The following is a 42,007-nucleotide window of genomic DNA, read 5'->3' on the forward strand; positions in this document are numbered from 1 at the left end:
TGCCCTGAATCACATCAAGGATCTGCCCTATACTGCCCGCTTTGTCAGCCAGCTGACGGATCACCTGTTGCGCCGTTTCAACATGGCCAGCCAGCTGTTTCATGCCTTGCAGACTCAGGCCGACCTGTTGCTGGCCAGCCTGCACAGACTGGCTGGCTTTGCTGGTGCTGTCGGCAGACAAAGACGCATTTTGGGCAATCTCAGCCACTGTCGCTGCCATTTGGCCAATAGCCGCCTCAACCTTGCTACTGGCCTCCAATTGCTGTTGGTTATGGCGCAGACTGTGATAAGCGGCGCTGTTCAGGTCCCTGGATTCAGCCGCCAGTTCACGGCTGCTGTGCTGAATGTCACTGACCAACTGGTTGATATTCGCCACAAACTGGTTAAATCCCTGCGTCAGCTCGTGCAGTTCCTTGCCTCCTTGTTGCTCCAGCCGCACAGACAAATCGGCTTCACCTTGCCCCAGTCGCTGGAACATCTGCCCCAAACGGCGGATAGGTGCACTGATGCTTTGGCTGATAAACAGGGATAACAAACCGATCAGCGCCGTGACTGCAGCAGCGGTCAGATAACTGGTCAGTTTAATCTGTTGCATTACGGCAAAAATCTCCTGCTCTGGCACCTGAGCAATCAGGTACCAGTCCAGAGCTTCAATGTAAGTGGAGGCCAGCACAGTGGCTTGCCCGTCCAGTTCAGTGGTCAGCAGATTGACGGTGTCAGGTTTTAACAGCTGCGTGACCACCTGCGACGAAAACTGGCTGGTCAGTGCCGTGCCGATGCGTTGGGAGGGATGTAACTGAATTTGCCCCTGCTGATTGGCCAGAAACACAAAACCTGTTTGCTCAATTTTGTACTGACTGATCATTTTCACCATTTCCGTCAGTGGTTTGGCAATACCCGACAAACCCCGGCCATCCAATTGCTGGAAATTGACAAAAATCTGATAGCCCAGTTCCGGGCTGTTATACACAGACACCTGCCGGGCTTTGCCAGAGTCTTTAAACGCATAAAACCAGGCATCCTGTTCTGGCGTCAGACGGCGCAAAAAGCCCTGTTCATTCCAATAGTCAGCCGAGTGTCTGTCGCAAAAGGAGGCTGCCTGCAGACCATGCACCTGACGCACCTGCTCCAGCTCCGCCACCAGTTGCGCTTCCTGTTCTGCCTGACGGCCATCCACAGTCAGCTGATGCAATAAAGGTGAGCTCGCCAGTTGTTCTGCTATCTGCTCCAGACTGCGAATTTCTGCCTCAATGTTGTGTTTAATCTGATTCAGACTGGCCGGCAGGTCTTTTTGCAGACTGCGTTCAGTCAATACCTGTTCGGTCATGAGCTGACTGAGCAGACTGATCAACAAAGTGGCAGCCAGCACGGCCACACTTAAACTTATTAACAATTTTTGCCGAATCGACCAGTTCACCCTGTGATACTCCTGTCAGCCGCCACCGTGCCTGAAAACACGGCATTACAACAGCCGCTATTATCAGGCGATGGCAGAAACTATTCATTAAATTTTCATGAAACTGCGGTTATCCGCAGCAATCTTCAGCAAGACAGGGACGAAAAAGCGTCACTATGTTAAGGTGAAACAAATGATCACGGAGAACTCAATGAAAGCTTTGTTACTGCTCAGCGTGCTGACCCTGACGGGATGCCAGCAGGCTTATTACGCCACTATGGAAAAATTTGGGGTGGAAAAACGTGAACTGCTGGTCGACCGGGTTAAAGATGCGCGTGACGCCCAATTGGACGGCCAACAGCAATTTAAAGATGCTTTGGACGAGCTCAGTCAGCTGTTGCAATTTGAGGGTGGCGATCTACAGACTCAGTATCAGCAGCTCAGCCAGCAGTATCAAGACAGTCAAAAGGCGGCACAGCTCATCAGCAGCAGAGTGGATAAAGTGCAATCTGTTGCTGAAGCTTTGTTTGACGAATGGCGGGATGAACTGGAACAGTACCAAAGTCAGCAGCTCAAACGCCAAAGCCAGCTACAACTGCAGCAAACAGAACGCCAGTTTCAGCAGTTACTGAAGAAAATGCGGGCCGCCGAAGCGAAAACTCAGCCTGTGCTGCGGCTGCTGAATGACAATGTGCTGTTTTTAAAACACAACCTGAATGCCAAGGCCATTGGTGCGGTGCAGCAGGATTTTTCCGGCTTGCAGCGCAACCTGCAAAGCCTGCTACAGGAGATGAACCAGGCGATTCACGAATCCAATAAATTTATTGCCCAGTTGCAGCAGGATTAGTGTTTGCTTCATTTAAGGCAGGTTTCAGCAGCTCCAGAGCTGCTTTGGCCTGGGTTTCTTCATCTTTTTGTTTAATGCGTACCAGAGCCGCGTAAAACTGGGCTGCAGTAAAGGATTGGGTCGACTGGATCAAGTCACTGACATCGGCACTGCTTTGCGCCAGCATTTGCTGGAAAATCTCCAGATGACCATTGCGCTGCAAGGCAGGCGCCAGATTGGTGTCTTCAGCACCGTCACGAATGGTGTAGTACTTTTGCAAAAGCTCAGCCCGGGCCGCCAGGCTCAGCTCTTCTGCTTTGCTCGGTTCAGCCTGCACTACGGCAGCGGGTTCCGCCTGTGCAGGCTTCGTTTCTGCTTTTTCCGTGGCGGTCAGGCTGTTAAATAAAAAAGCAGCAATAATCAGACCACTGAATAAACCCCAGAAAAAACTCAATAAAGGTGTCGGCTTGTACATCTTGAACTCCACTGCAAACAGGCAACAGCGATTATACCTGCCCCGATCCGCGGCGCGACCTTTTTCTGTGACAGTTTTCTGTGCTGGCTATCTGGGGCTAATTTCTGATGTTGAGGCTGCTGCCGTTGACACCGGCTGATATAGTAGCGACAAGTGAACCATAAATTGAGGCTGGCTTTGAAGTTACCACTCCTGTTGCTCTGTGCCAGCAGCCTGCTCGCCGGAGGATGTATGCACCAAGGAACCACAGACCAGCAATTGCGTTATTGGATAGGCCAGAAGCTGATGATTGATATCCGTCAGACCTGCAGCCCAGCCCAGCGATGCGAAGACCTGACGCAGCTACCGGCCAGTTATGCCGCAAAAATCCGGCAACTGCAGCTAGGCGGTGTGATCCTCTTTGCCAATAACCTGAAACACAGTGCGCAAATCCGGCAACTGACCCAAGACTTGCATCAAAGCAGTGGGGACGGTTTGCCATTGCTGATAGGCATCGATCAGGAAGGTGGCCGGGTGGCCCGCTTACCGGTCACTGAGTACCCGGCGTTTGCCGGTGCCATGGCATTGGGCGCGACTCAGGCGCACTACGGTGAGCAGTTTCCTCACCAGGTAGCAACCGCTATGGCACATCAGCTGCACGAACTGGGCATTAACCTGAATTTTGCCCCCAGCCTGGACGTGAACAATAACAGAGCCAACCCGGTGATTAATGTGCGCTCCTTTGGTGACCAGCCGGCTAAAGTGGCAGCCGCAGGAGCCGCCATGGTGAACGCGATGCAGCAACAAGGGGTGTTGGCGACCATTAAACACTTTCCGGGTCATGGAGATACTCATGTGGACAGTCATACAGGGCTTCCCAGAGTGGACCACCCCCTGCAAGTCGTACAACAAACCGACCTGGCACCTTTTGCTGCGGTGCTGCAGCACAGCCAGCCTGCCATGGTAATGACGGCCCATATCCAGTACCCGGCGTTGGACAACAGCACCTTAGTGAATAAACAGGGCGACAACATGCTGAAGCCCGCAACGCTGTCGCGGCGCATGCTGACGGAGTTACTGCGGCAGCACATGGGTTATCAGGGTGTGATCATTACCGATGCCCTGAATATGGCGGGCATCAGTCAGTTTTTTGAACCGGCGGAAGCCGTGATCCAGACCTTTGCCGCTGGCGCCGATATAGCGCTGATGCCGTATGAGATCCGTTCAGAACAGGATCTGACGGGTCTGCAACAGTTAATAGACGCTGTGCTGGATGCCGTTGTTCAGGGCCGACTTTCAGTCACTGAGCTGCAACAATCGGCCGAACGGGTCCTGTCACTTCGCCGCAAGCTGGCTCACCAAAAGGCCCCTGCCACCGACCCACATCGATTAAGCGCCGATCGGCAACTGGAGCAACAACTGGCCGAAGCCAGCCTGACCCAGGTGGGAACCAACAAACTGCCCGCCGGTTGGCAACTGGAAGGTCAGCGTCTGCTGCTGATTGCGCCCGAACAGACCAAATGCCAGGGCTGGCAACAGGCACTGACACTGCACCAGGTGAAACTGAAACAGCTGAACTGTGCAACACTGGACCAGAGTGCTGCAGAGCTGCAGACTCTGATAGACGAGGCCGATACGATATTGGCCACCCTGATAAGCCCAACCCAAAGCGCGGCTGAACTGGGCGTGCTGGCTGATTTACTGGCGCTGACCCCTGTTCAGTTAAGCCCGGCAGAACAAAAACAAAAACTGCTGACCGCCCTGACCTATGCCAAACAGCAAGGCAAACAGAACCTGCTGGTGGCACTGCGAACACCGTACGACTTAAGTGACTTTGCAGATGTTGCGGACCTGCGGCTGGCTACCTACAGTTATAACCAGCAGCCATTAACGGCACAACGGCCTTTATCAGGCCCGGCCTATGATGCTGTGATTGCCTGTCTGCTGGGTAAAATTCAGCCGAAAGGTCAGTTACCGGTGCAGTTAGATTAAAGCCCGCAGCAAAACCGACCGCTTATCCCCTTCGGTACTTACATGAGGAAACCGGATGCTGTCCCAACTTTTTGGTCTGAGCCTGCTGCGACTGATGATCGCGGTTATTATTTTTCTGCATGGTGGTTACCGCCTGCTGAACGGAGGTATCGAACCCTTCGGTCAGTACCTGAGTCAGCAGGGCTTTCCTCTGGGACTGATTTGGGCAGCGGCTGTCACCGGGCTTGAGCTGATTGGCCCACTGTTTTTGCTGATAAACCGTTATGTCAGTATGTTCTGTCTGCTGTTTATTCTGCTCTACAGCACTGGGGTGGCACTGCTGCATGCCAAAGTCGGCTGGTTTGTGGTAGGCCCAGGCCGGAATGGTGCCGAGTTCAGTGCCTTGTTGATTGCGGTACTGCTGGTTCTGATGGTACAGCACTGGCCCGCGCGCCGTTAATACTCTTCAAGCGCACAGCGGCAGGCATGGCTTTCACCATCCAGCCCCCCAGGTCACTGCTGTTCTGTATTTAACAGACTGCGGCTCAGGCCAGGGGTGCTGCAGCCCCCTGATCCACAGCCGCAGACAGCCGGCCCTTGGTGCAACCTGCCATCAAAAAGTCATCTGGCGGCTTTATGCTCAGATTTTTTGGAGCTATTCGGATGACACAGAAATCTCGTCGGACCTTTCTGAAACAACTGGCGGTGGTGAGCGGAGCGGGCTGGCTGACCAGCAGTCTGCTGGGCTGCACCAGCCAAATGTCGTTGCCAGCCAACACCGCCAAACTTGAGTTTTTACACGGGGTAGCCAGTGGCGACCCGCAGCAGGACCGCCTGATCCTGTGGACACGGGTCAGCCCAGAGCCACTGACGGACAATGTGTCATTGCTGCTGGAAGTCAGCACCAATCCAGATATGCAGCCGCTGGTGCACAGCGAGCTGGTCCTGGCGAAAGCAGCCAATGATTATTGTGTCAAAGTAGACCTGGCCGGGTTAACACCGGCCACCGACTATTACTATCGCTTCCGCGACCAGAACAGCAGCTCCGTTATTGGGCATGGCCGTACACTGGCAACCCAGCGCCCAGAGTCTGTCCGTATGGCCGTGCTGTCCTGCTCCAACTACCCTGCCGGTTATTTTCATGCCTACAAAGAGGTCGCCCGCCAACCACTTGATGCAGTACTGCACCTGGGGGATTACCTATATGAATATGCCATGGGTGAATATGGCACTGAGCAAGCCAAAGCTCTCGGCAGGGAACTGGCCGCAGATAACAGCAAAGAAATGCTCAGTCTGGCTGATTACCGTAAGCGGTACGCCTTGTATCGTGCGGACACCGATTTACAGGCCGCTCATCAGGCGCACAGTTTTATCTGCGTCTGGGATGATCACGAAATTACCAATGACGCCTGGACTGATGGCGCAGAGAATCATCAGCCGGAAGAAGGTTCTTACCAAGGGCGAAAACTGGCGGCACTGCAGGCTTATTACGAATGGATGCCCATTCGTCCGCTGGTGAGCGGACAACAGCAATCGCTGGCCCGCCGCTTCGATTTTGGTGATCTGGTCAGCCTTTACATGCTGGATACCCGCATTGAAGGCCGGATGCAACAGCTGGACTACGCCAGCTTCAGTGATGCAGACCAGGGACTGGACAGCGACTCTTTTCTGCGGGCCTTGCAGGAGCCAACACGGACTTTATTGGGCCCGCAGCAACAGAGCTGGTTATTGCAGCAGTTACTGAGCAGCAAGGCCAGCTACCAGGTACTGGGACAGCAAGTCTTAATGGCCAAAATGTGGCTGCCCGCTCAGGCACTGGCAGCACTTGGCAAACCCGGCCCTGAACTGGCCGCTCAGTTGCATCAACTGGCGCAACAAGTTAAGGCAGGCCAGAAGCTCCTGCCATATAACCTGGATGCCTGGGACGGCTACCCGGCCGAACGCGAACTGATCTACCAGGCGGCCATGAAAACAGGGCAACCTCTGCTGGTGCTGGCCGGAGATACGCACAATGCGTGGGCATCCAGCCTGCATAGTGGCAATGGCAACAAGGTGGGCGTTGAACTGGCAACAGCCTCCGTTACCTCCTCTGGCATCGAGGATTACCTGAAGCTGGACAGCACGGCTTTACGGCAACTGGAACAGGATTTGGTGCAACTGATTGATGAACTGGACTGGTGTAATCTGGAACAACGGGGGTACTTGTTGCTGAATTTTACCGCCAGCCAGCTGACGGCTCAGTGGTTTGGCCTGGACACTGTAAAAGCGGCCCGCTACCAGAATCAGTTGTTGCACGAGCTGAAATTCAGTCCGGCTCTGACAAAAATCTAAAGCTTGGCGGCGCAGGCCCGATAACAGGAGAACGACCAGTTTATCCGGGCCTGCCATGCGTGTTGTTCTGCTGTTTTTGTTGCTTTCTCCTTTCACCTTGTGGGCCGAAAGCCCGGTCAGTACAGAGTTCTGGCAACGTGCCGATCTGGAACGTCAGTTGGATCAGGATGAAGTCAAAATGCTGACGGCGGGCGATACCGAATTTCTGACCTTGCAACTGCCGGCCATGACTGCCGAAGTGAAAGGCACAGCCCTGCTGCTCCCCGATGGCTCACAACACCCGGCCAGCCCACGCTATATTCAGACCCTGCGCCAGCAACTGATTGACTACGGCTGGAACACCATCGCTATTTTACCGCCAGAACCCGCAGCGGACGACAGCCCGGAAGCCCTGGAGCTGTACCAACAGCAACTGCTGCAACGGGTGGTGGCCGCAGGCACAGCCGCACGGCAGAACAATGGTTACCTGATAGTGCTGGCGCAAGGCAATAACGGCGCTTTCTTGGCCCAGCTTTACGCCGACAAAAAACTGCCTGAACCCGAATCGCTGGTATTGTTGAGTGCCTATCACCCGGTCAACAGCAGCAATAAGCAACTGGCCCGGTGGATCGCCAAACTGGCCATACCCACCCTGGATCTGAAGCACTACAAAGACAACACAGTGCTTGAGGGGCACTGGCGGCTGCGCCAGCAATGGGTCAATAAAGAAAACAAACTGTTGTATCGCCAGCGCGAATTACCAGGTGACATGAAAAGCCCGCTGTGGCAACAACAGATGCTGAAAGAGGTCTATGGTTGGCTGAGTTATCAGGGATACTGATACACAGCTCCTGATGTTCAGGGTACACTGGCGTTGTTGTCACAGCCACGGAACTTCACCATGTCGCCATTGCTTACGACTGTTGCCTTGCTGACAGTCAGTAATATTTTTATGACCTTCGCCTGGTATGGTCATCTGAAACACCTGAAAAACTCGGCACTGTTTATTGCCATCGCGGTTTCCTGGGGCATTGCTTTGTTTGAGTACATGCTGATGGTACCGGCCAACCGTATTGGCCACCAGGTGCTGAGTCTGGCTCAGCTGAAGATCTTGCAGGAGGTCATTACGCTCAGCGTATTTATTCCTTTTGCTGTGCTTTATATGAAAGAGCCCTTTAACTGGAATTATGTTTACGCCGGGCTCTGTTTGTTGGGCGCTGTGTATTTTATGTTTTTCCGCAGCTGATTAGCGCTTAGTCTTCACCAGTTCATAAGCAGCCTGAATATCCTGGGCTTTTTTTGTAGCCAGCTCCAGCATCTCAGGAGGCAAGCCCTGGGACACCAGTTTGTCCGGATGATGTTGCGCCATCAGCTTTTTATAGGCCTTTTTCAGTGCAGCCTCACTTGAGCCAGGTTCCACCCCCAGCACTTTGTATGCCGAAGCCAGTTGCTGGCTGTCGTCCTGCTGCGGCTGCCCCGGCCGACTGCGGGCAAACCTGGCTTCCGCTTCGTAACGGCGCACCATCTGCTGCAGCTGGGCTTCTGACAAACCCAGGGCTTTGGCCACTTTCAGCAAGATACGTTGCTCCGGCGCACTCAGGTCCAGGTCAACATAGGCCATGCTGATTTGTATTTCGACAAACAGCAGCAGCAGGTCCGGCCGGAAACGAAACACGGCCTTAAACTCTGCCAGTTGCTGCTCCACCGGAAAATCTGCTTGTTTGCCATCGCGAAATGCATTTTGCGCTTCTTGCACCTGCACGCCGGACAAGCCCAATTGCTGCATAAAAGCGCTGGCTTGCTGAATATGGGCCTGGGTCACTACCCCGTTTGATTTGGCTATATGCCCCATCAGCGCAAAAGTGTTGTAACGAAAAATCCCCTGGGCTTCGCTTTGGTCCCGACCAAAACCGGCAAAACCTCCTGCCTGGCGAAAAGCTTCGGCATAGCGTTTGTCAAACCAGTAGCCGATTAACAAGCCCAGCACCAGCCCAGGCCATTTCAGCAGCGCCATACCAAACAAAGCACCCAGCAACTTACCCCACATCAGATCTCTCCAGTAAGGCTGACAACTGGTTCAGCCGTTCCACTGTGCCAATATCAAACCACAGGCCCTGGTACAGCTGCGCACTGACCAGTCCTTGCCGCATCGCGTCTCGTAAAAAAGGCGCCAGTTTTTGTTTACCATGAGGTACAGCGGCAAAAAACTCAGGCCGGTAAAGTGCAATACCACTGAACGTATACTGCAGTGTCGCCTCGGCCAGCGCCAACCCCTCTGCACTCAGACCGAAATCACCGGCTGGGTGTTGGGGCGGATTGGGCACCAGCACCAAATGCGCCAGCTTTGATTCCGGCAGCTGCAGAGGTTTAAAATCCAGATCGGTCCAGATGTCCCCATTGACCACCAAAAAGGGGTCTGGCCCCAGCAAAGGCAATGCCTGACGGATCCCTCCGGCGGTTTCCAGCCCTTCAGCGCCCTCATCCGAGTACAGGATCCGGGCTGCAAACTGAGAACCATTCCCCAGATAGGCTGTTAATTTATCCCCAAGCCAGGCATGGTTAATCACCAGCTCTGAGTAACCAGCCCTGACCAGGGCTTCAATATGGTATTGGATCAATGGTTTGCCTGCAGCCGCCAACAAGGGCTTAGGCAACTGGTCGGTCAAAGGCCGCATCCGTTCCCCCCGGCCAGCCGCCAGAATCATTGCTTTCATTTAAAACTCCGGCGTCAGCACAGGCACAACTCGCTGTTCCAGCCAGTGGGCCAGCGGCTGGAACTCTGGGTAGTTTTGACAAGACTCCAGCACATAGCCTAAGACTCTGGGTAAATCCGCCAGATACCCTGATTTTTGATCTCTGTGGTAAAGGCGGCTGAAAATACCCAGCACTTTAATATGGCGCTGCAGCCCCATCCAATCAAACCAGCGTAAAAACTGCTCTTCAGTGACCTCTGGGCCAAGCAGCTGCTGTTGCTGCAGTTGCAGGTAGCCTTCCAGCGCCAGTTGCTGCACCAATGACTGTGGCCATTTCAGGTAACAGTCTTTTAATAAAGACACCAGATCATAGGTGACTGGCCCCAGCACTATGTCCTGAAAATCAATCACAGCCAGACTGCCATCCGGCTGTGGCATCAGGTTCCTGCTGTGAAAATCACGGTGCATACCCGCCTTTGGCTGTTGTCCTGCGCTGGTGATCAGGGCAGAAAATGCCTGGCGCCAGATCTGCCAGTCCTGTTGTGTCAGTTCAAGCTGCAAATGCCTGGCTAAAAACCATTCCGGGCAAATCATCAGCTCCCGTTCGACAAAAGCGTCATCAAACACAGGCAAGGGCCCGGCGCTGGTTGAACTGATACTGCGGATTTGTGGCAATAAAGCCAGTGCCTTTCGGTACCAATCTGGCGCTGTTGCCACTGTCAGCAAGGGCTGCAAGAGCTGATCCCCCAGGTCAGACAACAACAACAGGCCTTGCTGCAGATCCATCGCGATGACCTGCGGCACTGACAACCCCACCGCCGCCAGGCTTTGTGCCGTCGCCACAAAACGACCACAATCTTCCTGTGGCACTGGCGCATCCATCAGCACATAAGTCTGTTCTGAGGTACAAACCCGAAAATAACGCCTGAAACTGGCATCACCGGAAATGGCGTTCAGCTGATACGATTGGTTGGCAAAATACTGCTGCAGAAAGAGTGCGATAAGGTCGGAACGGCTGGACACTTTTTGCTCCTGTCAGGGTCTTACCGGGCACTATAACGGATTAGCAGGAACGGTAAAATTCATTTATGATAAGGCTCCTGTTTTTTGCCTTTCTCTGCGCGGATTAGAATTTAAGTAGGTTGCATGACCCCCACCCTGATACACAGATTAATGCTGCTGGCTTTTGGTCTGCCATGCCTGGCTCTGGCAGAAGAGCAGGTTGCCACCACCAGGCTGTGTTATATCCCAGAGGCCCCGCCTGCGGGTTTTGAACTGTTGCGCAGCGACGACACCCGGCTCCGGGTTTTGTCTGATCGGATCCAGATGCTGCAGAATCAGACCGCTGTGCTGGAAGGCCATATTGAAATCAGCCACCGCAATACGCTGATGACTGCCAGCGAAGCCCGTATTGACCAACAGAAACAGACCCTGAGTGCAACAGGGGGTATTGAATACTACAGCCCGGGCCTGAAAGTCAGCAGCAGTGACTTTCAGGCATCACTGAAACAAAACTCTGTGGATTTAGGCCAGGCCAACTACCGGCTGACAGAACAATCAGGCCGTGGTTTCGCCGAACGCTTGCAGGCCAGAGACAAACAAATTGAGTTGTCACACGCCAGTTTTACCACTTGTCCGGAGCAAGACCAGAGCTGGGCCCTGCATGCCCAGAGTATCCAAATCAATAACGACGCAGGCTGGGGCGAAGCCTGGCACTCTGTGATGAAAATTGGCGATGTGCCGGTGTTTTATCTGCCCTACATGACGTTCCCGGTCAGTGAAAAACGCAAAAGTGGCTTGTTGTTTCCGAAGATTGGCAGCTCGCAGAAGCTGGGACTGGACCTGGAAGCGCCCTATTATCTGAATCTGGCCGACAACTATGACGCCACCCTGACCCCCCGTTACATGAGTAAACGCGGTGCTCAACTGAAGTCTGAATTCCGTTACCTGACCTCAGATCATCAGGGCCAGTTGCAGCTGGAGATGATGCCAGAGGACAACGAAAAACCAGCCGGTTTCGGTGGTCGTTATTTAAGTCACCTCAGCCACAGTGGTGACTTGTCGGAGCGCTGGCGTGCCAGCATTGATTTCACCGATGTCAGTGACGATGCCTACCTGACAGAATTGGGCTCAGATTATTCCAACCAGAGTGATACTCAGCTCTATCGTCAGGCCAGCCTGAATTATTTTGGCGATGCTATCGATTCCCAGCTGCAATTGCAGGGCTTCGAAACTCTGGGGAATTACGCAAGCTCCTACGCGGCTTTGCCTCAACTGGATCTGCAATCCGCAGCCCCGATCCCATTAGGCGCAGGCCTGCAGTTTTTATGGTCGGGCCAGTATGTTCACTTTAAAAATGATGATGCCATCATTCACAGTGCCGACCGGTTACACCTGGAACCGACTTTACGCTGGCCTCTGCTGACGCCGGCCATGGAGCTGGTCGCTGAAACCAGCCTGTTGCACACTCAGTATCAGCAAAACACCACTGAAGAATTGCTTGCGGTGGATGAAGACCCAAGCCGCACTCTGCCGAAAGTCCGGTTAAATGCCAAATTTAATCTGGAACGTGAACTGGAATGGGATAACAAAGCTGCACTGCAGACACTGGAGCCACAAATTCAGTATCTGTATATGCCATACCGCGATCAGTCCGCAATAGGCCGCTATGACAGCACCCGGCTGCAGGATGACTATTATGGCTTGTTCCGGGAAAACCGTTACTCAGGGCTGGACCGCATTGCCGATACTAATCAGCTGACTTTGGGTGTGACCACCCGCTTTTACGATCAGCAGGACACCGAGCTGTTTCGCTTCAGTCTGGGGCAAATTGTCTATCTGGAAGACGCCAAAAGCATAGATCCGGTGGCCGGTGAAATGGTTCAGGCCGATTCGGTGCTGGCCTCTGAATTGTTATGGCACTGGCGCAAGGGCTGGTACCTGAATACCGCAGTGCAATACGACGCCAGCACTGAGCGCCTGGTGAAAAGCAGCGCCTCCATCGATTACATTGCCGATGATAATACAGTGCTGCAATTGAACCACCGCTACAGCAGAGCGGTCTCAGACTACGAAGTTGAACAGGCCGGTCTGCTGGGCACCACGCCCATCAACGAGCAATGGAAACTGGTGGCCAGTTACTACCGTGACCTGAATCAGGCTCAGATGATGGAAGCCAGCTTTGGTTTGCAGTATGAAGACTGCTGCTGGGCTGTACGTCTGGTGGCCCGACGCCAGATTAATACCAACCTGGAACAGGCGGTCAATGATCCGCAACTGGCTCCCAGTTTCGACAACGGTGTTGCCATCCAGTTTGTCTTAAAAGGTTTTGGTCAGTCCGCAGGCTTTAGTGTGGCCGACATGCTCAGTGATGGTATATTCGGCTACCGTCGCCCTTATTTACTAAATAATTAACGCAGGAATTTATGAAGTTACAATCAGTTTTGCTCACGTCCTTGCCACTGCTGTTCAGCCTGAACAGTCTGGCTGCGGAACAGAAAGTGGATGGAGTTGCCGCCATTGTGAATAATGGTGTGGTGCTGCAGACCGAAGTGAACAATATGGTGGCGATGGTCAAACGCAATGCTCAGGAACAAGGGCAGACGCTGCCGTCAGACCGTGCTCTGCAGACCCAGGTGCTGGAGCGTCTGATCAATACCAGCCTTCAGTTGCAGATGGCCAAGCGCATGGGCTTACAGATCACCGACCCTCAGCTGGATCAGTCACTGGAAAACGTCGCCCGTGGTGAAAACCTCAGTATGGAACAATTCCGTCAGCGCATCATTGAAGAAGAAGGCGATTACCAGGCCTTTCGTGAGCGTTTCCGTGACGAATTGACTACCAGTGAAGTGCTGCGCGCCAACGTGCAGCGCCGGGTGTATATCAGCCCTCAGGAAATCGATAACCTGATGAAAGTGATGGACGAACAGGGTGCCAGCAATGAACAGTACAACATAGGCCATATTCTGGTCGCAGTGCCCAGCCAGGCCACAACCGAGGAACTGGCGGAAGCCAAAGATCGCGCGGACAAAATCATGAAACTGCTGCGTGATGGCAGTGAATTCCGCAAAATTGCTATTGCGTCTTCCTCAGATACCACGGCGCTGGACGGAGGGGATATGGGCTGGATGAATATCAACGAAATGCCGACCCTGTTTGCAGATGCGATCCGTGGTAAGAAAAAGACAGATCTGATTGGTCCGCTGCGCTCTGGCGCAGGTTTTCACATTCTGACCATTTTTGATATCCGTGGTGCCAATGTGGCCGAGCTGCAGGAAGTGAAATCCCGTCACGTCCTGATTAAACCATCCATTATTATGAGCGAAGAAAAAGCCCGCGATACGCTGGCCAAATTTGTGGCTGATTTCAAAGCTGGCAAAGCGGACTTTGCTGAATTTGCTTCCGCTAACTCCGAAGATCCGGGTTCTAAACTCAAAGGTGGTGATTTAGGCTGGGCCGACCCGGCTATGTACGTCCCTGCTTTTCGCGATACCTTAAAACGCCTGCAGAAAGACGAGATCAGTGAGCCATTTCGCACTGAACATGGTTGGCACATAGTGCAGCTGCTGGACCGCCGTACTGTGGATATGACGGCTGAGAAAAAGCAGGATCAGGTGTACCGCATGCTGTTTAACCGCCGTTTTGCTGAAGAACAGGCCAACTTCCTGCGTGAATTACGCGATCAGGCTTATATCGAAGTACTGGAACAGGCGGAATGACATTACGAATTGCACTGACGCCGGGTGAACCAGCAGGCATAGGTCCGGATCTGGCCGTCATGCTGGCTCAGCGCAGCTGGCCAGTGCAGCTGGTCGTTTGTGCAAACGCGCAGCTGTTACAGGACAGGGCTGCTCAGCTTGGGCTGCCGCTGCATATTATTCCGTACCAGAAAGATTTGCCGCCAGAACTGGTGGCCGCCGGCAGCCTGACTGTCTTGGATTTTCCGCTGGAGCACCCCGCACAAGCCGGTCGGCTCAATGAAGCGAACGGCCATTATGTGGTGCAGACGCTCACTTACGTGGGGGCAGGTGCCATGTCCGGCGAGTTTGCCGCCATAGTGACAGGCCCGGTGCATAAAGGGGTGATCAATCAAGCCGGTATTCCGTTCAGTGGCCATACCGAGTTTTTTGCCCAGCAGTCCAACACCCCTTATGTGGTGATGATGCTGGCCACCGAAGGCCTGCGGGTGGCACTGACCACCACCCATATTCCGCTGGCTTATGTCGCCAAGGCGATCACCCGGGAACGGCTGCAACAGGTAGTCCGGGTATTACATACAGACTTGCAGCATAAATTTGCCATCCCGGATCCGGTGATTTATGTCTGTGGTCTGAACCCTCATGCCGGTGAAGATGGCCACCTTGGCCGGGAAGAAATTGATGTGATGATCCCGGCTTTGAACGAACTGCGTGCAGAAGGCATGCAGCTGGTTGGCCCGTTACCCGCCGATACCCTGTTTCAGCCCAAGTATCTGGATCATGCTGACGCCGTGTTGGCTATGTATCACGATCAGGGCCTGCCTGTGCTGAAACACAAAGGTTTTGGCAAATCCGTCAATATCAGTCTGGGTTTACCCTTAATCCGCACTTCAGTGGATCATGGGACAGCCCTGGATTTAGCTGGCACAGGCAAAGCCGATCCCGGCAGTTTATTTCACGCAGTAGAACAGGCCATCGATTTGGCCAGACGAGCACAAGTACATCATGTCTGACAAAGTTCATTTGGGCCACCATGCCCGCAAACGTTTTGGCCAAAACTTCTTGCACGACCCGGCTGTGATTGGCCGCATCGTGCGGGCCATCAACCCAAAACCCGACGATATTCTGGTGGAGATAGGCCCAGGCCTTGGTGCCCTGACTGAACCCGTCGCTGAACAGGCAGGCCATCTGACCGTAGTTGAACTGGACCGGGATCTGGCAGAGCGTTTGCAGCAACACCCAACCTTGTCTGACAAACTGAGCATTTACCAGGCGGACGCAATGAAGTTTGATTTCCGCCAGTTATTGCAGCCCGGCAAAAAACTGAAAATCTTTGGCAACCTGCCCTACAACATTTCTACCCCTTTGCTTTTTCATCTGTTTGACTACGCCGACTCGATTGAAAACATGCACTTTATGCTGCAAAAAGAAGTAGTGGAACGTATGACAGCTGGCCATGGTTCAAAAACCTACGGCCGCCTGACAGTGATGACCCAGTTTTTTTGCCAGGCCATTCCTGTGGTTGAAGTGGGCCCGGGAGCTTTCAAACCAGCCCCCAAAGTGGACTCCGCAGTGGTCAGGTTAATTCCTAAACCAGTGGCGGAACGTCACAATGTCTCAGTGCAGGTATTAAACCGGGTTTGTCTGGAAGCCTTTAACCAGCGCCGCAAAACCCTGCGTAACTGTTTTGCCAATTTCGCCACAGCGGAGCAGCTGGAACAACTGGGTTTAAACCCAACATTGCGACCTGAGCAATTGTCGGTGGAGCAATTTATTCAACTGGCCGCCTGGTTGCAGCAACAGGAGTCAGCCGCATGAGCCTGAGCTTCGAAATTCCGGTGCACGTGGACACCTTTTACATCGCCGCTCAATCCGACCCGGCACAGAACCGTTATGTATTCGCTTATACCATCACTATCCGTAACCACAGCAGCGAAGCTGTTCAGTTGCTCAAGCGCTACTGGTTAATCACGGATGCGAATGGCAAAGAAACCGAAGTCTATGGTGATGGTGTGGTTGGAGAGCAGCCTCAGCTGGCTCCGGGGGCCAGCTACAGCTATACCAGTGGTGCTGTACTGGAAACCCCGGTTGGCACCATGCAAGGTCATTATGAAATGACCAGCCAAAGCCAGTTGAGTTTTAAAACCCCTATTCCGTTGTTCCGGCTGGCCATGCCGAATATTCTGAATTGATATGGCCCGCTACGTTATCGGTGATATCCAGGGCTGCCTGCCCCAGCTAAAGCAGCTGCTGGCGTTGCTGCAGTTTAATCCGGTTCTTGATGAGCTGTGGTTTTGTGGCGACCTGGTGGCCCGTGGTCCGCAGTCACTGGAAACCTTGCGTTTTATTAAAGCTCTTGGCTCAAAACACAAAATCGTACTTGGTAATCACGATTTGCATTTGCTGGCCTGTGCTTATGGCATCGCCACGGCGAAAGCTTCCGATCAGCTAGACCAGATACTGCAGGCCGCTGATCGCGACGAGTTACTGAATTGGTTACGGCAACAGCCGTTAATGCATTACGACAAGGATGAGCAACTGTTGCTGGTGCATGCCGGGCTGGCTCCACACTGGAGCCCCGCAGCAGCACTGGCCGCCTGTGCAGAGGTTGAACAGCTGCTAAAACACAGGCCACTGCAACTGCTGCAGGAGATGTATGGCGATGAACCGGCATTATGGCAAGATGCCACAACAAACGCAGAACGCTGGCGTTTCACCGTCAATAGCTGTACCCGTATGCGTTATTGCCAGCACAATGGCGCATTGGAACTAAAAGAGAAACGACCACCTGCGCAAGTGCCCCATTTAAGGCCTTGGTATGAGTTTTGGCATGACCAGCCTCACCCTCAGATTTTTTTTGGTCATTGGGCCTCGTTGATGGGTTTCAGTCCCGTGCCAGGGATCCAGGCATTGGACACAGGCTGTGTGTGGGGAAATTCACTGACAGCCTATTGTATTGAAAACGGTCAGAGGTATAGTGTTTAATCAGCTGTATCGCGGCTATAATGCCGGTTGGTTACAGAAAAGCAGCAATAGAAGCAGTAGTTTTGCCCTCTGGGCAGCAACCGCAAATGCGTTTTGATCTTGGGAGTCAAAGTATGAAGTTAACGGTCGCCTTGCGGATTATCGGTGGTTTTGGTGTGATTTCACTGCTACTACTGATTATCGGCATCACCTCTTACCAAAGCCTGAGCAGTATCAACAGCTCTACATCCAAGGTAAACGACATTTCAATACCAGCACTGGAAAACAGTGCCATTTTGCAAAGCGAATTTGTCAAAATGAGCAAAATCAGCCTGCAAGCTTTTAATGCGGACGAAGTCAAAGACGTCAAAACCTTCAAAGGCTCTTTTGACCAGGAAAAAGCACAATATGATGCCTCGGCGACAGCGCTGCAAACTGTGGTGGCTGAAGAAGAAGAGTTAGCGAACTCCTTTAAACAAGTATCAGCAGCCTACACTGACTTTATTCCAGTCAGCGATAAGTTATTTACTGAACTGCAGAATAAGCTGACATTGCGGGATGACATTGCCAGTAAACTGTCTGATCTTGAAATGAACTCTGACGATTCAGCGTCTTTATTGCTGGATTTCAGCGACGTCCGTGACGTCAGCCGGCGTTTCCCGAATGCAGCCAAAGCGGCCACAGAACTGGAAACCGGTTTGAATACCCTGGTCAGTGTGGTGGTTGATTTAACCAGAACCAACAACCCTGCCACATCAGACACCATTTCCAACGAAATCAAATCCCGTGTGGATGGTGTCACACAACAGATGAGCACCATTAGGGATGAAGCAGGCAGCAGTGTGGAGATAGTTGCCGAGCTGGATGAAAAAATTACCGCGATCGCTGAATTGCTGACTGGCTCTGATGGCATTCTGGCATTAAAGTCCCAGATGTTGGCCGCCTCTGCTTCATCAGAAAAGTTGTTACAACATGCTGAAGACCTCAACAAAACCGCGCTGGAAAGCCTGAATGCTTTGTTAGCCCGTGCCCGTGCAGTCGCAGGGGAAATTCAGGGGGAAGCACAAAGCAGTGTCAGCACAGCTATCTCCATTATTATCATCTTCTCCCTGGTATCCATTGCCTGTGCTGCCGTAGTGGCCACCCTGACAGTGCGTAAGGTGACCCAGCCATTAGCCAAGGTGAACGAGATTCTGGGGGTAGTGGCTTCAGGCGATCTGACCAGACGTCTGGATGACAGCTCTCAGGATGAATTTGGTGAACTGGCCCGTAACTGCAACAAAGTGATTACCAATCTGCGCCAGCTGATCCAGGGTATCATTTCACGTTCCACTCAGTTGGCTGCGGCTTCGGAGCAAACTTCCGCCATTACCGTAGAAACCACAACCGCCATCCGTGAACAGAAGTCTCAGGTCACTCAGGCGGCAACTGCAACGACAGAAATGAGCAGCACCTCGCAGGGGGTGATGCAAAGCTCGAACGATGCCTTGGGCCAGATCAAAAATGCCGACAGCGAAGCTGAGCGCGTGAAAACCATCTCAGAAAACAACAAGCAAACGATTCTGCAGTTGTCACAGGAAGTGGAACAGGCATCAGGCGTTATTAACAAGCTGCACAAAGACAGTGCCTCGATTGGCAGCATTCTGGATGTGATCCGTGGTATTGCAGAACAAACCAACCTGCTGGCCTTAAACGCTGCCATTGAAGCCGCGCGGGCCGGCGAGCAGGGTCGTGGTTTTGCTGTGGTTGCTGATGAAGTTCGTTCTCTGGCAAGTAAGACACAAGCCTCGACTCAGGAAATTCAGGCAATGATCCAGGTCCTGCAAACCGGCGCTCATGCGGCGGTTGAAGCCATGAACAAAGGCAAAAAGCAGGCTGAAAATTGTGTGACGCAAACTGAAGTTGCAGCCGAAGCTCTGGAATCCATTACCAACGCGGTGCATCTGGCTCATGATATGAGTGAGCAGATCTCTCATGCTGCCCGCGAGCAAAACCAGGTTTCAAATGAAATCAGTCACTTGTTGGAATCCATTGTCACCATCGCTGAACAGACTGCTTCGGGCGCTGAACAAACCTCTCAATCCAGTCATGAAGTAGCCCGATTGGCGGAAGAGTTACGTCAGTCCGTGGATCAATTCAAAGTTTAAACTGCCCACCCAAGGCAGAAAAATAAAAAATCCGCCAATAGGCGGATTTTTTTATGGCTCAGGCTTAATCACCACCGCCAGCACGGGCTTTTAATACAGCCAGCAGAGGCGATGCGGAGAACCCATTGGCTTCTGCCCAGGCAATATCACCCGACGCTGTGATATGCGCACCAGGCAACTGCTTGGCGATGAATTCGCCCACATCGTTTGCATTATTTTTGAATGCCAGCCGGAGCAACGAATCACCGTTGCAGAGCACTCCATCATAGATATTGCGTAAACGTAAGCGATAGTCACTCAGTACCTTACGCAGCCGATTTTTGTCGTCAGCCTTGACGTAGTCACACATAGAAGCAGCCAGCTGATCATCGGCCTTCACTTCGGGAGACACCACGATAGCTCCTGCTACCAAAACTCCAAACAACATTGCTGGCAACAATTTCATACCCAACTCCTGCACTGACAAAAAAACAGACAAATTTATCTTAACAATATGTCTGCGCAGGTGCAAACCCAGCTTATTTATCTGCGGTTTAAGGTGAGGAACTGATAAGAATAAGGATTTTTTTCGTCGGGTTGATATGTCTCGGTGGAAAGCACCTGCCAACTCGCATGTGCAAGGTAATCAGGGAAACAAGCATCACCTTCAACCTTGAGGTCAATATGGGTGAGGTAAAGTACAGACGCCAAAGGCAAAGCCTGGCGGTACACTTCGGCACCGCCAATGACCATGACTTCAGCTTCATTCGAAACCAAAGCCAAGGCCGCCTCCAAGCTATTCACCCACTCCGCATCCTGGCTGAGGGCGTCCCCACGGCTGATCACTATGTTACGCCGGCCAGGCAAAGCTTTTCCTATCGACTGATAGGTTTTACGCCCCATAATTACCGGTTTTCCTAAAGTCACAGCTTTAAAATGCTTCAGGTCTGCAGGTAAATGCCAGGGCATCTGGTTGTCTTTGCCAATGACCCGTTCAGCCGCCATAGCGGCAATCAGCGCTATTTTCATCGGCGGTTCCTTAACGGCGGTAAATCACTTCGACGCCATAATCGTCGTCATCGAAGTCTTCATCGTCATCCAGATCATCTTCAAGATTCATCACATCTGAGTGATAGTCATCCCACTTGAAGGTGACTGGTGCGGCATCAGCCTGCTCCTGAATTTTATCCTGTGGCAGAGTTTCCAGATAGGCATGAATATCACCAGCCATTTGCTGGGTGTTGGTGCGGCTGGCCGCGGCGATTTTATGAACAGGACCTTCCCAATTCAGCGCTTTGGTGACGGCAGCAACGACCTCGTCCTGTTCATCGTCCAACAGCAAATCAATTTTGTTAAACACCAGCCAACGCGGCTTCCCGGCCAGTTTTTCACTGTACTTTTCCAGCTCACGGATAATAGTCAGCGCATTTTCGACTGGATCAGAGCCATCGGCCGGCAATACGTCCACTACATGTAATAACAGGCGGCAGCGCTCCAGGTGCTTCAGAAACTGAATACCCAAACCAGCACCTTCAGCTGCACCTTCGATCAAACCAGGAATATCAGCGATGACATAAGATTTATGCGCTTCTACCCGCACTACACCCAAGTTTGGCACTAAGGTAGTGAATGGGTAATCAGCCACTTTAGGTTTGGCAGAAGAGACGGCCCGAATTAATGTGGACTTACCTGCATTTGGCAATCCCAACAGGCCGACATCAGCTAATAGCAGCAGCTCCAGGCGGATATTGCGCACTTCGCCTGGTGTCCCGTTGGTTTTCTTGCGGGGAGCCCTGTTGGTGCTGCTGGCAAAGCGGGCATTGCCCAAACCATGCCAGCCCCCTTTGGCTACCATCAGTTTCTGGCCAGCCTTGGTCAGATCACCGATAACTTCGTCGGTATCCATATCTACTGCCCGGGTACCCACGGGAACACGTAAGATCAGATCAGCACCACGCTTACCTGTGCAGTTGGTACTCATACCATTTTGCCCACGTTCGGCCTGATGGTATTTCTCAAACTGATAATCCACCAAAGTGTTCAGATTGGTATCAGCCAGTAAATACACATCACCGCCATCACCACCATCACCACCATTTGGGCCACCTTTGGCAACAAATTTTTCGCGGCGGAAACTGACGATGCCGTTGCCACCGTCACCGGCTTCAACCCGAATTTCCGCTTCATCTACGAATTTCATCTGGATTATCCTGCGTCAAAAAGAGATGGCTTCATTATACTACCCTTGCAGCAAATTGAAGCCTGACTGTATATAAACAAAAGCCCCGCACTAGGCGGGGCTTTATCAATCCTGCAACCGTTACTCGGTAACGATGCTAACGAATTTGCGGTTGTACTCGCCTTTCGTTTCGAACTGAACTTTACCGTCAGCCAGAGCGAATAAAGTGTGGTCTTTACCGATACCTACGTTGCTGCCAGCGTGGAATTTAGTACCACGTTGACGCACGATGATGTTACCAGCTAATACTGACTCACCACCAAAACGCTTAACGCCTAAGCGTTTCGCTTCTGAATCGCGACCGTTGCGAGTGCTACCTACACCTTTTTTACTTGCCATGAGTAGTTACTCCTCTTAAGCGCTGATGCTGGTAATTTTCACTTCAGTAAACCACTGGCGGTGACCAGCTTGTTTACGGTAGTGCTTACGACGGCGGAACTTAACGATTTTTACTTTATCGCCACGGCCATGATTGACCACTTCCGCTACTACTTTGCTCCCGGCAACTACTGGAGTGCCGATTTTGATGTCTTCGCCGTTAGCGATCATCAGAGCTGCAAATTCGATAGTTGCGCCGGTTTCTAAGTCCAGTTTTTCTAGACGAAGGGTTTGACCTTCAGTTACACGGTGCTGTTTACCACCACTTTGGAAAACCGCGTACATAGTTAACTCCAAACAAAGCACGCCAACTCTTTGGGGCGTGTTAATTACAAATCACAGGGCGCGAATTGTACGCAATTTCCCCTACCCCCGCAAGAGCAAATATCAAAAAGATCAAGAAGGACAAAAAGATCAGATTTCCTTTAGCTCCGTTGCGGCTCTGGTGTAGAATTGGCGCAATTCAATGCCTAAGCAGTTGTTTTTATTTCATGACGCTTGAACAAATCCGCCAGTTGAGTCTCGAAGACATGACGGCAGTGAACCAGCATATATTCTCTCAACTGACGTCAGAAGTCGCTCTGATTAACCAGTTGGGTATTTATATTGTAAACAGCGGCGGCAAACGACTTCGCCCGCTGCTGGCTGTTTTAGCCGCCCGCGCCTTGGGCTATCAGGGGCAACAGCACATCACTCTGGCTACTATCATCGAATTCATCCATACGGCAACTTTGCTGCATGACGATGTAGTGGATGAATCTATGCTGCGTCGTGGCAAAGAAACAGCCAACGCGGTATTTGGAAATCAAGCCAGTGTTTTGGTGGGTGATTTCCTCTACACCCGCGCATTTCAGCTGATGGTCTCATTGGACAAAATGCAGATTATGCAAATTCTGGCTGACGCCACCAACGTGATTGCTGAAGGTGAAGTGCTGCAGTTAATGAACGTAAATGACCCGAACACCACTGAACAGAGTTATATGCAGGTCATTTACTGCAAAACGGCGAAGTTGTTCGAAGCCGCCACTCAATTAGCGGCCATATTGGCAGAGCAACCCGACTCAGTAGTCAATGCAATGAAGCTTTACGGCATGCATTTGGGTACAGCCTTCCAACTGATTGATGACGTACTGGATTATCAGGCAGATGCCAATGAGCTGGGTAAAAATATTGGTGACGATTTAGCCGAAGGCAAGCCCACATTACCTTTGATTTATGCATTGCGCCAAACGTCCGGTGAGGAACACCAGCTGCTGAAGGATGCCATAGAACACGCTAATGGCATGCAGCATCTGGATCGCATTCTGGCCATTTTGCAGCGCACCGATGCCTTTGTATACACTCGCCAGATAGCTGAACAGGAAGCCGATAAAGCCAAGTCAGCCATCGCCTTTTTACCTGAAGGGCCTTACAAACAAGCGTTGGAAACCTTGGCAGACATCGCAGTCGAACGTTCGCATTAAATCTGATGGCAGCCGAATCATGCCAATCAGTTTTTTGGGCGTAAAAAAAGCCAGCATCAAGCTGGCTTTTTTATCACCGAATCAATCAGGCCTTAGCAACAAAGTCTTCGCCAAGAGTGATATCAGCTTTTAAAGTCCCTAACATGTCCGCCATCGCTTTTTGTTCGTAGGCACTCAAAGTACCAATTGGCAGTAATTCTTCTACGCCGTTTTTACCCAGGACCAGTGGCTGAGCAAAGAAACGGGCATGTTCGCCAGTGCCTTCCACATAAGCATACTCAGTGACTTTTTCACCCTGCAGGCCTTTGATCAGCGAGACACAGAAACGGGCAGCTGCCTGACCCATCGACAGAGTGGCGGATCCGCCACCAGCCTTGGCTTCAACCACTTCAGTACCTGCATTCTGGATACGGTATGTCAGGGAAGCCACTTCTTCCTCGGTGAAGCTTACACCTGCTACCTGAGACAACAGAGGAAGAATAGTTGTACCGCTGTGACCACCGATCACCGGAACGATTAACTCAGCTGGGTTTTTGCCTTTTAATTCAGCGATGAAGGTTTCAGCACGGATAACATCCAGGGTTGTGACACCAAACAAACGTTTTGGATCATAAGTGCCGGCCTTTTTAAACACTTCAGCCGCAATAGCAACAGTGGTGTTTACAGGGTTCGTGATAATACCGACCAGCGCTTTCGGGCACTGAGCCACAATAGCTTCCGCCAGAGTTTTTACTACGCCGGCATTAATATTGAACAGATCTGAGCGGTCCATACCTGGTTTGCGTGGCATACCGGCCGGGATCATCACAACATCAGCACCCACCAGAGCTTTATCCAGATCTTCTTTACCAAAACCCGTCACTTTAACCGCTGTAGGGATATGGCTCAAATCCACGGCCACACCTGGCGTTACCGGAGCCAGATCGTACAATGCTAAATCGGTGCCAGCAGGCAGGTTCAGCTTTAACAACAAAGACAACGCCTGACCAATACCACCGGCAGCACCTAATACGGCAACTTTCATGCTATTCTCCCAATTTACGGTTCAATGGAAACGCGCCAACACTACTAAAATGCGGCGTAAAATACAATGAAGCTACGCCTAAAGTCTGAGCATTTTTGCGGAATTTAGTGTAATTTACCTAATGAATGCGCTGTCAACAGCAAAGCTTTGGATAAAACCGGGCTGAGCAAGAAAATAAGAAATATGATGACTAAACAATCCAAGCAGGAAGCCTTGATCCAGGCCTTTAAATCTTTATTAAAAGAAGAGCGTTTTGGCTCACAAAGTGACATTGTGGAGGCATTAAAAGCGGAAGGCTTTGATAATATCAGTCAATCCAAAGTCTCACGCATGCTGAGTAAATACGGTGCGGTACGTACCCGTAATGCACGGCAGGAAATGGTGTACTGCCTGCCGCCAGAGCTCGGAGTCCCAACGACCAAAAGCCCGCTGCGACAACTGGTTTTGGACATAGAACATAATGATGTGATGATCATTATCCGGACCAGCCCTGGAGCTGCTCAATTGATTGCCAGACTGCTGGATTCGGTTGGCAAAGCGGAAGGTGTACTGGGCACTATAGCGGGTGATGATACGATTTTTATCGCGCCAACCAGCGTCAAGAACATTAACTACACATTGACCAAAGTGACTGAGCTGTTTGAGAAAGTCTGACAGCTCCCCTATCCCCATTTTTCCAGCATATTGAGCGATGGCGCAAAAAATAATGCGCCTTGCTCAATAGGACAATAATCCAGCATCCGGTCATAACCATCCGATGTTCCGAGGCGATGGCTCAAGTACTGCACTATATCTGCTGGTTCAGCACTACAACCCAAAGCCACCAGTCCCTGTTGCTTGGCATCTGCATAAGGCATATTTTGCCACAGCAGTCTGAGCCGTTTCCCTTGCGGCTCCAGGTTTGCCCGTTCTGCCATCGAATCCGCATCACGCTGCGCACTGGGAAGAAGCTGCCCACTGACTTTGTATCGCCCTACCAAGTCTTGTTGTTGTTCCTGACTGAGCTGAAGCCATCTGTGCATTTCATAGTTTTGTTTTGTCAGCAGCAGGTAACTGCCACCATTCAGTGCATTTCCAGCTTGTTCAATCAGGGCTGCCGTACGCTTGGCCCGGCCTCGCGGGTTGTCCGGGTTGTCATAGAACCCGGTCAAATCCCGACCATCCAGATAACGAAAACAGAACCACTGCTCAACCAACTCTGCGTGAAAGGCAAGCAGCTGCATCACTTGAGACAACGCGATGTAAAGGACATCAAATCGATCCGCCCGTAAATGGATCAATAAGTCGTAATGAAAAGCCGGTACCGTGATTTCGGTTTGCCCCAACTCAGACCAAGAGGGAAAATCAGGCTTTACGTTAATAGCCAGTCTGGGCCAAAGAGCAGAGCCAAGCGCAACCACACTGTTAAGCATCGCCTCGGAGAATTGCTCGGCCAGCAGATCGATCAGCGGACTGATCTTGCCTAATTGCAACTTAAGCTGCTTCTCCCGCCCCTCTAACCCATTAAATAACAGAAAAACCCCATGTAAATTGGGTTCAGCACAAATACCTGTTTGTTCCCTTGCCATAGCCGCCAGATTGGATAGTTGTCAACGTCTTGATCATAACGAAAGCGGCCTGTTGAAGCAGCAGATTTTCGCGCCTGACAGAAATATCCGCTTTTTTTCTGAAGACTTTGTGCGATATATCTCACAAATTAGTGAGCCATAGCGGCATTTTCTACTCCAAAGCATACCTAAATATTCTTATCTGACTGTTTTATATGAATTTATTAACAACGAAATCAGATTACAATTTTATAACAGCGCTCTCATTCTCATTTAGGGTCTCCCTTTTTTGCCTGAAAGGTCCATAATTACTTCGTCGCTGGATGCGGCAACAAGGTCAGGAGACCAGTAAGGATCAATGCGACAGGAAGTCAATGCAGGATGCAATGGACAAACAGGGATTGTGCAGGATGCCGCAAGGATGAATGGGACAGGTCAAGGATGAACAGCACCCTCTGGAGAGGGTACAAATGGAAAATGGATTCTGCTGGACGCAGCTGGATGTTTCAGGATGAAACCAGGGATGATCCATCAAGGATGGTGATCGGTAGGATGCCGATAAAAAGCATTGGGGGCCGCGAAGTTCGCGGCCCATCTTATTTTTAAACAGCACATCTTTTGAATTCGCACACTCCCCAACGACAGATCCGGCTCTCAGACAGCTAAATAATGTCGCTTTTTACAGCTATCCCGAGCTAAATTAGATTAATAACTCTAATTAATTGCAGAAATATTTCACTCCCCGGCTTTTCCATCCCCAGGACAGCTGTTAGATTAACCATGTCCTGAACAAAAATAAGGCAATGGCGCACCAAAATAGCCCATTGCTATTGGCACCGACCAAAATAAAAAACCCCGGTAACTTAAGCTACCGGGGCTGTCTGATAAAAGACAAAGGACAAGGATAGACGATTTGGTGGTAAGGGTTTAGTGACTGAGTTCAGCAGCAACCAAAGGCGCTGCTGACTCGGTCACACGCTCCTGAGAAGCCCCACCGGCTCTCCCCAGGCTGCTTACTTTACTGTGGATACAAACTCAGGGTAGGCTTCGATACCACACTCTGCATGATCCACACCTTCATACTCTTCCTGTTCGCTGACCCGAATACCCATCACTAATTTCAGGACGAACCACACGATAAAACTCGTTACGAATACCCAGACAAAGATGGTCGCTGCACCGGCCAATTGACCTGCAAAGCTTGTGCCTTCTTTTGTCAATGGTACCAATAACAGACCAAACAGACCCACAGTTCCGTGCACAGAAATAGCGCCTACAGGGTCATCAATTTTCAGTTTGTCCAGTGCCAGAATTGACGCTACCACTAAGACACCTGCAATACCGCCAAAGATGGCCGATTGCAAAGCTGTTGGTGTTGAAGGTTCAGCAGTAATGGCTACCAGACCTGCCAAAGCACCGTTTAACGCCATAGTTAAGTCCGCTTTCTTGAACAACAGTTTAGACACGACTATCGCCGTGATAGTGCCAGCTGCAGCTGCAGCATTGGTGTTCAGGAAGACCATAGCCACAGCGTTGGCATTGGAAATGTCGCCCAGCTTCAGTACAGAGCCACCGTTAAAACCGAACCAACCTAACCACAGAATTAACGTACCCAATGCAGCTAAAGGCATATTAGAACCCGGAAACGCATGGGCTTTACCATCTTTACCGTACTTGCCTTTACGAGCCCCCAGCAACAATACACCAGCTAAAGCAGCAGCGGCGCCTGCCAGGTGGACAATACCTGAGCCGGCAAAGTCAGAGAAACCTAAATCGCCCAGCGAGTACAGACCAAAGACTGACTGACCACCCCAGGTCCAGGCCCCTTCCATTGGGTAAATAACACCTGTCATCACCACGGCAAAACCCAGGAAAGCCCACAACTTCATACGTTCAGCCACTGCACCAGACACAATAGACATCGCAGTGGCAACGAATACCACCTGAAAGAAGAAATCTGAGGCTTTGGAATAGATAGCACCACCTTCGAAGCCATCTTCACGGGCAGCAAACTCTGCCAGGGTCGCAGTCACATCGACTGAGCCCACACCACTTAAGAAGAAACCACCTTCGTACATCAGCTGATAACCACAGATCAAATACATGGTACAGGCAACTGAGTACAAAACGACGTTTTTTGTCAGAATTTCTGTGGTGTTTTTAGCCCTCACCAGACCAGCTTCCAGCATAGAGAAACCGGCTGCCATCCACATCACCAGAGCACCGCATACCAAAAAGTAAAAGGTGTCCATTGCATACTGTAAGTGAAAAATTTGTTCTTGCATTACAATCCCCTTAGATGGCTTCTGAGTCCATTTCACCAGTGCGGATACGCACTACCTGTTCCAGGTCATAGACGAAAATTTTACCGTCCCCGATACGGCCTGTATGCGCCGCTTTTTGGATCACCTCCAGCAGCCGCTCTACATTTTCATCCAATGTCGCGATTTCCAGTTTTACTTTTGGCAGAAAATCAACCTGGTATTCGGCACCGCGGTACAGCTCGGTGTGGCCTTTTTGCCGGCCAAAGCCTTTCACTTCAGTCACAGTCAAACCTTCAATGCCGATATCCGCTATGGCTTCACGGACATCGTCAAGCTTGAATGGCTTGATGATGGCAGTTACGAGTTTCATGGTTATTATCCTTAGAGTGTCTTGTTGCATTGCTTCCAGTACAAGAAAGTGCTGTGCCAAGATTAAAAGCACATAAAAAACAAACACATATAGAAAAAAATTTTTTTAAGTAAAAAAAAATGCACCGATAAGGTGCATTTTCTCACAAGCAAGGTGCGTCATTGAGGCAAGAACTTCAGCCATGCGCTCAGCAAGTGCAACAAATCTTCCAGGCCACATTCGCAAAACAACAACAACTGGTCTTCTCCCAGTTCTTCCTCCATCAGCTCAGTCTCCAGCCCCAGACTGTGGTGGCGGATCTGCACTTCCTGCCGCTCCACTGTCAGGCTGTATTCCCTGCCCTGCCAGTAGTAACTATCATAGGGCCCCAAGGCCGCTAACGCAGTGACAAGGGGCTGATAGGCCGAGGCACGCTGCGCAAACTCATCCAACAGAAACTGTTGCAACGCTAAGTGTTCATTACCCAGCCGCAACAGGTAACACCTGGATTGACTGTTATAACGCCGGTCAAACTGTGCAAACTGTTGTTCAACCTGTATCTCGTCCAGCGCAAGAAAATCGTATTCCATCCAGAGTTTAACCTTCGATTCAGTCAAAAATAGCAAAGCCCGCCGAGGCGGGCCTTGTTACATCTTCATGGTCATTACACAGCTTGCTGAATGATTACATCTTTCGCTTTGCTGGTGTACTGGCTCATCTGATGGAAGTTCAGGTAGCGGTATGTGTCTGCTGCCGTGGTTTCTATCTGTTTAGCGTATTCCAGATACTCTGCCACAGTCGGCAGGCGACCCGTCACCGAAGCCACAGCAGCCAGCTCAGCAGATGCCAGGTAGACGTTTGCGCCTTGACCTAAACGGTTCGGGAAGTTACGGGTCGAGGTGGAAACTACAGTAGTGTTGTCACCTACACGGGCCTGGTTACCCATACACAGAGAACAACCTGGGATCTCAATACGGGCACCAACACGGCCATAAATACCGTAGTAACCTTCTTCGGTCAGCTGGTCTTTATCCATTTTGGTCGGTGGAGCAATCCACAGACGGGTTGGGATCTGACCTTTGAATTTATCCAACAGTTTGCCTGCAGCACGGAAGTGACCAATGTTGGTCATGCACGAACCGATAAAGACTTCGTCAATCTTGTCACCTGCTACAGAAGACAACAGACGGGCATCATCCGGATCGTTCGGCGCACACAGGATAGGTTCTTTCACGTCAGCCAGATCAATCTCGATAATGGCGGCGTATTCAGCATCAGCGTCGGCACGTTCCAGTTTAGGATTAGCTAACCAGGCTTCCATCCCCTGAATACGACGTTCGATAGTACGGACATCGCCGTAACCTTCGCTGATCATCCACTTCAGCATCACAATGTTGGACTCCAGATACTCACGTACCGAAGCTTCAGACAAGGTGATAGTACAGCCAGCCGCAGAACGCTCAGCAGAGGCGTCAGACAATTCGAAGGCCTGTTCAGCTGTTAAATGTTCCAGACCTTCAATTTCCAGTACGCGGCCAGAGAAAATATTCACTTTGCCTTTTTTCTCTACCGTCAGCAGGCCCTGCTGAATGGCGTAGTAAGGAATAGCATGGACCAGGTCACGCAGCGTGATACCTGGCTGCATTTCGCCTTTGAAACGCACCAGTACAGACTCTGGCATATCCAGTGGCATGACTCCAGTAGCGGCAGCGAAAGCCACCAGACCAGAACCGGCCGGGAACGAAATACCCAGCGGGAAACGGGTATGCGAGTCACCACCAGTACCCACTGTGTCTGGTAATAACATGCGGTTCAACCAGCTGTGGATCACACCGTCACCTGGACGCAGCGAAATACCACCGCGGTTCATAATGAAATCAGGCAGCGTGTGGTGCGTATTCACATCCACTGGCTTCGGATAAGCCGCAGTGTGGCAGAAAGACTGCATCACTAAATCAGCAGAGAAACCTAAACAGGCCAGGTCTTTTAATTCGTCACGGGTCATAGGACCTGTGGTGTCCTGAGAACCTACTGTGGTCATTTTTGGTTCACAGTACTGACCAGGGCGGACACCGGTCACGCCACAGGCTTTACCTACCAGTTTCTGCGCCAGGGTGTAACCTTTGCCAGAATCAGCGGCAGCCACAGGACGCTGGAACACTTCTGAATGGCCCAGACCTAAAGCTTCACGCGCTTTGTCAGTTAAACCACGACCGATGATTAATGGAATACGGCCACCGGCGCGCACTTCGTCCAGCAGTACGTTGGAACGCAGTTCAAAAGTAGAGATCACTTCGTCGGTGCCATGACGTTTCACCACACCCTGGTGCGGGAAAATATCAATCACATCACCCATGTTCATACTACCTACATCCAGTTCGATTGGCAGAGAACCAGAGTCTTCCATGGTGTTGAAGAAAATTGGGGCAATTTTGCCACCTAAACAGACACCACCAGTGCGTTTGTTTGGCACAAATGGAATGTCATCACCCATAAACCACAACACAGAGTTGGTCGCAGACTTACGGCTGGAACCTGTACCAACCACATCACCCACATAAGCCAACGGGAAGCCTTTTTTCTGCAGCGCTTCAATTTGTTTGACCGGGCCAATAGAACCCGCCTGATCCGGTTCAATACCATCACGGCTGTTTTTCAGCATGGCTAAGGCATGCAGAGGAATGTCCGGACGTGACCAGGCATCTGGTGCTGGCGATAAATCATCCGTATTGGTTTCGCCCGTCACTTTAAAGACAGTCACAGTAATTTTTTCTGGAATGGCGGGTTTGCTCAGGAACCATTCGGCGTCAGCCCAGCTTTGTAATACAGCTTTGGCGTGTGCATTGCCTTTATCCGCTTTTTCTTTTACATCGTGGAACGAATCAAACATCAGCAGGGTGTGTGACAACCCTTTACCGGCAATGGCACCCAGCTTGCTGTCATCCAGCAGGTCAATCATGGGCTGAATGTTATAACCACCAAACATGGTTCCCAGCAATTCAGTAGCACGCTCTGGCGTCACCAATGGGCTTTGCACTTCGCCTTTGGCCACTGCACTTAAAAAGCCTGCTTTGACATAGGCCGCTTCATCAACACCAGGTGGAATACGGTTTTCTAACAGATCAACCAGAAATGCTTCTTCACCTGCTGGTGGATTTTTCAGTAATTCAACTAAATCGGCCACTTGTTGTGCAGTCAGCGGCTTTGGAGGAATGCCCTGGGTCGCGCGCTCGGCGACATGTTCACGGTATTGTTGTAACACAGTAATGTCCTCTGGTTAGGTCGCCGCAACGCTGCTGCAGCGAGGGAAAGGAAGCAATAGAAACAGCTGGATTATAAGAAAAAACCCACTGAATTGACATCAGAGTATAAGCAGTCAGGCTTATAGTCACTATAAATACGATGAATGACCACCCCAGTTGAGAATTATTCTCAAAAATACTGGTGCAGTATCTTAACTACGTTTTCCGAAGGTTCCAGGTGCGGTGAATGCGTAGTGCTTACCAAACCCGCCTCTCTCAATGAAAGTCCCTCCGCCAGCTTGCCTCAGCCTGTAACGAATACGCCTGTTCAATGATTTGGGTTTGCCGATCCAAGCGCACTATAGAAGGCACAGCGCGCCGTTCATTGCCAAAAGAACGCCTTTGCAGCAAGCCGTCAGCCTGCGCAGCCAGCCATAGCTGCTCTTTAAACCCCGTTTTATCCAACATACGACGGATGCCTTGTTCGTCGTCATCCAAAGCGACAGCGACAAACTGCACTTTGAATGCACCCTGTTCCGACAACTGCTGCACCGTGGCCATCGATTTATAACAAGGCAAACACCAGGAAGCAAAGAAATAGAGTACGCTGTCTTTCCCCTGCAATTCGTCAAATGAACGTGCTGAGCCAGCTAAAAACACAATGGCCGCATCAGCGGCCATTGTAGTAACAAAAGCTTTGGTTCTTTACCAAATCTTCACCCGGTTTTCCGGCGCTATATACATCTTGTCGGTCGGTTTGACATCAAAGGCGGTATAAAACTGCGGCAGGTTCGACAGAATGCCATTCACACGGTAATGCGGCGGTGAATGCGGGTCTGTTGCAATCATTTGCTGCATAGCGGCATCACGATACTTAGAACGCCAGACCTGAGCCCAGCTCAGCAGGACGCGCTGCTCGCCAGTATAACCATCCAGCACAGGAGCTGGCTGACCGTTCAGGGACAGCTCATAGGCTTTTAATGCCACCGTCAGGCCACCTAAATCACCAATGTTTTCACCCAAGGTCAGATCACCATTTACAAAATGACCTGGCACGGGTTCAAACTTGCTGTACTGTGCACTTAAGGCCTGAGTCAGTGCCTTGAAGCGGCTTTCGTCTTCAGCCGTCCACCAGTTACGCAGGTTGCCATCGCCATCAAACTTGGCACCCTGATCGTCAAAACCATGACCGATTTCATGGCCTATTACAGCGCCAATGCCGCCGTAATTCACGGCATCTTCAGCCGCCATGTTGAAAAACGGCGGTTGCAGAATAGCGGCTGGGAACACAATTTCATTGTTCACTGGGTTGTAGTAAGCGTTGACTGTCTGTGGTGTCATAAACCATTCGTCTTTATCAATAGGCTTGCCCAGTTTGGCCAGCATCTGGTCATAACCCCAATGATTGGAGCGTACCGTATTGCCCACCAAATCATCGGCTTTAATCTCTAAAGCACTGTAGTCTTTCCATTTATTTGGATAACCAATTTTTGGCGTAAAGGTGGCCAGTTTCGCCAGTGCCGCTTTCTTGGTGTCTTCTGACATCCAGCTCAGCTCTTTAATCGAGGCTTCATAGGCTTTAATCAGATTGGCCACCAACTGTTCCATGCGGGCTTTGGCTTCTGGTTTGAAATGACGCTCAACATAAAGCTTGCCTGTCAGCTCACCCAACACAGAATCCGATGAGGCCACCGCACGTTTCCAGCGCGGCTTCTGCTCTGTGGTACCGCTCAGCACTGTGCCGTAAAACTGGAATTGACGATCGGAGACTGCTTTATTCAGTTTGTCAGCAAAACTGTTGACCGTATGGAACGTCAGGTAATCCTGCCAGCTTGCCAGGTCTGTCTCTGCAATCACTTTGGGCAAGGCCGCAAAATAACTGGGCTGGCCAATAATCAGCTCATTCACGGAAGCCAGCTTGGCACCGGCGGCAAAATCAGCCCAAGAGAAATCACCCAACATAGTGCTCAGCTCAGCCGCTGTCACTTTGTTGTAAGTTTTTTCTGCGTCACGGTTCTGCACGCGAGTCCATTGCAGTTCAGCCAGTTGCTTTTCCAGCGCATACACACGTTTCGCTGCATTCGCTGGGTCTGGCTGTTTCGCCAGCGTCATTAAATCCTGCAGGTAGCTCTGATACTCCGCCTGAATTTTTTTCGAATGTTCGTCCTCTTTCAGGTAGTAATCGCGGTCAGGCAAACCCAGGCCGCTTTGATCGGCGTATACGGCATACTGGCTGGAGTTTTTCGCGTCGTTATTGACGTACCAGCTCAGTGGAATGCTGACACCATCACGTTGCAGCGACGCAAACACAGCCGCCAGCTGTTTTTTATCCTGCAGCGACTGGATCAGTTCCAGCTGAGCTTGCAGCGGAGTTAAACCCAGCTCTTCCAGTTTGGCTTCGTTCATATAGCTGTTGTAATAACTACCCAGCTTTTGTTCATCCGAACCAGCTGTCAGATCAGTGCGGCTGGATACTTCTTCAATAATAGTTTTCACCGCCAGCTGAGAGTTGTCCGCCAGCACATGGAAAGAACCGTACGAGGCTTTATCAGCTGGGATCTCGGTCTTATTCAGCCAGCCGCCATTAATGGCCAGGAAGAAATCATCCTGCAGACGCACTGTATTGTCGAAGTTCTCTTTGTCCACTCCAGACACTAAAGCCACTGCGGGCGCTGCTGATTGTTCGGCTTTTGCTGTGGAGTTATCAGTCGTTTGTGGTGCTTTACCACAAGCCACCAGACCTAACGCCAGCGCCACGCTGACGGCAGTCAAAGTTATTTTTTTCATGTTGGTCCTGCCAGAATATCGGATGGGAAAAAGCTTTCCTATGGTACGCCTGTTGAAAGCATCCTGTGAACAGAAGTTGTAACAGAATATAAATAACCCCACTAGTTCAGCGGACTGCCGTCAACTGGACTAAAAAGCAAAAAGGCCGCTAAGCGGCCTTTTTTCAGGGGAAAAATTACTTCTTTTTCGCTTTTGGATTTGGCAGGTCAGTGATTGAACCTTCGTACACTTCAGCCGCTAAACCAATAGATTCGTTCAGTGTTGGGTGGGCGTGAATGGTCAGCGCAATATCTTCAGCATCGGCACCCATTTCAACCGCTAAACAGATTTCACCCAGCATTTCACCGGCGTTGATACCGACAATAGCGCCCCCCAGAATGCGGTGCGTTTCTTTGTCGAAAATCAGTTTAGTGAAGCCTTCAGTGCGGGCTGAAGCGATAGCACGGCCAGAGGCAGCCCATGGGAATACCGCAGTTTCTACCGCAACGCCTTTCTCTTTCGCTTCTTTTTCAGTGATACCAACCCAGGCCATTTCAGGATCTGTGTAGGCCACTGAAGGAATGCAACGTGGGTCGAAGAAGTGTTTCATACCAGAGATCACTTCAGCAGCCACATGGCCTTCGTGCACCGCTTTGTGTGCCAGCATCGGCTGGCCAATCACGTCACCGATAGCGAAAATGTGCGGCACATTGGTACGCAGTTGTTTATCCACATTGATAAAACCACGCTCGTCCACATTCACACCGGCTTTGGCTGCGTCCAGCAGTGAACCGTTTGGACGACGGCCTACAGCAACCAGAATTTTGTCGTAACGTACTGGCGACGCTGGTGCGTTTTTGCCTTCGAACGTCACATACAGACCGTCCGCTTTGGCTTCCACAGCCGTCACTTTGGTGGACAGCATCAGGGTGAAGTTGTCTTTGTTGTATTTGGTGTAGGCTTTAACGATATCCGCGTCAGCGGCTGGCACCAGTTGGTCCGCAAACTCAACTACGGAGACTTTAGAGCCCAGAGCACGGTACACAGTGCCCATTTCCAGGCCTATAATACCGCCACCCAACACCAGCATTTCGCCTGGAATATCTTTTAATTCCAGCGCGCCGGTAGAATCGATCACCCGTGGGTCATCTTTTGGAATAAATGGCAGCGCAACAGGCTCAGAACCGGCAGCGATAATGGCGCTGTCGAAGGTAATGGTGGTATCGCCTACTTGCAGGGTGTTGGCACCGGTGAATTTGCCGTAACCGTTCACCACTTTCACTTTACGCATTTTGGCCATGCCAGACAGGCCGTTGGTCAGCTGACCGACCACTTTGTCTTTCCAGGCACGGATTTTGTCTAAATCAATTTGTGGAGCGCCGAAAGTCACGCCGTGTGACGCCATCTCGCGGGCATCATCAATCACTTTAGCCACGTGCAGCAGGGCTTTGGATGGGATACAACCCACGTTTAAACAGACACCACCTAAAGTGCTGCGTGCTTCCACCAGGGTCACGTCCAGCCCTAAGTCGGCGGCCCGGAATGCCGCTGAATAACCACCAGGGCCTGCGCCCAGAACGACGACTTGCGTTTTGATTTCGTTGCTCATGGATTTACCTTTTATCTCTGTTCAGATAACTGCCTGATTTCTCTCAGACAGGCGAAAAATGAAGTGGGCGAAATTTTAACATCGCCCATGTAAGAAGTCCCGTAACTTTTCAGTCCACGGGACATCTTTTGCCTTACATAATGATCTGACGAATATCGCTCAAATAGGACGCCAGGGTTGCGGTAAAGCGGGCGGCCAGCGCACCGTCAATCACCCTGTGGTCATAAGACACCGACAGCGGCACCATCAGGCGAGGTTCAAACTCCTTGCCGTTCCATTTTGGTTTGATGTCCGACTTGGACACCCCCAGAATGGCCACTTCTGGCGCATTGACTATAGGTGTAAAAGCCGTACCGCCAATGCCACCCAGGCTGGAGATGGTAAAAGTCCCGCCCTGCATATCAGCCGAGGTCAGTTTCCCTTCACGGGCTTTGCCAGAAATTTCCTGCAGTTCACGTGACAGCTCGATAATGCCTTTTTTGTTGACATCACGAACCACAGGCACCACCAGGCCATTGGGCGTATCAACCGCAATACCCAGGTGCACATATTTCTTCAGGATCAGGGCACTACCGTCTTCAGACAAAGAACTGTTGAAGGTTGGGAATTCTTCCAGCGCCTTGGCAACGGCCTTCATCACAAACACCAGCGGGGTGTATTTCACGCCCAGCTTTTTCTTGTCGGCCAGTGCATTCTGCTCTTTACGGAACTCTTCCAGTTCGGTGATGTCCGCTTCATCAAACTGAGTGACATGCGGAATTCGCACCCAGTTCCGGTGCAGGTTGGCACCGGATAATTTCTGAATACGTGACAGTGGTTTTTCTTCCACCGGACCAAACTTGGCAAAGTCGACTTTTGGCCAGGGGATCAGGTCAAAACCAACGCTGTTAGCAGAACCAGTGACCGAACCCTGGCCAGAGGTCACCTGCTTGATAATGTTCTTCACGTAGTTTTGCACGTCTTCGCGCACAATGCGGCCTTTGCGGGCCGAACCTGCCACTTTCGACAGATCAACGCCAAACTCACGGGCCAGACGACGCACCACGGGCGATGCATGGGCATAAGCGCTGTTTTCCACAAAACCTGTGCTGGTGGCGGCAGCAGGCGCAGCCGTTGCGGCTGGCGCTGCAGCTGGTGTTGGCGCAGCAGCCATTGGAGCAGCTGGGGTCTGAGCGGACACTGGCGCCGGGGCTACTGCAGCAGGTGCAGAACCCGCCACTTCAAAGCGCATGATCAGCGTACCGGTTTGCACCTTGTCGCCTTTATTGACGATGATTTCTTTCACTACACCAGCAAAAGGTGCAGGCACTTCCATTGAGGCTTTATCACCTTCCACCGATAACAGCGACTGATCTGCGGTAACGCTGTCACCCACTTTCACCATAATTTCGGTGACTTCAACGGCATCACCGCCGATATCCGGTACTGCGACGTCTTGCACGGCTGAAGCCGCAGGCGTAGCCACCGGGGCTGCAACAGAGTCTGCGACAGGCACTGCAACTGGTGCTGCGGCAGCAGGACCTTCAGCGTCGAACAGCATAATCAGGCTACCGGTTTTCACCTTGTCGCCCGCTTTCACTTTAATTTCTTTGACAGTACCGGCCTGAATGGCGGGTACTTCCATCGAGGCTTTATCACCTTCCACCGATAACAGCGACTGGTCGACTGCGACTTTATCGCCCACTTTGACCAGTACTTCGGTGACTTCTACTTCATCCGCACCAATGTCCGGTACATGAATTTCAATCGTCATGTCCAATCCTCTTATGCGTACAGCGGGTTAGTTTTATTGGTATCAATACCAAAACGGGCGATGGCGTCCTGCACCAGTTGCTTGTCAACAGCACCTTGTTTGGCCAGTTCACGCAGCGCCGCCAGTACCACATAACCAGCGTTTACTTCAAAATGGCGACGCAGGTTTTCACGGCTGTCAGAACGGCCGTAACCGTCCGTACCCAGTACTTTGTAAGACACTGAAGGTACAAAAGCACGCACCTGGTCGGCGTAGTTTTTAATGTAGTCAGTGGCCGCAATCACAGGCTCTTTACCGAGCACCTGAGCAATGTAAGGCACTTTTTCCTGTTCCAGCGGGTGCAGCATGTTGAAACGCTCACAATCCTGACCGTCCCGTGCCAGCTCGTTGAACGAGGTCACTGAGAACACGTCAGAGGCCACCCCATAGTCTTCACTCAGAATTTCAGCGGCTTTACGCACTTCATTCAGAATGGTACCGCTGCCCATTAACTGCACTTTGGCTTTGTCGCCAGCATGGCTTTCCAGTTTATAGATACCACGACGGATGCCTTCTTCAGCACCAGCAGGCATGGCCGGGTGGTGGTAGTTTTCGTTCATCACTGTGATGTAGTAGTAGATGTTTTCCTGAGAAGCACCATACATACGACGGATACCATCCTGCATAATCACCGCCAGCTCATAGGCATAAGTCGGGTCATAAGAAATGCAGTTCGGTACTGTGCCGGCCAGAATATGGCTGTGACCGTCTTCGTGCTGCAGGCCTTCACCATTCAGTGTGGTGCGGCCCGCTGTGGCGCCTAACAGGAAACCACGGGCTTGTTGGTCACCGGCCAGCCAGGCCATATCGCCCACACGCTGGAAACCAAACATCGAATAATAAATGTAGAACGGGATCATTGGCAGATCGTTGGTGCTGTATGAGGTTGCCGCCGCCACCCAGGACGCCATAGCACCGAGCTCGTTAATGCCTTCCTGCAGTACCTGACCTGAGGTTTCTTCTTTGTAGTAAGACACCACGGCACGGTCTTCCGGCGTATAGGTCTGGCCACGAGGGTTGTAGATACCAATCTGACGGAACAAACCTTCCATACCAAAAGTACGGGCTTCGTCGGCAATAATTGGCACAATGCGTTGGCCAATGTTGGCATCTTTCAGCAGTACGTTCAGACCACGCACAAAGGCCATCGTAGTCGAGATTTCACGTTTCTGCTCTTCCAGCAGAGGTTCAAAGGCATTCAGCTCTGGCAGCGTCAGTGTTTCGCTGAACTGTGGCAGACGCACTGGCGTGTAGCCATTTAATGCGTTGCGGCGGGCATGCAGATACTGATGCTCAGGTGAACCTTCAGGCAGTTGGATATATGGCAGAGAAGCGACATCTTCTTCACTGAGGTAATCTTCCAGACCCAGGCGCTTGCGAATTTGCAGCACATGGGTCATATCCATTTTCTTCACCTGGTGCGCGATGTTTTTGCCTTCAGCGGCTTCACCCATACCATAACCTTTGATGGTTTTGGCCAGGATCACTGTGGGGCGGCCTTTGCATTCCTGCGCGGCTTTAAAGGCAGCATACAGCTTGGATGGCTCATGACCACCACGCTTTAAGGCGAAAATTTCTTCATCCGTCATGTCTGCAACCAGAGCCGCAGTTTCCGGATAACGACCAAAGAAGTGCTGACGTACATAAGCGCCGTCTTTGGCTTTGTAGGTCTGGTAGTCACCGTCAACCGTTTCGTTCATCAGCTGCAGCAGCTTGCCGGTGGTGTCTTTGGCCAGCAGCTTGTCCCAGCCACTGCCCCACACCACTTTAATCACGTTCCAGCCGGCACCACGGAACAGACCTTCCAGTTCCTGGATGATTTTGCCGTTGCCCATCACAGGGCCGTCCAGACGTTGCAGATTACAGTTCACCAGGAAACACAGGTTATCCAGTTTTTCACGGGCAGCGAACGACAGCGAACCACGGCTTTCCGGCTCATCCATTTCACCATCACCGAGGAAGGCATAGACACGTTGATCGCTGGTATCTTTTAAACCGCGGCCTTCGAGGTATTTCAGGAAACGGGCCTGATAAATCGAGGTGATAGGACCTAAGCCCATAGAGACGGTCGGGAACTGCCAGAATTCCGGCATTAACTTCGGGTGCGGGTAAGAGGATAAACCTTCACCCCCTACTTCCTGCCGGAAATTGTCGAGCTGATCTGCGGTTAAACGGCCTTCCACAAAAGCACGGGCGTAAATGCCCGGAGAAATATGGCCCTGGTAATACACCAAATCGCCACCGTCTTTTTCATTTGGCGCGCGGAAGAAATGGTTAAAACAGGTTTCGTAAAAGGCAGCGGATGACTGGTAAGATGCCATATGGCCACCTAAATCCAGCTCTTTTTTCGAAGCACGCAGAACGATCATAATAGCGTTCCAGCGGATCACCGAGCGAATTTTACGCTCCAGGTTTACGTCGCCAGGGTACGCAGGTTCCTGCTGAGGAGGAATGGTATTGATGTAGTTGGTGGTCACGCCAGTTGGCATGTCCACGCCTTCTAATCTGGCTTGCTCCAGTACTTGTTCCAGCAGGAACTGGGCGCGTTCCACGCCTTCTGTACGAACAACGGATTCCAGCGCTTCCAGCCACTCTTGGGTTTCCAGCGCGTCGACGTCAATGGTAGTGACTTCAGACATAGTCAGTTTCCTTTTTGGATGGACTGCCAGAGCAGACCATCAACCAGTTAAAAAATTCCTCAGCCCGTCAGTTCTGTTGTGAACGACGAAGCGAGCGTTCAATGCGTGAGCGCTCCCGGTCCGCTTCCAGCAAAGCCTCTTCAATAAAGGCCAAGTGGCTGTTGCTGGCTTGCCGGGCTTGCTCCGGCTCGCCATTGATCACTGCGTGCATCAGGGTGTGCCGATGCGCGTTCAGCTGGCTCACTACACCTTCCTTGGGACGCAGCACTTCAAGGTTTAACTTGATGTTCTGCTCCACCAGCGGCGTTAAGCCGCGCACCAAATGCAAAAGCACCACATTGTGGGATGCCTCTGCGACTGCCGAATAAAACTGGCCTACGGCCCGGGCTTCGGCGTCTAAATCCTGTTGCTGCTGGGCAGCACAAATCTGCTCGTAACATTGAGTGATTTGGGCAAAATCAGCCGCAGTTCCGCGCAAAGCTGCGTAATAAGCACAAATGCCTTCCAGCGCATGACGGAACTCCAGCAAGTCAAACTGCGATTCAGGGTGACGGCCAATCAGTGCAAATAAGGGGTCTGTTAAACCTACAGCCAGATTGTCACAGACATAAGTACCGCCGCCCTGACGCTGGCTGACCAGCCCTTTGGCTTCCAGCTTTTGAATCGCTTCGCGCAACGAGGGGCGTGAGACATCAAACTGTTCGGCCAGTTCGCGCTCTGGCGGCAGCTTTTGTCCGGGCGAAAAAATTCCCTCCAGCAGCATCTGCTCGAGTTGACCTACTATCTGATCGGATAACTTGGCCGGTTTTATTTTTAAGCTGGACATGAAACTCTGTCTGTTGCCTTGTCAGGTTGCGCTGCTTTTAATCAGCTTATTGTAAATTGGTCAGACCAATTTTATAAATTGCGGCTTAACTTAACAGAAACTGCATGGACTGTAAATTAAAGCGCCCTGTTCTGCGACTTTCCGGCGACAAATAATTAGAGTAATCACTCAAAATTTCTTGAGCAATTCTGCGCCATATTAATTGGTCTGACCAATAATGCTGTTTACTGCATAAAATAAAAGGCCGATCGGAGATCGGCCTTCTGGGTGAAGCAGAAGCAAGTGGGGGTCAGCTGACCCAGCCGGACAAGGTCAAAACAGCAACTAAAGCCAAGAAAAACAACACGTTACGCTTAGATAACTGCACCATACAGGCAGTTTCTTCGCTGCAGTTGTAGCTGTCTTCCGGTAATGGTTCTGCCGCTTTGGCGA

The 42,007-nt window shown here is 51.4% G+C and carries 37 protein-coding genes (1 of these 37 running past the window's edge); 15 read left to right on the plus strand and 22 right to left on the minus strand.

The genetic code is table 11. From position 1 onward, the window contains the following. On the minus strand, window positions 1-1,417 hold the 5' portion of the coding sequence (locus tag WKJ03_RS15325; RefSeq protein WP_337843107.1) for a methyl-accepting chemotaxis protein. The gene continues 485 nt to the left of window position 1, outside the view; 1,417 of the gene's 1,902 nt are visible here — the first part of the coding sequence; it begins with the start codon at window positions 1,415-1,417; its stop codon lies off the left edge, out of view. Between the two features lie 190 nt (window positions 1,418-1,607). Between WKJ03_RS15325 and WKJ03_RS15330 the strand changes: the two genes are divergently transcribed. Beyond that, the gene (locus WKJ03_RS15330) at window positions 1,608-2,243 is read left to right on the plus strand and encodes a DUF2959 family protein (protein ID WP_337843108.1); all 636 of its coding nucleotides are present in this window, start codon (window positions 1,608-1,610) and stop codon (window positions 2,241-2,243) included. Here the strand turns inward: WKJ03_RS15330 and WKJ03_RS15335 are convergent. Then, window positions 2,218-2,697: a hypothetical protein gene (locus WKJ03_RS15335; RefSeq protein ID WP_337843109.1), complete on the minus strand. Its 480-nt coding sequence runs from the start codon at window positions 2,695-2,697 to the stop codon at window positions 2,218-2,220. The genes WKJ03_RS15330 and WKJ03_RS15335 overlap by 26 nt on opposite strands. A 231-nt stretch (window positions 2,698-2,928) precedes the next feature. Here WKJ03_RS15335 and WKJ03_RS15340 point away from each other — a divergent pair, with 231 nt between their 5' ends. The 5 genes from WKJ03_RS15340 to WKJ03_RS15360 all read left to right on the plus strand — a co-directional run bounded on the left by WKJ03_RS15340 (window position 2,929) and on the right by WKJ03_RS15360 (window position 8,203). Continuing rightward, complete coding sequence (locus tag WKJ03_RS15340; protein WP_337843110.1) at window positions 2,929-4,668, plus strand: glycoside hydrolase family 3 protein; 1,740 nt, start codon at window positions 2,929-2,931, stop codon at window positions 4,666-4,668. Window positions 4,669-4,723: 55 nt separating this feature from the next. Further along, window positions 4,724-5,107 carry a DoxX family protein gene (locus tag WKJ03_RS15345; RefSeq protein WP_337843111.1) on the plus strand — a complete coding sequence of 128 codons (384 nt, stop codon included), beginning with the start codon at window positions 4,724-4,726 and terminating at the stop codon, window positions 5,105-5,107. A gap of 203 nt (window positions 5,108-5,310) precedes the next feature. After that, window positions 5,311-6,978: an alkaline phosphatase D family protein gene (locus WKJ03_RS15350; RefSeq protein WP_337843112.1), complete on the plus strand. Its 1,668-nt coding sequence runs from the start codon at window positions 5,311-5,313 to the stop codon at window positions 6,976-6,978. Window positions 6,979-7,033: 55 nt separating this feature from the next. Next, window positions 7,034-7,798, plus strand: a complete 765-nt coding sequence (locus WKJ03_RS15355; protein ID WP_337843113.1) for a DUF3530 family protein — start codon at window positions 7,034-7,036, stop codon at window positions 7,796-7,798. Window positions 7,799-7,858: 60 nt separating this feature from the next. Further along, complete coding sequence (locus WKJ03_RS15360) at window positions 7,859-8,203, plus strand: DMT family protein (protein ID WP_337843114.1); 345 nt, start codon at window positions 7,859-7,861, stop codon at window positions 8,201-8,203. On the opposite strand, the gene djlA is transcribed toward WKJ03_RS15360, so the two are convergent. Genes djlA through WKJ03_RS15375 form a run of 3 tightly spaced genes read right to left on the minus strand, consistent with a single transcriptional unit; the run spans window position 8,204 to window position 10,673 of the window. Next, window positions 8,204-9,004, minus strand: coding sequence for a co-chaperone DjlA (gene djlA / locus WKJ03_RS15365; RefSeq protein WP_337843115.1), 801 nt, complete (start codon window positions 9,002-9,004; stop codon window positions 8,204-8,206). Then, entirely contained in the window at window positions 8,994-9,671 is a 678-nt protein-coding gene (murU, locus tag WKJ03_RS15370) for an N-acetylmuramate alpha-1-phosphate uridylyltransferase MurU (protein WP_337843116.1), read from the minus strand. Before murU ends, djlA begins: the two co-directional genes overlap by 11 nt. Further along, the gene (locus WKJ03_RS15375; RefSeq protein ID WP_337843117.1) at window positions 9,672-10,673 is read right to left on the minus strand and encodes a phosphotransferase; all 1,002 of its coding nucleotides are present in this window, start codon (window positions 10,671-10,673) and stop codon (window positions 9,672-9,674) included. It abuts the gene before it with no gap. 123 nt (window positions 10,674-10,796) lie between these two features. On the opposite strand from WKJ03_RS15375, the gene lptD reads away from it, so the two are divergent. The 7 genes from lptD (at window position 10,797) to WKJ03_RS15410 (ending at window position 19,458) form a co-directional block, all read left to right on the plus strand. Next, the gene (lptD, locus tag WKJ03_RS15380; RefSeq protein ID WP_337843118.1) at window positions 10,797-13,064 is read left to right on the plus strand and encodes an LPS assembly protein LptD; all 2,268 of its coding nucleotides are present in this window, start codon (window positions 10,797-10,799) and stop codon (window positions 13,062-13,064) included. An 11-nt stretch (window positions 13,065-13,075) separates the two neighbouring features. Continuing rightward, the gene (surA, locus tag WKJ03_RS15385; protein WP_337843119.1) at window positions 13,076-14,368 is read left to right on the plus strand and encodes a peptidylprolyl isomerase SurA; all 1,293 of its coding nucleotides are present in this window, start codon (window positions 13,076-13,078) and stop codon (window positions 14,366-14,368) included. Continuing rightward, window positions 14,365-15,360, plus strand: a complete 996-nt coding sequence (gene pdxA, locus WKJ03_RS15390) for a 4-hydroxythreonine-4-phosphate dehydrogenase PdxA (protein WP_337843120.1) — start codon at window positions 14,365-14,367, stop codon at window positions 15,358-15,360. Before surA ends, pdxA begins: the two co-directional genes overlap by 4 nt. Beyond that, window positions 15,353-16,165 carry a 16S rRNA (adenine(1518)-N(6)/adenine(1519)-N(6))-dimethyltransferase RsmA gene (gene rsmA, locus WKJ03_RS15395; protein ID WP_337843121.1) on the plus strand — a complete coding sequence of 271 codons (813 nt, stop codon included), beginning with the start codon at window positions 15,353-15,355 and terminating at the stop codon, window positions 16,163-16,165. Before pdxA ends, rsmA begins: the two co-directional genes overlap by 8 nt. Continuing rightward, the gene (apaG, locus tag WKJ03_RS15400; RefSeq protein WP_337843122.1) at window positions 16,162-16,539 is read left to right on the plus strand and encodes a Co2+/Mg2+ efflux protein ApaG; all 378 of its coding nucleotides are present in this window, start codon (window positions 16,162-16,164) and stop codon (window positions 16,537-16,539) included. The genes rsmA and apaG overlap by 4 nt, the downstream gene beginning before the upstream one ends. 1 nt (window position 16,540) lies before the next feature. Continuing rightward, the gene (locus WKJ03_RS15405) at window positions 16,541-17,332 is read left to right on the plus strand and encodes a symmetrical bis(5'-nucleosyl)-tetraphosphatase (RefSeq protein WP_337843123.1); all 792 of its coding nucleotides are present in this window, start codon (window positions 16,541-16,543) and stop codon (window positions 17,330-17,332) included. 113 nt (window positions 17,333-17,445) lie between these two features. Further along, window positions 17,446-19,458, plus strand: a complete 2,013-nt coding sequence (locus WKJ03_RS15410; protein ID WP_337843124.1) for a methyl-accepting chemotaxis protein — start codon at window positions 17,446-17,448, stop codon at window positions 19,456-19,458. 64 nt (window positions 19,459-19,522) lie between these two features. Here WKJ03_RS15410 and WKJ03_RS15415 read toward each other — a convergent pair whose 3' ends face one another. From WKJ03_RS15415 to rplU, 5 genes are all read right to left on the minus strand, one after another. Beyond that, a complete protein-coding gene (locus tag WKJ03_RS15415; RefSeq protein ID WP_337843125.1) occupies window positions 19,523-19,903 on the minus strand; it encodes a DUF3718 domain-containing protein in 381 nt (126 codons plus the stop codon). Between the two features lie 77 nt (window positions 19,904-19,980). Further along, complete coding sequence (gene folA, locus WKJ03_RS15420) at window positions 19,981-20,466, minus strand: type 3 dihydrofolate reductase (protein WP_337843126.1); 486 nt, start codon at window positions 20,464-20,466, stop codon at window positions 19,981-19,983. A 10-nt stretch (window positions 20,467-20,476) separates the two neighbouring features. Continuing rightward, window positions 20,477-21,637, minus strand: a complete 1,161-nt coding sequence (gene cgtA / locus WKJ03_RS15425) for an Obg family GTPase CgtA (RefSeq protein ID WP_337843127.1) — start codon at window positions 21,635-21,637, stop codon at window positions 20,477-20,479. A 120-nt stretch (window positions 21,638-21,757) separates the two neighbouring features. Next, a complete protein-coding gene (gene rpmA / locus WKJ03_RS15430; RefSeq protein ID WP_337843128.1) occupies window positions 21,758-22,015 on the minus strand; it encodes a 50S ribosomal protein L27 in 258 nt (85 codons plus the stop codon). Window positions 22,016-22,030: 15 nt separating this feature from the next. After that, window positions 22,031-22,339, minus strand: coding sequence for a 50S ribosomal protein L21 (gene rplU / locus WKJ03_RS15435; RefSeq protein WP_337843129.1), 309 nt, complete (start codon window positions 22,337-22,339; stop codon window positions 22,031-22,033). A gap of 206 nt (window positions 22,340-22,545) precedes the next feature. On the opposite strand from rplU, the gene ispB reads away from it, so the two are divergent. Beyond that, the gene (gene ispB, locus WKJ03_RS15440; RefSeq protein ID WP_337843130.1) at window positions 22,546-23,517 is read left to right on the plus strand and encodes an octaprenyl diphosphate synthase; all 972 of its coding nucleotides are present in this window, start codon (window positions 22,546-22,548) and stop codon (window positions 23,515-23,517) included. An 85-nt stretch (window positions 23,518-23,602) separates the two neighbouring features. Here ispB and mdh read toward each other — a convergent pair whose 3' ends face one another. Beyond that, entirely contained in the window at window positions 23,603-24,541 is a 939-nt protein-coding gene (gene mdh, locus WKJ03_RS15445; RefSeq protein ID WP_337843131.1) for a malate dehydrogenase, read from the minus strand. A 186-nt stretch (window positions 24,542-24,727) separates the two neighbouring features. On the opposite strand from mdh, the gene argR reads away from it, so the two are divergent. Continuing rightward, a complete protein-coding gene (gene argR / locus WKJ03_RS15450; protein ID WP_337843132.1) occupies window positions 24,728-25,195 on the plus strand; it encodes a transcriptional regulator ArgR in 468 nt (155 codons plus the stop codon). 8 nt (window positions 25,196-25,203) lie between these two features. Here argR and WKJ03_RS15455 read toward each other — a convergent pair whose 3' ends face one another. The 11 genes from WKJ03_RS15455 to pdhR all read right to left on the minus strand — a co-directional run bounded on the left by WKJ03_RS15455 (window position 25,204) and on the right by pdhR (window position 41,575). Next, window positions 25,204-26,109 (minus strand): Dyp-type peroxidase, encoded by a 906-nt coding sequence (locus WKJ03_RS15455; protein WP_337843133.1) that lies wholly within the window; start codon window positions 26,107-26,109, stop codon window positions 25,204-25,206. Between the two features lie 992 nt (window positions 26,110-27,101). Beyond that, window positions 27,102-28,373, minus strand: a complete 1,272-nt coding sequence (locus WKJ03_RS15460) for an ammonium transporter (protein ID WP_337843134.1) — start codon at window positions 28,371-28,373, stop codon at window positions 27,102-27,104. Window positions 28,374-28,383: 10 nt separating this feature from the next. Continuing rightward, window positions 28,384-28,722 (minus strand): P-II family nitrogen regulator, encoded by a 339-nt coding sequence (gene glnK, locus WKJ03_RS15465; protein ID WP_337843135.1) that lies wholly within the window; start codon window positions 28,720-28,722, stop codon window positions 28,384-28,386. Between the two features lie 158 nt (window positions 28,723-28,880). Continuing rightward, a complete protein-coding gene (locus WKJ03_RS15470) occupies window positions 28,881-29,291 on the minus strand; it encodes a YacL family protein (protein WP_337843136.1) in 411 nt (136 codons plus the stop codon). A 74-nt stretch (window positions 29,292-29,365) separates the two neighbouring features. Further along, window positions 29,366-31,963 carry a bifunctional aconitate hydratase 2/2-methylisocitrate dehydratase gene (gene acnB / locus WKJ03_RS15475; RefSeq protein ID WP_337843137.1) on the minus strand — a complete coding sequence of 866 codons (2,598 nt, stop codon included), beginning with the start codon at window positions 31,961-31,963 and terminating at the stop codon, window positions 29,366-29,368. Window positions 31,964-32,219: 256 nt separating this feature from the next. Further along, on the minus strand, window positions 32,220-32,624 hold the full coding sequence (locus WKJ03_RS15480; RefSeq protein ID WP_337843138.1) for a TlpA disulfide reductase family protein: 405 nt from the start codon (window positions 32,622-32,624) through the stop codon (window positions 32,220-32,222). Between the two features lie 24 nt (window positions 32,625-32,648). Next, complete coding sequence (locus WKJ03_RS15485) at window positions 32,649-34,730, minus strand: M13-type metalloendopeptidase (RefSeq protein WP_337843139.1); 2,082 nt, start codon at window positions 34,728-34,730, stop codon at window positions 32,649-32,651. A 175-nt stretch (window positions 34,731-34,905) separates the two neighbouring features. Next, window positions 34,906-36,318: a dihydrolipoyl dehydrogenase gene (lpdA, locus tag WKJ03_RS15490; protein ID WP_337843140.1), complete on the minus strand. Its 1,413-nt coding sequence runs from the start codon at window positions 36,316-36,318 to the stop codon at window positions 34,906-34,908. Window positions 36,319-36,451: 133 nt separating this feature from the next. Next, on the minus strand, window positions 36,452-38,071 hold the full coding sequence (gene aceF, locus WKJ03_RS15495) for a pyruvate dehydrogenase complex dihydrolipoyllysine-residue acetyltransferase (RefSeq protein WP_337843141.1): 1,620 nt from the start codon (window positions 38,069-38,071) through the stop codon (window positions 36,452-36,454). 11 nt (window positions 38,072-38,082) lie between these two features. Next, window positions 38,083-40,749: a pyruvate dehydrogenase (acetyl-transferring), homodimeric type gene (gene aceE, locus WKJ03_RS15500; RefSeq protein WP_337843142.1), complete on the minus strand. Its 2,667-nt coding sequence runs from the start codon at window positions 40,747-40,749 to the stop codon at window positions 38,083-38,085. Window positions 40,750-40,816: 67 nt separating this feature from the next. Continuing rightward, entirely contained in the window at window positions 40,817-41,575 is a 759-nt protein-coding gene (gene pdhR / locus WKJ03_RS15505; RefSeq protein ID WP_337843143.1) for a pyruvate dehydrogenase complex transcriptional repressor PdhR, read from the minus strand. Window positions 41,576-42,007: the final 432 nt, after the last annotated feature.

This window comes from Rheinheimera sp., assembly GCF_037442525.1.
In the GTDB taxonomy this organism is placed as follows: Bacteria; Pseudomonadota; Gammaproteobacteria; order Enterobacterales; family Alteromonadaceae; genus Pararheinheimera.

Coding starts and splice junctions, on each gene's coding strand:
- pdxA (WP_337843120.1), top strand. CDS start 14,365: ATGACATTACGAATTGCACTGACGCCGGGTGAACCAGCAGGCATAGGT.
- pdhR (WP_337843143.1), bottom strand. CDS start 41,575: ATGTCCAGCTTAAAAATAAAACCGGCCAAGTTATCCGATCAGATAGTA.
- glnK (WP_337843135.1), bottom strand. CDS start 28,722: ATGAAACTCGTAACTGCCATCATCAAGCCATTCAAGCTTGACGATGTC.
- rsmA (WP_337843121.1), top strand. CDS start 15,353: ATGTCTGACAAAGTTCATTTGGGCCACCATGCCCGCAAACGTTTTGGC.
- mdh (WP_337843131.1), bottom strand. CDS start 24,541: ATGAAAGTTGCCGTATTAGGTGCTGCCGGTGGTATTGGTCAGGCGTTG.
- WKJ03_RS15485 (WP_337843139.1), bottom strand. CDS start 34,730: ATGAAAAAAATAACTTTGACTGCCGTCAGCGTGGCGCTGGCGTTAGGT.
- djlA (WP_337843115.1), bottom strand. CDS start 9,004: ATGTGGGGTAAGTTGCTGGGTGCTTTGTTTGGTATGGCGCTGCTGAAA.
- ispB (WP_337843130.1), top strand. CDS start 22,546: ATGACGCTTGAACAAATCCGCCAGTTGAGTCTCGAAGACATGACGGCA.
- rpmA (WP_337843128.1), bottom strand. CDS start 22,015: ATGGCAAGTAAAAAAGGTGTAGGTAGCACTCGCAACGGTCGCGATTCA.
- WKJ03_RS15330 (WP_337843108.1), top strand. CDS start 1,608: ATGAAAGCTTTGTTACTGCTCAGCGTGCTGACCCTGACGGGATGCCAG.
- aceF (WP_337843141.1), bottom strand. CDS start 38,071: ATGACGATTGAAATTCATGTACCGGACATTGGTGCGGATGAAGTAGAA.
- WKJ03_RS15360 (WP_337843114.1), top strand. CDS start 7,859: ATGTCGCCATTGCTTACGACTGTTGCCTTGCTGACAGTCAGTAATATT.
- WKJ03_RS15460 (WP_337843134.1), bottom strand. CDS start 28,373: ATGCAAGAACAAATTTTTCACTTACAGTATGCAATGGACACCTTTTAC.
- WKJ03_RS15415 (WP_337843125.1), bottom strand. CDS start 19,903: ATGAAATTGTTGCCAGCAATGTTGTTTGGAGTTTTGGTAGCAGGAGCT.
- murU (WP_337843116.1), bottom strand. CDS start 9,671: ATGAAAGCAATGATTCTGGCGGCTGGCCGGGGGGAACGGATGCGGCCT.
- folA (WP_337843126.1), bottom strand. CDS start 20,466: ATGAAAATAGCGCTGATTGCCGCTATGGCGGCTGAACGGGTCATTGGC.
- WKJ03_RS15455 (WP_337843133.1), bottom strand. CDS start 26,109: ATGGCAAGGGAACAAACAGGTATTTGTGCTGAACCCAATTTACATGGG.
- lptD (WP_337843118.1), top strand. CDS start 10,797: ATGACCCCCACCCTGATACACAGATTAATGCTGCTGGCTTTTGGTCTG.
- rplU (WP_337843129.1), bottom strand. CDS start 22,339: ATGTACGCGGTTTTCCAAAGTGGTGGTAAACAGCACCGTGTAACTGAA.
- WKJ03_RS15480 (WP_337843138.1), bottom strand. CDS start 32,624: ATGGCCGCTGATGCGGCCATTGTGTTTTTAGCTGGCTCAGCACGTTCA.
- WKJ03_RS15350 (WP_337843112.1), top strand. CDS start 5,311: ATGACACAGAAATCTCGTCGGACCTTTCTGAAACAACTGGCGGTGGTG.
- WKJ03_RS15405 (WP_337843123.1), top strand. CDS start 16,541: ATGGCCCGCTACGTTATCGGTGATATCCAGGGCTGCCTGCCCCAGCTA.
- WKJ03_RS15345 (WP_337843111.1), top strand. CDS start 4,724: ATGCTGTCCCAACTTTTTGGTCTGAGCCTGCTGCGACTGATGATCGCG.
- cgtA (WP_337843127.1), bottom strand. CDS start 21,637: ATGAAATTCGTAGATGAAGCGGAAATTCGGGTTGAAGCCGGTGACGGT.
- WKJ03_RS15340 (WP_337843110.1), top strand. CDS start 2,929: ATGCACCAAGGAACCACAGACCAGCAATTGCGTTATTGGATAGGCCAG.
- lpdA (WP_337843140.1), bottom strand. CDS start 36,318: ATGAGCAACGAAATCAAAACGCAAGTCGTCGTTCTGGGCGCAGGCCCT.
- WKJ03_RS15335 (WP_337843109.1), bottom strand. CDS start 2,697: ATGTACAAGCCGACACCTTTATTGAGTTTTTTCTGGGGTTTATTCAGT.
- WKJ03_RS15410 (WP_337843124.1), top strand. CDS start 17,446: ATGAAGTTAACGGTCGCCTTGCGGATTATCGGTGGTTTTGGTGTGATT.
- aceE (WP_337843142.1), bottom strand. CDS start 40,749: ATGTCTGAAGTCACTACCATTGACGTCGACGCGCTGGAAACCCAAGAG.
- surA (WP_337843119.1), top strand. CDS start 13,076: ATGAAGTTACAATCAGTTTTGCTCACGTCCTTGCCACTGCTGTTCAGC.
- WKJ03_RS15470 (WP_337843136.1), bottom strand. CDS start 29,291: ATGGAATACGATTTTCTTGCGCTGGACGAGATACAGGTTGAACAACAG.
- argR (WP_337843132.1), top strand. CDS start 24,728: ATGACTAAACAATCCAAGCAGGAAGCCTTGATCCAGGCCTTTAAATCT.
- apaG (WP_337843122.1), top strand. CDS start 16,162: ATGAGCCTGAGCTTCGAAATTCCGGTGCACGTGGACACCTTTTACATC.
- WKJ03_RS15355 (WP_337843113.1), top strand. CDS start 7,034: ATGCGTGTTGTTCTGCTGTTTTTGTTGCTTTCTCCTTTCACCTTGTGG.